General features: G+C 69.9%; 44 protein-coding genes and 2 riboswitches (1 of these 46 cut by a window edge). Of the genes, 23 read left to right on the forward strand and 21 right to left on the reverse strand.

The features are described 5' to 3' along the window. The first annotated feature begins 220 nt into the window (after positions 1–220). The 7 genes from AC07O8_RS19620 to AC07O8_RS19650 all read left to right on the forward strand — a co-directional run bounded on the left by AC07O8_RS19620 (position 221) and on the right by AC07O8_RS19650 (position 12,042). Positions 221–1,363: a branched-chain amino acid ABC transporter substrate-binding protein gene (locus tag AC07O8_RS19620; protein ID WP_495049637.1), complete on the forward strand. Its 1,143-nt coding sequence runs from the start codon at positions 221–223 to the stop codon at positions 1,361–1,363. A 528-nt stretch (positions 1,364–1,891) separates the two neighbouring features. Beyond that, on the forward strand, positions 1,892–3,268 hold the full coding sequence (locus AC07O8_RS19625) for a TIGR03013 family XrtA/PEP-CTERM system glycosyltransferase (protein ID WP_495049638.1): 1,377 nt from the start codon (positions 1,892–1,894) through the stop codon (positions 3,266–3,268). An 83-nt stretch (positions 3,269–3,351) separates the two neighbouring features. Then, positions 3,352–5,490, forward strand: a complete 2,139-nt coding sequence (gene prsK / locus AC07O8_RS19630) for an XrtA/PEP-CTERM system histidine kinase PrsK (protein ID WP_495049639.1) — start codon at positions 3,352–3,354, stop codon at positions 5,488–5,490. Positions 5,491–5,563: 73 nt separating this feature from the next. Beyond that, the gene (gene prsR / locus AC07O8_RS19635) at positions 5,564–6,931 is read left to right on the forward strand and encodes a PEP-CTERM-box response regulator transcription factor (RefSeq protein ID WP_495049640.1); all 1,368 of its coding nucleotides are present in this window, start codon (positions 5,564–5,566) and stop codon (positions 6,929–6,931) included. Between the two features lie 24 nt (positions 6,932–6,955). Further along, the gene (prsT, locus tag AC07O8_RS19640; protein WP_495049641.1) at positions 6,956–9,859 is read left to right on the forward strand and encodes an XrtA/PEP-CTERM system TPR-repeat protein PrsT; all 2,904 of its coding nucleotides are present in this window, start codon (positions 6,956–6,958) and stop codon (positions 9,857–9,859) included. A 75-nt stretch (positions 9,860–9,934) separates the two neighbouring features. After that, a complete protein-coding gene (locus AC07O8_RS19645; protein ID WP_495049642.1) occupies positions 9,935–11,239 on the forward strand; it encodes a PilZ domain-containing protein in 1,305 nt (434 codons plus the stop codon). Next, on the forward strand, positions 11,236–12,042 hold the full coding sequence (locus AC07O8_RS19650; protein WP_495049643.1) for a S1 family peptidase: 807 nt from the start codon (positions 11,236–11,238) through the stop codon (positions 12,040–12,042). Before AC07O8_RS19645 ends, AC07O8_RS19650 begins: the two co-directional genes overlap by 4 nt. Positions 12,043–12,118: 76 nt before the next feature. On the opposite strand, the gene AC07O8_RS19655 is transcribed toward AC07O8_RS19650, so the two are convergent. Beyond that, positions 12,119–13,564 carry an MFS transporter gene (locus tag AC07O8_RS19655; protein WP_495049644.1) on the reverse strand — a complete coding sequence of 482 codons (1,446 nt, stop codon included), beginning with the start codon at positions 13,562–13,564 and terminating at the stop codon, positions 12,119–12,121. 284 nt (positions 13,565–13,848) lie between these two features. On the opposite strand from AC07O8_RS19655, the gene AC07O8_RS19660 reads away from it, so the two are divergent. After that, a complete protein-coding gene (locus AC07O8_RS19660; RefSeq protein ID WP_495049645.1) occupies positions 13,849–14,418 on the forward strand; it encodes a Csu type fimbrial protein in 570 nt (189 codons plus the stop codon). Positions 14,419–14,571: 153 nt separating this feature from the next. Here AC07O8_RS19660 and AC07O8_RS19665 read toward each other — a convergent pair whose 3' ends face one another. The 4 genes from AC07O8_RS19665 to gcvT all read right to left on the reverse strand — a co-directional run bounded on the left by AC07O8_RS19665 (position 14,572) and on the right by gcvT (position 20,574). Then, positions 14,572–15,963: an L-serine ammonia-lyase gene (locus AC07O8_RS19665; protein WP_495049646.1), complete on the reverse strand. Its 1,392-nt coding sequence runs from the start codon at positions 15,961–15,963 to the stop codon at positions 14,572–14,574. 20 nt (positions 15,964–15,983) lie between these two features. Then, on the reverse strand, positions 15,984–18,875 hold the full coding sequence (gene gcvP, locus AC07O8_RS19670) for an aminomethyl-transferring glycine dehydrogenase (protein WP_495049647.1): 2,892 nt from the start codon (positions 18,873–18,875) through the stop codon (positions 15,984–15,986). 71 nt (positions 18,876–18,946) lie between these two features. Next, positions 18,947–19,318, reverse strand: coding sequence for a glycine cleavage system protein GcvH (gene gcvH, locus AC07O8_RS19675; protein WP_067273892.1), 372 nt, complete (start codon positions 19,316–19,318; stop codon positions 18,947–18,949). Between the two features lie 107 nt (positions 19,319–19,425). Beyond that, complete coding sequence (gene gcvT, locus AC07O8_RS19680) at positions 19,426–20,574, reverse strand: glycine cleavage system aminomethyltransferase GcvT (protein ID WP_495049648.1); 1,149 nt, start codon at positions 20,572–20,574, stop codon at positions 19,426–19,428. A gap of 64 nt (positions 20,575–20,638) precedes the next feature. Further along, positions 20,639–20,758: riboswitch (glycine riboswitch) on the reverse strand. A gap of 10 nt (positions 20,759–20,768) precedes the next feature. Then, a riboswitch (glycine riboswitch) is annotated at positions 20,769–20,872 on the reverse strand. A 92-nt stretch (positions 20,873–20,964) separates the two neighbouring features. Between gcvT and AC07O8_RS19685 the strand changes: the two genes are divergently transcribed. The 6 genes from AC07O8_RS19685 to AC07O8_RS19710 all read left to right on the forward strand — a co-directional run bounded on the left by AC07O8_RS19685 (position 20,965) and on the right by AC07O8_RS19710 (position 29,259). Then, a complete protein-coding gene (locus AC07O8_RS19685) occupies positions 20,965–21,807 on the forward strand; it encodes a hypothetical protein (RefSeq protein ID WP_495049649.1) in 843 nt (280 codons plus the stop codon). 53 nt (positions 21,808–21,860) lie between these two features. After that, the gene (locus AC07O8_RS19690; protein ID WP_297524135.1) at positions 21,861–22,520 is read left to right on the forward strand and encodes a response regulator; all 660 of its coding nucleotides are present in this window, start codon (positions 21,861–21,863) and stop codon (positions 22,518–22,520) included. Continuing rightward, the gene (locus AC07O8_RS19695) at positions 22,517–24,070 is read left to right on the forward strand and encodes an ATP-binding protein (RefSeq protein ID WP_495049650.1); all 1,554 of its coding nucleotides are present in this window, start codon (positions 22,517–22,519) and stop codon (positions 24,068–24,070) included. The genes AC07O8_RS19690 and AC07O8_RS19695 overlap by 4 nt, the downstream gene beginning before the upstream one ends. A gap of 277 nt (positions 24,071–24,347) precedes the next feature. After that, positions 24,348–25,946, forward strand: coding sequence for a DegQ family serine endoprotease (locus tag AC07O8_RS19700; RefSeq protein WP_495049651.1), 1,599 nt, complete (start codon positions 24,348–24,350; stop codon positions 25,944–25,946). 158 nt (positions 25,947–26,104) lie between these two features. Further along, positions 26,105–27,055, forward strand: coding sequence for a site-specific tyrosine recombinase XerD (xerD, locus tag AC07O8_RS19705; protein ID WP_495049652.1), 951 nt, complete (start codon positions 26,105–26,107; stop codon positions 27,053–27,055). 92 nt (positions 27,056–27,147) lie between these two features. Further along, positions 27,148–29,259 carry a hypothetical protein gene (locus tag AC07O8_RS19710; protein WP_495049653.1) on the forward strand — a complete coding sequence of 704 codons (2,112 nt, stop codon included), beginning with the start codon at positions 27,148–27,150 and terminating at the stop codon, positions 29,257–29,259. On the opposite strand, the gene AC07O8_RS19715 is transcribed toward AC07O8_RS19710, so the two are convergent. Further along, the gene (locus tag AC07O8_RS19715) at positions 29,256–29,768 is read right to left on the reverse strand and encodes an Lrp/AsnC family transcriptional regulator (RefSeq protein ID WP_495049853.1); all 513 of its coding nucleotides are present in this window, start codon (positions 29,766–29,768) and stop codon (positions 29,256–29,258) included. The genes AC07O8_RS19710 and AC07O8_RS19715 overlap by 4 nt on opposite strands. 126 nt (positions 29,769–29,894) lie before the next feature. Here AC07O8_RS19715 and AC07O8_RS19720 point away from each other — a divergent pair, with 126 nt between their 5' ends. Further along, the gene (locus AC07O8_RS19720; RefSeq protein WP_297524131.1) at positions 29,895–30,497 is read left to right on the forward strand and encodes a MarC family protein; all 603 of its coding nucleotides are present in this window, start codon (positions 29,895–29,897) and stop codon (positions 30,495–30,497) included. A gap of 7 nt (positions 30,498–30,504) precedes the next feature. Here AC07O8_RS19720 and AC07O8_RS19725 read toward each other — a convergent pair whose 3' ends face one another. Beyond that, complete coding sequence (locus tag AC07O8_RS19725) at positions 30,505–31,083, reverse strand: GNAT family N-acetyltransferase (RefSeq protein WP_495049654.1); 579 nt, start codon at positions 31,081–31,083, stop codon at positions 30,505–30,507. Between the two features lie 33 nt (positions 31,084–31,116). Beyond that, positions 31,117–33,243: a CHASE domain-containing protein gene (locus AC07O8_RS19730; protein ID WP_495049655.1), complete on the reverse strand. Its 2,127-nt coding sequence runs from the start codon at positions 33,241–33,243 to the stop codon at positions 31,117–31,119. A gap of 395 nt (positions 33,244–33,638) precedes the next feature. Between AC07O8_RS19730 and AC07O8_RS19735 the strand changes: the two genes are divergently transcribed. Next, entirely contained in the window at positions 33,639–34,142 is a 504-nt protein-coding gene (locus AC07O8_RS19735) for a GGDEF domain-containing protein (RefSeq protein WP_495049656.1), read from the forward strand. Here the strand turns inward: AC07O8_RS19735 and AC07O8_RS19740 are convergent. The 9 genes from AC07O8_RS19740 to AC07O8_RS19780 form a co-directional block, all read right to left on the reverse strand. After that, positions 34,118–35,368: a lipocalin-like domain-containing protein gene (locus tag AC07O8_RS19740; protein WP_495049657.1), complete on the reverse strand. Its 1,251-nt coding sequence runs from the start codon at positions 35,366–35,368 to the stop codon at positions 34,118–34,120. The two genes, AC07O8_RS19735 and AC07O8_RS19740, sit on opposite strands and share 25 nt — an antisense overlap. After that, positions 35,368–37,950: an ABC transporter permease gene (locus AC07O8_RS19745; protein WP_495049658.1), complete on the reverse strand. Its 2,583-nt coding sequence runs from the start codon at positions 37,948–37,950 to the stop codon at positions 35,368–35,370. The genes AC07O8_RS19740 and AC07O8_RS19745 overlap by 1 nt, the downstream gene beginning before the upstream one ends. Before the next feature lie 7 nt (positions 37,951–37,957). Then, on the reverse strand, positions 37,958–38,617 hold the full coding sequence (locus tag AC07O8_RS19750) for an ABC transporter ATP-binding protein (protein ID WP_495049659.1): 660 nt from the start codon (positions 38,615–38,617) through the stop codon (positions 37,958–37,960). A gap of 94 nt (positions 38,618–38,711) precedes the next feature. Beyond that, positions 38,712–39,653 (reverse strand): tRNA (adenosine(37)-N6)-dimethylallyltransferase MiaA, encoded by a 942-nt coding sequence (gene miaA / locus AC07O8_RS19755; RefSeq protein ID WP_495049660.1) that lies wholly within the window; start codon positions 39,651–39,653, stop codon positions 38,712–38,714. Further along, the gene (locus AC07O8_RS19760) at positions 39,650–40,906 is read right to left on the reverse strand and encodes a multidrug effflux MFS transporter (protein WP_495049661.1); all 1,257 of its coding nucleotides are present in this window, start codon (positions 40,904–40,906) and stop codon (positions 39,650–39,652) included. The genes miaA and AC07O8_RS19760 overlap by 4 nt, the downstream gene beginning before the upstream one ends. Then, positions 40,903–42,708, reverse strand: a complete 1,806-nt coding sequence (locus tag AC07O8_RS19765; RefSeq protein ID WP_495049662.1) for a pseudouridine synthase — start codon at positions 42,706–42,708, stop codon at positions 40,903–40,905. The genes AC07O8_RS19760 and AC07O8_RS19765 overlap by 4 nt, the downstream gene beginning before the upstream one ends. A 141-nt stretch (positions 42,709–42,849) precedes the next feature. Next, on the reverse strand, positions 42,850–44,913 hold the full coding sequence (gene mutL, locus AC07O8_RS19770; protein ID WP_495049663.1) for a DNA mismatch repair endonuclease MutL: 2,064 nt from the start codon (positions 44,911–44,913) through the stop codon (positions 42,850–42,852). 66 nt (positions 44,914–44,979) lie between these two features. After that, positions 44,980–45,822 carry a CPBP family intramembrane glutamic endopeptidase gene (locus AC07O8_RS19775; protein ID WP_495049664.1) on the reverse strand — a complete coding sequence of 281 codons (843 nt, stop codon included), beginning with the start codon at positions 45,820–45,822 and terminating at the stop codon, positions 44,980–44,982. Positions 45,823–45,872: 50 nt separating this feature from the next. After that, on the reverse strand, positions 45,873–46,136 hold the full coding sequence (locus AC07O8_RS19780; RefSeq protein ID WP_495049665.1) for a hypothetical protein: 264 nt from the start codon (positions 46,134–46,136) through the stop codon (positions 45,873–45,875). A 210-nt stretch (positions 46,137–46,346) separates the two neighbouring features. Here AC07O8_RS19780 and AC07O8_RS19785 point away from each other — a divergent pair, with 210 nt between their 5' ends. The 4 genes from AC07O8_RS19785 (at position 46,347) to AC07O8_RS19800 (ending at position 51,570) form a co-directional block, all read left to right on the forward strand. Further along, the gene (locus AC07O8_RS19785; protein WP_495049666.1) at positions 46,347–46,994 is read left to right on the forward strand and encodes a DedA family protein; all 648 of its coding nucleotides are present in this window, start codon (positions 46,347–46,349) and stop codon (positions 46,992–46,994) included. A gap of 108 nt (positions 46,995–47,102) precedes the next feature. Then, complete coding sequence (locus AC07O8_RS19790; RefSeq protein WP_495049667.1) at positions 47,103–50,567, forward strand: S41 family peptidase; 3,465 nt, start codon at positions 47,103–47,105, stop codon at positions 50,565–50,567. A 186-nt stretch (positions 50,568–50,753) separates the two neighbouring features. Continuing rightward, positions 50,754–51,167 (forward strand): type II toxin-antitoxin system RelE/ParE family toxin, encoded by a 414-nt coding sequence (locus AC07O8_RS19795; protein ID WP_495049668.1) that lies wholly within the window; start codon positions 50,754–50,756, stop codon positions 51,165–51,167. Positions 51,168–51,171: 4 nt separating this feature from the next. Further along, positions 51,172–51,570, forward strand: coding sequence for a helix-turn-helix domain-containing protein (locus AC07O8_RS19800; RefSeq protein WP_495049669.1), 399 nt, complete (start codon positions 51,172–51,174; stop codon positions 51,568–51,570). A gap of 41 nt (positions 51,571–51,611) precedes the next feature. Here AC07O8_RS19800 and AC07O8_RS19805 read toward each other — a convergent pair whose 3' ends face one another. Next, the gene (locus tag AC07O8_RS19805) at positions 51,612–52,385 is read right to left on the reverse strand and encodes a patatin-like phospholipase family protein (RefSeq protein ID WP_495049866.1); all 774 of its coding nucleotides are present in this window, start codon (positions 52,383–52,385) and stop codon (positions 51,612–51,614) included. On the opposite strand from AC07O8_RS19805, the gene AC07O8_RS19810 reads away from it, so the two are divergent. Then, positions 52,332–52,880, forward strand: coding sequence for a lipase family protein (locus tag AC07O8_RS19810; protein ID WP_495049854.1), 549 nt, complete (start codon positions 52,332–52,334; stop codon positions 52,878–52,880). The two genes, AC07O8_RS19805 and AC07O8_RS19810, sit on opposite strands and share 54 nt — an antisense overlap. A gap of 15 nt (positions 52,881–52,895) precedes the next feature. Here AC07O8_RS19810 and AC07O8_RS19815 read toward each other — a convergent pair whose 3' ends face one another. Next, entirely contained in the window at positions 52,896–54,356 is a 1,461-nt protein-coding gene (locus AC07O8_RS19815; protein WP_495049855.1) for an N-acetylmuramoyl-L-alanine amidase, read from the reverse strand. Between the two features lie 73 nt (positions 54,357–54,429). Then, on the reverse strand, positions 54,430–54,936 hold the full coding sequence (gene tsaE / locus AC07O8_RS19820; protein ID WP_495049670.1) for a tRNA (adenosine(37)-N6)-threonylcarbamoyltransferase complex ATPase subunit type 1 TsaE: 507 nt from the start codon (positions 54,934–54,936) through the stop codon (positions 54,430–54,432). Positions 54,937–55,028: 92 nt separating this feature from the next. Between tsaE and queG the strand changes: the two genes are divergently transcribed. Further along, positions 55,029–56,183, forward strand: coding sequence for a tRNA epoxyqueuosine(34) reductase QueG (gene queG / locus AC07O8_RS19825; RefSeq protein WP_495049856.1), 1,155 nt, complete (start codon positions 55,029–55,031; stop codon positions 56,181–56,183). On the opposite strand, the gene AC07O8_RS19830 is transcribed toward queG, so the two are convergent. Then, entirely contained in the window at positions 56,161–57,042 is an 882-nt protein-coding gene (locus AC07O8_RS19830) for a LysR family transcriptional regulator (RefSeq protein WP_495049671.1), read from the reverse strand. The two genes, queG and AC07O8_RS19830, sit on opposite strands and share 23 nt — an antisense overlap. A gap of 126 nt (positions 57,043–57,168) precedes the next feature. Here AC07O8_RS19830 and AC07O8_RS19835 point away from each other — a divergent pair, with 126 nt between their 5' ends. Continuing rightward, positions 57,169–57,671, forward strand: partial view of an amino acid ABC transporter substrate-binding protein gene (locus tag AC07O8_RS19835; protein ID WP_495049672.1) — the 5' portion only. 418 nt of this gene lie beyond the right edge of the window; the window shows 503 of its 921 coding nt (coding positions 1–503); its start codon is at positions 57,169–57,171; its stop codon lies beyond the right edge, outside the window.

The following is a 57,671-nucleotide window of genomic DNA, read 5'->3' on the forward strand; positions in this document are numbered from 1 at the left end:
GGTGGGCGGAAATCCGCACTCCGCGTGCGGCCTGTGTGCACGCTGTCGCACTCCTGCGAAAACCATCCGGGTTTGCCCCGGTGACAGGGGCGCGACAACGCTTGTGCCGTGACCGCGTTCACAGCATTTTCACTATGGAAACGCTTCCGTCTTTCGGGGTATGGTCGCTCGCGTTGAGAACTCAACGTCATTCCACATATCCCGAGTCGGAGGTTCCTAGATGCAATCCAAGCTGAATGTGATCGTGGGCGCAATCGCCATTGCCGCAAGCGGCGCCGCCCTGGCGCAGGATGCGGTGGTCAAGATCGGCCACGTGGGTCCCACCAGCGGCGCCATCGCGCACCTGGGCAAGGACAATGAACTGGGCGCCAAGATGGCCATCGACGAGCTGAACGCCAAGGGCGTGACGATCGGCGGCAAGAAGGTCAAGTTCGAACTGCTGGCCGAAGACGACGCCGGCGATCCGAAGCAGGGCACCGCGGCCGCCCAGAAGCTGGTCGACTCCAAGGTCAACGGCGTGATCGGCCACCTGAACTCGGGCACGACCATCCCCGCGTCCAAGATCTACAGCGACGCCGGCATCCCGCAGATCTCGCCGTCGGCGACCAACCCCAAGTACACCCGCAACGGCTACAAGACGGCGTTCCGCGTCGTGGCTGACGACGTGCACCTGGGCGGCACGCTGGGCAAGTACGCGGTGACCTCGCTGAAGGGCAAGTCCATCGCCGTGATCGACGACCGCACCGCCTATGGCCAGGGCGTCGCCGACGAGTTCGAGAAGGGCGTCAAGGCCGCGGGCGGCAAGGTCGTGGGTCGTGAATTCACCAACGACAAGGCCACGGACTTCACCGCCATCCTGACCTCCTTGAAGGGCAAGAAGCCCGACGTCGTCTTCTTCGGCGGCATGGACGCCGTCGCCGGCCCGATGCTGCGCCAGATGAAGCAACTCGGCATCGAAGCCAAGTTCATGGGCGGCGACGGCATCTGCACGGCCGAACTGCCCAAGCTGTCCGCCGGCACCCTCGCCGACAGCCAGGTCGTCTGCGCGGAAGCGGGCGGCGTGGAAGGCGAGTCGAAGAAGTCGCTGGACGCCTTCAAGGCCAAGTTCAAGGACAAGTACAAGGTCGAGGTCCAGATCTACGCCCCGTACGTCTATGACGCGGTCAACGTGATGGTCGACGCCATGGTCAAGGCCAAGTCCGCCGATCCGAAGGTCTACCTGCCGGTGCTGGCCAAGACGGCCGACTACAAGGGCGTGACCGGCACGATCGCGTTCGACGCCAAGGGCGACATCAAGAACGGCGCGCTGACCCTGTACACCTACAAGGGCGGCAACCGCGAGCAGCTCGCCGTCGTGCGCTGATCCACCGACCCGACGGACCTTTCCCCGGAAGGGTTCCGGAAGTCGCCAAGGTCACGCGGACCACAGAACGCCCACTCCGGTGGGCGTTTTTTTTCGTCCGTCGCACGGTCGTCCGCCCTTCACGCGTCCTCTCTGACAGGACGACGTCGGGACGACACCGGCCTGTCCCCTGATCGAGGGGTGCCCCCCTCACTCACGTGCATTCCCGCACGAGAGCCCCTCAAAGCATTCAGTCAGGGGGTTTGCACCTAACTGGGCCTACAGACAATGGCCCCCGTCAACGTGCCGCCGGGTCGATTCGGGGATCCAGCGGCGGTCGGCGAGACGGGTTCAACCGAGCGGGATTGCAAGGCGGACGCCCCTGCAAACAGGGGGCTTTCAAGCCTGGGGGTGGGAGGCATGATGCCCCCCGCAGCGAATGGGGCTTCCTCGGGCGGAAGCGGTGTTCGCGAAGAGCAGTCCTGAGAGGTTCACCCGGGTCGGCGACAGCATCCCAAGAGGATGCCGTGACCAGCTTTGGGGACGGGCATGATTCGAATTTTCAACCATTACCTTCATCGTCGTACCCTGGTTCAGGTGCTGTTCGACCTGGGCCTGATCGTGGCGGCGGTGTTCGCGGTCGCGTTGAGCCAGGGCAGCAACGAGCACATGGTGAGCTTCGCCGCGTCCTACGGCCTCTCCCTCGCCGGCGGCATGTTCGTCATCAACTCCGCGTCCGGCCTCTACTCCCAATCCCACAAGCGCTCGCTGACGCAGTCCTGCGCCCGCGCGCTCTTCGCGCTGCTGATTGGCCTGCCGCTGGCCTACGGCCTCTTCAGCCTGATCCCCGCCACCGTCTCCCACCGCGACCTGCTGACCACGACCGCCATGCTGGCCGTCGCGCTGGTCATGGTGCACCGCGTGTACGCCGCGCACTCGGGCGCCCAGGGCGCCGGCCGGACCAAGATCCTGATCTTCGGCAGCGGCCACGCCGCGCTGGCCGTCAGCGAGAGCCTGCGCGCCGCCGATCCGCACGCGCAGATCGTCGGTTTCCTGCCCGGCCCGAACGAGGTCGACCCGCAGGTGCCCGCGCACGAACTGCTGGCCGCCGAAAGCCTCACCGATGCCGCGATGCGCCTGGGCGTGGACGAGATCGTCGTCGCCTTGTCCGAGCGCCGCGGCGGCAGCATGCCGCTGCGCCAGCTGCTGGACTGCAAGCTCTACGGCATCCGCGTCGTGGACCTGGCCACCTACTTCGAGAAGACGCTGGCGCAGATCAAGATCAGCCACGTCCACGCCGGCTGGCTGATCTTCGGCGACGGCTTCAACCAGGGCGTGCTGCGCAGCGCCGTCAAGCGCGCCTTCGACCTGCTGTCCTCGCTGGTGCTACTGGTCGCGACCGCGCCGATCATGGCCGTCACCGCGCTGCTCATCAAGCTGGAGTCGCCCGGCGGGATCTTCTACACGCAGGAACGCGTCGGCCTGAACGGCGCGACCTTCAAGGTGATCAAGTTCCGCAGCATGCGCAACGACGCCGAGAAGGACGGCCGTCCCCAGTGGGCGACCAAGAACGACGCCCGCGTGACGCGCGTCGGCAACTTCATCCGCAAGGTCCGCATCGACGAGCTGCCGCAGCTCATCAACGTGCTGCGCGGCGAGATGAGCATGGTCGGCCCGCGTCCCGAGCGTCCGTTCTTCGTCGACGAACTGGTCGCGCAGATCCCGTATTACGCGGTGCGCCACAGCGTGAAGCCAGGCGTGACCGGCTGGGCGCAGGTCCGCTACGAATACGGATCGACGATCGAAGATTCGCTGGAGAAGCTCCAGTACGACCTGTACTACGTCAAGAACCACACGCTGTTCCTCGACCTGTTGATCATGCTCGAGACGGTGGCGGTGGTCCTGACGGGCCGGGGGGCGCGCTGAGCGCGACGGCGGAGCGTCCCGCTCCGGGCGTCGCGTTCCTGCGCCCGTGCCTGATCGCGGCGCACGCGCCGGGACCTTGATCCATGTGGGCCAACACCCTGAGCCTCGGCGCCGCGTCGGGGATCGTCGCGGTATTCGCGCATCTGGCCCTGGCGGTCGTGGTGCTGCCGCAGTTCGGCCAGCACCGGCGCCGGGCGCTGCGACTGCAGGCGGCGCTGCTGCTCACGGCCCTCTGGGCCGGCCTTGACGCCGCGTCGGAGCAGGGCTGGCTGGCCGGCCACCAGTGGCCCACGTTGGTACTGCTCCCCATCTGCGACGCGCTGCGCTACGGCGCCTGGTTCTCCTTCATCCTGGCGCTGATCGAATCGCGCGACGACGACGGCCGTGCGCGCAGCGCCGGCGTCGCGCGCCCGCTGCAGTGGCTGGCGTGGGCCGGCGTGGCCGCCGCGATCGCGTTGCCGTTGTGGCGCTACTGGGGCGACGCGCCGCTGGCCGCGATGCAGCGTCCGATGACGATGGCCTGGCTGGGCCTGGGCGTCTTCGGGCTGGTGCTGATCGAGCAGATGCTGCGCAACATCGACAGCGACGCGCGCTGGAACGCCAAGCCGGTCAGCCTCGGCCTGGGCGCGGTCTTCGCATTCGACGTGTTCGTGTTCTCGCAGGCCTCGCTGTTCGCGCAGTTCGACGGCGACGCCCTGAGCGTGCGCGCCGCCGTGCACACCCTGGCCGTGCCGCTGCTGTGGCTGGCCAGCCGCCGGCACAAGAAGTGGCTGGACAAGCTCCATGTCTCGCGCACCGCGGCCTTCCACTCCGCGACGCTGCTGATCGTCGGCGTGTATCTGCTCGGCGTGTCCGGCATCGGCTACTACGTGCGCTACACCGGCGGCGAATGGGGCCGCGCGCTGCAGCAGGTGCTGCTCGCGGTGGGCGTGCTGGCGCTCTTGACGATGGGGCTGTCGGGCTCGCTGCGCGCGAAGCTGCGCGTCTACATCAGCAAGCATTTCTTCAGCTACCGCTACGACTACCGGCAGGAATGGCTGCGCTTCACCGCGATGCTGTCGGCCAGCGCGTCGCCGACGGAGCTGGGCGAATCGGTGATCCGCGGACTGGCGCATCTGGTGGAGAGCCCCGCGGGCGCGCTCTGGCTGCGCCGCGCCCCGACGACCGTCGCCGGCGCGGAGTACCAGCAGGCCGCGCGCTGGAACCTCAATGACGACCGCCAGCCGCTGACCGCCGACGAGCCCTTGCTGCGCCTGCTGCAGGAACGCGCGTGGATCGTCGACCTCGACGAATGGCGCCGCGATCCGGCGGCCTATGAGCATGCGCCGCTGCCCGAGGCGATCGCCGGCGATGCGCGCCATTGGCTGCTGATCCCGCTGCTCAACGCCGGCACGCTGACGGGCTGGGTGATCCTGGGCCAGCCGCGCACGCGGCTGGAGCTGAACTGGGAAGTGCGCGACCTGCTGCGCACCGCGGCCCAGCAGGCGGCCAGCTACCTCGCGCAGATGCAGGCCGCGGAGGCGCTGCTGGAGGCGCGCAAGTTCGAGGCCTTCAACCGCATGTCGGCCTTCGTCGTGCACGACCTCAAGAACATCGTCACGCAGCTGTCGCTGATGATGAAGAACGCCAGGCGCCTGCGGGACAACCCCGAGTTCCAGCAGGACATGCTGGACACGGTGGACAACTCGCTGGAGAAGATGCGCCAGCTGATGCTGCAATTGCGCGAGGGCGACAAGCCGCACCACGGCAGCGCCGGCGGCGTCGCGCTGACGGCGATCGCGCGGCGGCTCGCCGCGGCGGCCGTGAGCAAGGGCCGCGCGCTGGAGCTGGAACTGCGCGACGAGGTCAGCGCGCGCGGTCATGAGGAGCGCATCGAGCGCGTGCTCGGCCACGTGGTGCAGAACGCGCTGGACGCGACGCCGATCGACGGCCGCGTGACGTTGCGATTGCAGCGCGTGGGCAGCCATGCGCAGGTGGAAGTGGAAGATACTGGCTGCGGCATGTCGCAGGAGTTCATCGATCAACGGCTGTTCAAGCCGTTCCAGACGACGAAGGCGGCGGGCATGGGCATCGGCGCCTACGAGAGCTACCAGTACCTGCAGGAACTCGGAGGAAAGATCAACGTGGAAAGCGCGCCTGGAAGAGGCACCAAGGTCACCATCCTGCTGCCATTGTTCTTTGCCCAGTCGGGCAGCGACGCCGGCCTGGTGGAGGCGCGATGAGTGCCGACGCACGGCCGCCCGAAGGCGGCACGCCCACCCTCCCGGAGGGTCCCGCGCAGCGGGGGGAGCTCCCATGAGTGCTCAGCCTCCCTCATTGCTGATCGTCGAGGACGACCTCGCGCTGCAGAAGCAGCTCAAGTGGTCCATGGACCGCTTCGAGTCCGTCACCGCCGACGACGTCGCCAGCGCCGTGCTGCAGTTCCGCCGGCACAAGCCGCCGGTCGTCACGATGGACCTCGGGCTGCCGCCCGATCAGGACTCGACGTCGGAAGGCTTCAGGCTGCTCGAGAAGCTGATCGAGCTCGAGCCCGGCACCAAGGTCATCGTGCTGACGGGACAGAACGACCAGGGCAACGCGCTGCGCGCGATCCGCATGGGCGCCTACGACTTCCTGGCCAAGCCGGTCGATCCGGACGTGCTGGTGCTGACCGTCGAGCGCGCGATGCGCCTGCACGAGCTGCAGCAGGAGAACCAGCGCCTGCTCACCCAGCAGGACGGCGAGCCCACCGGCAAGCTGATCACGCGCGACGCGCAGATGCAGCGCATCTGCCGCACCGTCGAGCGCGTCTCCGGCAGCGACGCCACCGTGCTGCTGCTTGGCGAAAGCGGCACCGGCAAGGAAGTGCTGGCGCAGTCGCTGCATGACGCGTCCAAGCGCAAGGGCCGCTTCGTCGCGATCAACTGCGCGGCGATCCCCGAGGCGCTGCTCGAGAGCGAGCTGTTCGGCTATGAGCGTGGCGCCTTCACCGGCGCGACCAAGACGACGGTCGGCAAGATCGAGACCGCGCATGGCGGCACCTTGATGCTGGACGAGATCGGCGACCTGCCGATGCCGCTGCAGGCCAAGCTGCTGCGCTTCCTGCAGGAACGCAGCATCGAACGTCTGGGCGGTCGCCAGGAGATCCCGGTCGACGTGCGCATCGTCGGCGCGACGCACCAGGACCTGAAGGCGAAGATCGCGCAGAACCTGTTCCGCGAAGACCTTTTCTATCGCCTGGCGGAGATCGTGGTCGACATCCCGCCGTTGCGCGACCGTGCCGGCGACGCGGTGCTGCTGAGCCACGCGTTCCTGCGTCGTTTCTCGTCGGAGCAGCGCCGCCCGATCCTGCGCCTGGCCGACGACGCGATCCGCGCCGTCGAGGCCCATCGCTGGCCCGGCAACGTGCGCGAACTGCAGAACGTCATGAAGCGCGCATCGATCATGGCCGACGGCGACCGCATCACGGCCGACGACCTCAACCTGCCGGTGCCGGCCGGCGGCGACACGCCGGTGGACGCCGCCGACCTCGACCTGCGCACGGTGCGCGAGCGCGCCGAGCGCCAGGCCGTCGTGGCCGCGCTGTCGCGCACCGACGGCAACATCGCCAAGGCCGCCGACCTGCTGGGGGTCAGCCGGCCGACTCTGTACGATCTGATGGCCCGCCTCGGCGTCAAGGCCTGAGCATTCTTTGGAAAGAGACGACGCATGTCCCGCAAGCCTGAGAACACCAAGATGACCGGATCCCTGCCTGCCGGCCTCGGCGTGGAGGACGCCGGCCACGCCCGTGGCGGCATGCCGCGCGACGGCCGTCGCACGCTGCGGCGCGGCGCCACCGCGCTGGCCGTGGGCTCGGCGCTGCTCCTGGCGGGCTGCTTCGGCGAGTCCGCGCAGGACCTCGTGAAGTCCGCCAAGGGCCATCTGGAGAAGCGGGACAACAAGGCGGCGATCATCCAGCTCAAGAACGCGCTGCAGAAGGACGAGACCCTGGCCGAGGCGCGTTTCCTGCTCGCCAAGGCGCTGCTGGACAGCGGCGACGTCGCCGGCGCGGCGATCGAGGCCGACAAGGCCAAGACGCAGGGCTTCGGCGGCGACGCGCTGGTCGCGCTGCAGGTGCGCCTGCTGCTGATGCAGGGCAAGGTCGACGAGCTGCTGGGTCGCTACGGCACCGCCCATCTGCAGAACGCCGCCGACGAGGCCGACCTGCAGACGACGCTGGTCGGCGCCTATGTCGCGAAGCAGAAGATGGCCGAGGCCCGCAGGGCCGCCGATGCGGCGCTGCGTGCGGCGCCCGAGAGCACGGCGGTGCGTCTGGTCAACGTCCGGCTCCTGACCAGCGAGGGCAAGTTGCCCGAGGCGCGGGCCGAGGTCGATCGCATCCTCGCCAAATCGCCGCAGTCTGCCGAGGCCTGGCAGCTCAAGGGCGAGCTGCAGGTGCTGGCGGAGGCCCCGTCGGCCGAATCGGTCGCGAGCTTCCGCAAGGCGCTGGAGATCGACAAGAAGCTAGTCGGCGCGCATGCCGGCCTGATCAACCAGCTCATGCGCAGCGGCGACAAGGCCGGCGCCAAGGAAGCCATCGCCGCGATGAAGGCGGCGGCGCCGCAGCATCCGCAGACCTATTACTACGGCGCGGTCTTCGCGATGGACTCCGGCCAGGTCAAGGAGGCGAACGACCTCACGCAGGCCTTGCTGAAGGCGGCACCGACCAACGAGCGCGCGCTCTTCCTCGCCGGTCGCGTGGCGCAGGCCAACGGCGACTTCCGCCAGGCCGAGGCGCAGTACGGCAAGATCATCCAGGCTTCCCCGGAGACGCAGCCCGCGCGCGTGGCCCTGGCCCAGCTGCAGCTGCGCGGCGGCGACGCCGAGCAGGCGATGACGACGCTGCAACCCGCGCTCGACGCGAAGGCGACCTCGTCCGAGGCGCTCGCGCTGGCGGCGGAGATCCGCCTCAAGCAAGGGCAGGGCGCCGACGCGGAACGCTTCCTGGCGCGCGCCGCCGAGGCCAATCCCAACGACGTGCGCAGCCGTGTCGGGCTGGCGCTCAACCAGATCCAGAAGGGCCAGGAAGCGGCCGGGCTGGCCGCGCTGCGCAAGCTGGCGGCCGAAGACAAGGGCACGACGGCCGACATCGCGTTGATCAGCGTCCTGGCGCGCAAGAAGGACAGCGAGGGCGCCGCGGAGGCGATCGCGGCGCTGGAGAAGAAGGATCCCAAGTCCGCGACGCCGTCCGAGCTGCGCGGCCGCCTGGCGCTGCTGCGCGGCGACCGCGCGGGTGCGCGGGCCGGCTTCGAGGAAGCGGTGAAGCGCGACCCGGGTTCGATGACCGCCGCCAACAGTCTCGCGGCGCTGGACCTTCAGGATCGCAAGGCCGATCAGGCCGTCAAGCGCTACGAGGTGGTGCTGAAGGCCGATCCGAAGAACCTGCGCGCCGAGATGGCCATCCTGGGCCTGAAACTGACCCATCAACTGATCGACAAGGAAGGCGCGGTCAAGCGCCTGGTCGAGCTGGCCAAGCAACATCCGGACGAGGCGGCGCCGCGTCAGGCGGCCGTCGGCCTGCTGATGGAGAAGAAGGACTTCAAGACCGCGCTGTCGCTGGCCCAGGACGGCGTGACGGCGAGCCCGGACAACCCGTCGCTCGTCGACCTGCTGGGGCAGGTGCAGGCCGCCAGCGGGGACCGGCAGCAGGCGATCAGCAGCTTCAACAAGGTCGCGACGTTGCAGCCGCGTTCGCCGCTGGGCCCGCTGCGGCTGGCGGATCTGCATGCCCAGGCGGGCGACAAGGCCGCGGCGACCGCGGCGCTCAAGCGCGCCCAAGCCATCGCGCCCGGCGACGGCGAACTGGCCCGCCAGGTGGTCGACAAGAGCCTGCAGCTGGGGCTGCTGGATCTGGCGCTGTCCACCGCCAAGGCCCTGCAGACGGCGCAGCCGAAATTCGGCCTGGGCTGGAAGCTCGAGGGCGACATCGCCCGCGTGCGCAAGGATCCGCCGGCCGCGGTCGCGGCCTATCGCAAGGCGGACCAACTGGCCGCGGAGGCCGGCGCGACGGTACCCAACACCGAACTCGCGATCGCGCTGCACAGCGCGCTGATCGAGGCCGGCAAGAAGGACGAGGCGGACCGCTGGGCCGCCGCCTACCTGGCGAAGTTCAAGTCCGACGAGCTGTTCATGTATCACCTCGGCGACGTGGCGTTGAATGCGGGCCGTTATCCTGAGGCCGAGCAGCGTTACCAGGCGGTGCTGACGGCCAATCCGGAGAACGCGGCGGCCGCCAACAACGTCGCCTGGCTGCGGTTGCGGGCCGGCAAGGCGGACGAGGGCTTGAAATTTGCCCAGCAAGCGAACAAGCTGCGTCCCAATGTGCCGCCGTACATGGACACGCTGGCCGAGGCGCTCGCCGCCAAGGGGCAGAACGCCAAGGCCATCGAGGTGCAGAAGGATGCCGTGAAGCAGGCGCCGACCATTCCCGCGTACCGCCTGCGCCTGGCGCAGCTGTACGTGGCCGGCGGCAACAAGGGCGAAGCCGAGGCGGAACTCAAGCGCCTGGCGGACCTGGGACCGAATTTCGAGCAACAAGCCGAGGTGCGCAAGCTGCAGGCCGCGATCCGTTGAGGCGCCCGACCCTGAGGTCGATCGCCGCGGGGACTGCGTGACGGCGGCACCACCGCGCCCGGGGAGGGGACGGTCATGAGCCAGATTCGAAGATCCAGCCTGCGCAAGCGGCTCCACCAGGGGCTGCGGCGCCTGTTCTCATCGCTGCCCAAGCCGATGCGCTTCGCGGTCTACCGCCGCATGGTGGACTGCGATCCCGCGCCCTCGGAGCGCCTGGAGCTGAAGGTCGCGGACACGCAGGAGGAACTCGACGCCTGCTTCCGCATCCTGCACGACGCCTACGTCGGCAGCGGCTTCATGAAACCCGACCCCAGCGGCCTGCGGGTGACGATCTATCACGCGCTGCCGACAACCACGACCTTGTGCGCCAAGTACGACGGCGTGGTGGTGGGCACGATCTCGATGGTGCGCGAGGGCGTCTTCGGCTTCCCGCTGCAGTCGGTCTTCGACCTCGAAGGCGTGCGCGCCAAGGGCGGTAAGGTCGCGGAGATCTCGGCGCTGGCGATCGCGCCGGCGTTCCGCAAGACCGGCGGCGCGATCCTGTTCCCGCTGATGAAGTTCATGCACCAGTACTGCACCGAGTACTTCGATACCCGGCACCTGGTGATCGCCGTGAACCCCGACAAGATCGAGCTGTACGAGGCGCTGCTGTCCTTCACGCGACTGCGCGAGCAGACGGTGGCCGAGTACGACTTCGCCAACGGCGCGCCCGCGGTCGGCGCGACGCTGGACCTGCACGAGGCCGACGCGCTGTTCGAACGCCGCTACCGCGGTCGCCGGCCGGAGAAGAACCTGCACCATTACTTCTTCCGCCACCGCCTGCCCAACATCCGGCTGCCGGAGCGCCGCTTCCACACGACCAACGACCCGGTCATGACGCCGGCGCTGCTGGACCACTTCTTCAACCGCGTCGTGCCGGTCTTCTCGACGATGGACGACCGCAAGAAGGCGCTGCTGTGGTCGGTGTACCGCGACGACGCCCAGTTCCGCGACGTGCTGCCGATGCTCAGCGGCGGCGGACAGGACCTGGGGCGGTCGTTGCGGCAATACCCGCGCTACTCGATCCGCTGCCCGGGCCACCTCGACATCCGCGCGGCCAACGACAGCCAGCTCGGTCACTTCGACCTGGACGTGATCGAGGTCTCGGCGCACGGCTTCCAGGCCGAGTGCGATCACGACCTGCCGTTGGACCAGGACGGCACGGTGGAGATCGAGCTCGGTCACAACGAGACCGCGCACGTGACCGCGCGCGCGGTGCGCCGCAAGGACACCGAGCAGGGGAGCTTCTACGGCTTCCGCATCGACGAACCCGACCGCCACTGGCGCAGCTTCGTCTCCACGCTGGAGATGGGCACCACGACGAAGGACCTGGCCGCATGAGTCAACGACGCGACTTGCTCCTGCTGGGCGGGGGCGCCGCGCTGGGCCTGGCCGGAACGCCGACGCCGGCGCGTGCGCAGGAGATGTCCAACACGCTGCCCGACCTGATCGATCGCAGCCGTCAAGCGGTCGTGGCGGTGGGGACCTTCGCGGCGACGGACAACCCGCGCTTCAGTTTCCGCGGCACCGGTTTCGCGGTGGGCGACGGCCGGCGCATCGTCACCTGTGCGCACGTGATCCCGAATCCGATCGAGAAGGACCTCATGATCACCGTGCCCGCGACGGGCAACGCGTCCGGGCAGCCGCAAATGCGGGCCGTGAAGCTGCTGCGCCGTGACACCGCCCGCGACCTGGCGATCCTGGAGCTGGCAGACGACAAGGGCGCATTGATCGAGGTGCTGCCGCTGGCCGAGGTCGACGGCGACCAGCCGGTCGTGCGCGAGGGCGCCGCGGTGGCGCTGATGGGTTATCCGATCGGCACGGCGCTGGGCGTGACGATGGCGACGCACCGCGGCACCGTGGCCGCGATCACGCGCGCGGCGCTGCCGGCGCCGACGTCGAACAGCCTCTCCGAACGCGCGGTGCGCCAGCTGCGCGAGGGCGCGATGGAATTCCTGCAGCTCGACGCGACCGCCTACCCGGGCAACAGCGGCGGACCGCTGCTGGACATCCGCACCGGCAAGGTGGTGGGCATCGTCAACATGGTGGTGCTCAAGGGCACCCGTGAGTCGGCGCTCAGCGCGCCGAGCGGCATCACCTACGCGGTGCCGGTGAAATACGTGTGGCCGCTGCTGGCGAAGTGATCGGGAACGGGGAGGCGGAAGGCATCGGGGAAGGCGCAAGGAGGGGCGCCAGGAGAGGCGCCGGCCCGGCGAGGCTTCATCCCGGATGCGCCACCGGCGCGGCCGCGCCGCCTTGCGGTGCCGGCTCGCGCAAGAGCAGCGCCAGCAAGCCGCCCGACGCCGCGAACGCCGCGCCGACCGCGAACGCCACGCGGTAGCCGCCCGCCAGCGCCGCCGGCATCGCCGCCCCCAGCGCGCCCAGTTCCGCGGTGCGCGCCGCCGCCAGGCTGGCCAGCACGGCCAGCCCCAGCGAGCCGCCCATCATGAAGGACGTGTTCACCACGCCCGAGGCCAGTCCGGACTCGCTGGGCGCGACCTCGCTCATCGCGGCCAGCAGCACCGGGTTGAACGCGACGCCCGCGCCCAGGCCCAGCAGCAGCATGCCCGGCAGCACGTCGATCCAGAAGCCGCCGTCCGCCGGGGCCCGCGCGAACAGCGCCAGGCCCAGCGCCGCTAGCAGCAACCCGCCGCACAAGGGCTTGCGCAGCCCCAGCTTCATCACCAGCTTCGCCGACAGGCCCACGGAGAACGCCGCCATGATCAGGTTGGCAGGCAGGAAGCCCAGGCCCACGTGCATCGCGTCGTAGCCCAGGACCAACTGCATGTAAAGCGCCGACAGGAAGAACCACGCGAACATCGCCGCCGCCCACAGCACGCCGATCACGTTGGACACCGCGACCGACCGCAGCCGGAACAGCGACAGCGGCATCAGCGGATGCGCGACCTTCGTCTCCAGCACGAGGAACGCGACCAGCAGCACGACCGCGATGCCGAGCAGCCCCAGCGTGCGCGCCGAGGTCCAGCCCGCCTCGTTGCCGTCCACCACCGCGTAGACCGCCAGCATCAGCGACAGCGTGACCGTCACGGCGCCGGCCCAGTCCAGCGTCTCGTCCGGCGCCGTCGGGCCGCCGCGTTCGATCAGCCACAGGCACAGGCCGATCACCAGCGCGCCGATCGGCAGGTTGACCAGGAAGATCCAGTGCCAGCTCAGCGCGCTGGTCAGCAGGCCGCCGAGCAGCACGCCGATGCTGCCGCCGCCCGCGCAGACGAAGCCGTAGACGCCCATGGCCTTGGCGCGTTCGCCGGGCTCGGTGAACATGGTCATGATCAGCGACAGCGAGATCGCCGACACCACCGCACCGCCCAGGCCCTGCACGGCGCGCGCCGCGATGAGCAGGGCCTGCGTGTGCGCCAGGCCGCAGGCCGCCGACGCGACCGTGAACAGTGCCAGCCCCGCCAGGAACATGCGCCGGTGGCCGTACAGGTCGCCCAGCCGGCCGCCCAGCAGCATGAAGCCGCCGAAGCTCAGCATGTAGGCGTTGACGACCCACACCAGCGAGGTCTCGGTGAAGTGCAGGTCGGCGCGGATCGACGGCAGCGCCACGTTCACGATGGTCGTGTCCAGCACGATCATCAGCACGCCCAGGCACAGCACGCCCAGCGCCAGCCAGCGGCGTCGTTTCGGATCAAGGTGGGATGTCATGGAATGAACCGGTTCGTGATCGATCGGAAGGTGTCTGTCTCCACGACGGGCGAGCCGCCGTGACATCGACACGGACGCGTTTGTAGCAGCGCGCGGGGGCGGGTCGCCAGTGCCATTGGCCTGACGCCGGCGTGTCCGGCCTCCCGTGCTGTCACCGGCTGTCAGCTGTCCGTCGATCGCCTACACGGCGAGCCGACATCGATGCACCGCGCGATGCGACATGCACGTCTGCCGCCGGAACGCACTGACGCGGAAGATTCGTTCCATCAACAGGGGGACACCACATGAGCACCACCAAGTACCTGAAAGCGATCCGCGCCGAGCGCAACAGCGGTTTCAAGTCCGCGCTGCTGCTGAGCAGCCTCGCCATCGGCGCCGGACTGATGTTCAGCGCGGTCCAGGAAGCACGCGGCGCCACGCCGGTGACCAACACCTTCCCGGTGACGGCCACGATCACGAGCTCCTGCACGGTGTCGGGTTCCAACCTGAACTTCGGTTCCGCGATCGACCCGCTGGTCGCCGGCACGCCGCTGGACGCCACGTCCACGCTGACCGTCACCTGCTCCAACACGACGCCGTACACGGTGGCGCTGAACGCCGGCGCGAACGCGGGCGGCGCGACCAACTTCACCAGCCGCACGATGAAGAGCGGCTCGGACACCCTGGGTTATCAGCTGTACCTGGACTCCGGCCGCAGCTCGGTCTGGGGCGACGGCACCGCCTCGTCCACCGCCAAGAACGGCACCGGCACGGGCTCCGCCCAGTCGCTGTCGGTCTACGGCCGGATCCCGTCGCTGGCCAGCGTCGTGCCGGGCAGCTACACCGACACCGTCACCGTGACGATCAGCTACTGAGGCTGATCCGACCCCGGTCCCGATCCTGCTTCATCGGACCGGCCGTTTGCTCGAGTGCTGACAGCTTTCGCCGCCTGACTCGCGATTGATTCCGGCCAGCAGTACCGCCGGGGCACGCGAATCGGCCTCCCCCTCTGACACGTCGGCGGCGTGTCAGCACTCGACAATGTTCACCGCGAGACCGCCCCGGGCGGTCTCCTTGTATTTGGTCATCATGTCGGCGCCGGTCTCGCGCATGGTCTTGATGACCTTGTCCAGGCTGACGTGGTGGGTGCCGTCGCCGCGCAGCGCCATCCGCGCCGCGTTGATGGCCTTCACCGACGCGATCGCGTTGCGCTCGATGCAGGGGATCTGCACCAGGCCGCCGACCGGATCGCAGGTCAGCCCCAGGTGATGCTCCATGCCGATCTCGGCCGCGTTCTCGGTCTGCGCGGGCGTCCCGCCCATCACCGCGCACAATGCGGCCGCGGCCATCGAGCAGGCCACGCCCACCTCGCCCTGGCAGCCGACTTCGGCGCCCGAGATCGACGCGTTCTCCTTGTAGAGGATGCCGATCGCCGCGGCCGTCAGCAGGAAGTCGACGATGCCGTCCTCGTTCGCGGAATGGACGAAGCGCGCGTAGTAGTGCAGCACCGCCGGCACGATGCCGGCCGCGCCGTTGGTCGGCGCCGTCACGACGCGGCCGCCGGCGGCGTTCTCCTCGTTGACCGCCAGCGCGTAGAGGTTGACCCAGTCCATCACCTGCAGCGGATCGCGCAGCGCGGCCTCGGGGTGGGCGATCAGGTCGCGGTGCAGGGCGGCCGCGCGGCGCTTCACCTTGAAGCCGCCCGGCAGGATGCCCTCGGTGCGGCAGCCGCGATGGACGCATTCCTGCATCACCTGCCAGATCTTCAGCAGGCCCGCGCGGGTCTCCTCGTCGGTGCGCCAGTGGCGCTCGTTGCGACGCATGATCTCGGCGATCGAGCAGCCTTCCTTCTCCGTCAGCTCGAGCAGTTCCGCGCCCGACTTGAAGGGGTAGGGCAGCACGGTGGTGTCCGGGGCGATCTGCTTCTGCTTGCTGCCGTCGGCCAGCACCTCCTCGCTGACGACGAAGCCGCCGCCCACCGAGTAGTACACGCGGTTCTGGATCTCGTTGCCGTCGGCGTCGTAGGCGATCAGCCGCATCCCGTTGGCGTGCAGCGGCAGGCTCTGACGGCGGTACATCACGAGGTCGCGGGCCTCGTCGAAGGCCACCACGTGGTCGCCGCCCAGGGCGATGCGCCTGTCGTTGCGGATGCCGTCGAGGAGGCCGGGAATCGACTCGATGTCGACGGTGTCGGGCTCGTGCCCGGCCAGGCCGAGCAGCACCGCCTTGTCGGAGCCGTGGCCCTTGCCGGTCGCGCCCAGCGAGCCGTAGAGCCCGGTGGCGACGCGCACGGTGCGCTCGAGCACGCCCTCATGCCGCAGGCGCTGCACGAACATGCGCGCGGCGCGCATCGGACCCACGGTATGCGAGCTCGACGGCCCGATGCCGATCTTGAAGAGGTCGAAGACGGAGACAGCCATGGCGGACCTCGTGGGAGGAGTTACTCCTCGGCGTAGGCCGACAGAGGCGGGCAGGAGCAGACCAGGTTGCGGTCGCCGTAGACGTTGTCCACGCGGCCGACCGGGGACCAGTACTTCACATGGCGCAGCGCCGGCACCGGATAGGCGGCGTCGTCGCGGCTGTAGCCGTGCGACCACTCGGTCCTGAGCAGGCTTTCCGCCGTGTGCGGCGCGTTGACCAGCGGGTTGTCCGTCTTCGACCAGGCGCCCGATTCGACCTTCGCGATCTCCTCGCGGATCTGGATCATCGCGGCGATGAAGCGGTCCAGCTCGAACTTCGATTCGCTTTCGGTCGGTTCGACCATCAGCGTGCCAGCGACCGGGAACGACAGCGTCGGCGCGTGGAAGCCGTAGTCGATCAGGCGCTTGGCGACGTCCTCGGCCGAGACGCCGCTGCTGTCCTTGAGCGGACGCAGGTCCAGGATGCACTCGTGGGCCACGCCGCCGCCCTTGACGCCGTCGATGTTGCCGCTGAAGTGGATGTCGAAGTGGCCCGACAGGCGCGCGGCCACGTAGTTGGCCGACAGGATCGCGGTTTCGGTCGCGGCCTTGAGGCCGACCTCGCCCATCATGCGGATGTACATCCACGAGATCGGCAGCACCGCCGCGTTGCCCAGCGGCGCGGCGGACACGGCGCCGATGGCGGTCTTCTCGCCCAGGCCGGCCGAGCGGTGCGCCGGCAGGAAGGGCACGAGGTCCTCGACCACGCAGACCGGGCCGACGCCCGGGCCGCCGCCGCCGTGCGGGATGCAGAAGGTCTTGTGCAGGTTCAGGTGGGACACGTCGCCGCCGAACTGACCGGGCGCGGCGATGCCGACCAAGGCGTTCATGTTGGCGCCGTCGACGTAGACGCGACCGCCGTGTTCATGCACCAGGGCGCAGATCTCCTTGACGTGCGTGTCGAACACGCCGTACGTCGAGGGGTAGGTGATCATGATCGCGGCCAGGTTGGCGCTGTGCTGCTCGCACTTGGCCTTCAGGTCGGCCAGGTCGATGTTGCCTTCCTTGTCGCACTTGGTCACGACGACCTGCATGCCCACCATCTGCGCCGAGGCCGGGTTGGTGCCGTGCGCCGATTCCGGGATCAGGCAGATCTTGCGGTGCGCGTCGCCCCGCGACTCGTGCCAGGCCTTGATGATCAGCAGGCCGGCGTATTCGCCCTGCGAGCCGGCGTTGGGCTGCAGCGAGACGCCCGCATAGCCGGTCGCCTGGCAGAGCCAGGCCGTCAGCTGCTGGTCGAGCTGCGCGTAGCCCTGCAGCTGGCTCTGCGGCGCGAACGGATGCACCTGCGCGAACTCGGGCCAGGTGATGGGGATCATCTCGCTGGTCGCGTTCAGCTTCATCGTGCACGAGCCCAGCGGGATCATGCTGCGGTCCAGCGCCAGGTCCTTGTCGGAGAGCAGGCGGATGTAGCGCAGCATCTCCGTCTCGGAGTGGTGGATGTTGAAGATCGGGTGCGTCAGGTAGGCGCTGGTGCGCGACAGCGCGGCCGGGATCAGCGTGGAGGCCGACGCGCCGACGAAGGCATCCGACACCGGCTTGCCTTCGGCGAAGACCGTCAGCAGCGCCTGCAGGTCGGCGCGCGTCGTCGTCTCGTCGAGGGTCAGGCTGATGCTGTCCTCGCTCGCGCGACGCAGGTTCATGCCGGCGGCGACCGCGGCGGCGAGCACCGGGCCGGTGTGCGCGCCGGTCTGCACGTGCAGCGTGTCGAACGCGGTCTCGTGGACCAGCGTCAGTCCCAGCGCCTTCAGGCCTTGCGCCAGCACGGCGGTGTAGGCGGCGACGCGCTGCGCGATGCGCTTCAGGCCTTGCGGGCCGTGATAGACGACGTACATGCTGGCCACGACGGCCGGCAGCACCTGCGCGGTACAGATGTTGGAGGTCGCCTTCTCGCGACGGATGTGCTGCTCGCGGGTCTGCAGCGACAGGCGGTAGGCGGGCTTGCCGTGCGCGTCGACGGACACGCCGACCAGGCGACCCGGCAGCGAGCGCTTGAATTCGTCGCGGCAGGCCATGTAGGCGGCGTGGGGGCCGCCGGCGCCCATCGGCATGCCGAAGCGCTGCGTGGTGCCCACGGCGATGTCGGCGCCTTGCTCGCCCGGCGACGCGATCAGCGTCAGCGCCAGCAGGTCGGCGGCGGCGACCAGCAGGCCGCCTTGCGCGTGCACCGCGTCGGCGATCGCCTGCAGCGGGCGCACCACGCCGGTCACGCCCGGGTACTGCACCAGCGCGCCGAAGCACTCGGTCTTGCCGGCGTCCTCGGCCTTGCCGACCTGGACGGTGATGCCCAGCGGCTCGGCGCGCGTGCGCACGACTTCCAGCGTCTGCGGCAGCACGTCGTCAGCGACGAAGAACACCTGGCTCTTGCTCTTGCCCATGCGCGCGGCCAGCGTCATGCCTTCGGCGGCGGCGGTGGCCTCGTCCAGCATCGACGCGTTGGCGATGGCCATGCCGGTCAGGTCGCAGACCATGGTCTGGAAGTTGACCAGCGCCTCCATGCGGCCTTGCGAGATCTCGGCCTGGTAGGGCGTGTAGGCGGTGTACCAGGCGGGGTTCTCGAGGATGTTGCGCAGGATCACGCCCGGCGTGATGGTGCCGTGGTAGCCCTGGCCGATGAAGCTCTTCAGGATCTGGTTCTTCGCCGCGATGCCTTTGAGCTCGGCCAGCGCCTGCGCTTCGGTCACTGCGTCCGGCAGGTCCATCTTCGCGGCGCGCTTGATGGCGGCCGGGACGATCGCGTCGATCAGCGCGGCGCGCGATGCGGCGCCGATGGCCGACAGCATCAGCGTCTCGTCGTGGGCGTCGGGACCGATGTGACGGGCGTGGAACTCGGAGGCGTTCTCAAGTTCGGCGAACGAGGGCAGGGCGGACATGGCGGGGCGATCCTGGAGAGAAGAATTCATTGCCGCAGGGCCCGCAGGCCCTGCGTGCATCGCTCAGGCGATTAGCTGTTCTTGACGAGCTCGTCGTAAGCCGTCGTGTCCATCAGCGCGTCGAGTTCCGACGGGTTGGACAGCTTGACCTTGAAGAACCAGCCGGTCTTGAGCGGGTCGGTGTTGGCCAGCGACGGGTCGGCACGCAGCGCCTCGTTGACCTCGACGATCTCGCCGGAGACCGGCGCGTAGACGTCGGCGGCGGCCTTGACCGACTCCACCACGCCGGCCACTTCCTTGGCGGCGAAGGACTTGCCGACGTCCGGCAGGTCCACGAACACGACGTCGCCCAGCGCGTCCTGCGCGTGGACCGTGATGCCCACGGTGGCGATGCCGTCGGTGGTGTCGACCCACTCGTGGTCGGACGTGTACTTGATGCTCATGGAGAGGCTCCGTGCTACCTGATGGTTGCTGAAGGTTGAAAGGGGGAACGTGAATCAGCGTGATTCAGCGCAATCCAGCGAGATCCGGTGCGAGCCGGAATCGCGGATCAGCCGCGGAAGTATCCGTTGGGTGTGAACGGCGTGGAAGAGACCGTCATCGGGGTGCGCTTGCCGCGCACTTCGGCGAAGAGTTCGGTGCCCAGCGCCGCGTACGGCGTCTGCACGTAGGCCAGCGCGACCGGCTTGCCGACCGTGGGGCCCAGCGTGCCGCTGGTGACGACGCCGATCTCCGCGCCGTCGGCGTTGACGAGCTTCGCGCCTTCGCGCACCGGCATGCGTTCCGGGCTCACCAGGCCCACGCGCTTGCGCGCCGCGCCTTCGGCGAACTGCCGGTCGATGACGGCAGCGCCCGGATAACCGCCCGCGCGGGCGCCGCCGGCGCGACGCACCTTCTGGATCGCCCAGGTCAGCGAGGCTTCGACCGGGGTGGTGGTGGTGTCGATGTCATGGCCGTACAGGCACAGGCCGGCTTCCAGGCGCAGCGAGTCGCGCGCGCCCAGGCCGATCGGCATCACTTCCGGCTGGGCCAGCAGCTTGCGGGCCAGGTCGACGGCGCGGTCGGCGGGGACCGAGATCTCGTAGCCGTCCTCGCCGGTGTAGCCCGAACGGGTCACGAAGGTCGGGATGCCGTCCAGGTCGAAGAAGCCGCCGGTCATGAAGACCAGCCTGGCGACGTCGGGGTTCAGGCGCGACAGCGCCGTCACCGCCTGCGGGCCCTGCAGCGCCAGCAGCGCCTGGTCCGGCAGCGGACGCACCTCGCAGCGGCCCGACAGATGCTTCTGCATGTGGGCGATGTCCTGGTCGCGGCAGCCGGCGTTGACCACGACGAACAGCCCGTCGGTGCGGCGCGCGACCATCAGGTCGTCGAGGATGCCGCCGTCGTCGGCGGTGAACAGCGCATAGCGCTGCTTGAACATCCCGAGATCGACGATGTCGACGGGGACCAGCGTCTCCAGCGCGGCGGCGGCGTCGTCGCCGACCAGCAGCACCTGGCCCATGTGGGACACGTCGAACAGGCCGGCCTGGGCGCGCGCATGCTTGTGCTCGGCCATCACGCCGGCGGGGTACTGGACCGGCATGTCGTAGCCGGCGAAGGGCACCATCTTGGCGCCGAGTTCGACATGCAGCGCGTGCAGCGGGGTCTTGTGCAGAGGGGCCGGGGTATTCAGGGACTGCGGGGACTGATCAGCGGACATGTCTCGCTCCGAGGGCATTCGTCATGACCACCCCGACCGTGAACCGGTCACGTCAAGGTGGGGAGATGCCCTCGCTGTCCGCTTTACCTGAGAGATTGGCCGTCGGCGGTTGACCGGCGGCTTGCCCCTTCGGTGGACGGGCTCGACCGGCAGGTCCGCCCCGTCTCTCTCCAGTGAGGACGCCCGAAGTCTCGAGCGTTTCGTCAGTCCTTTTGCCTGAGCGTTCGCAGCGTGGGAAAAGCCATGCCACTGCGCCTTCGGCGGCCCCCGCGAGGGGGCTCTCTCCTGACAGGGATGCATTGTAGTCACGGAATCGGGAACCTCCGATGTCAGGCATGCACCCATGAACCCTTGGCCCGCTCGACGGGCCGTTCATGAAAGGAACCCGCCGTGCTGCCATCGATCCGACCTTTCGCCGGTCCCGTGCCGGCGACCAACGACCACGATGCGATCCGGGCCCAGGTCGCGGCGTGGGACAGGCGCGACCTGGCGGCGGAGGCCCAACGTCGTCGGCCGCCGGGACCGCCGGCCGCGACCCTGGTTCAGCCGCGGGGCAAGGTCTTCCATCGCGCGGCGTCGAACACCGCGCCGTGGCGGCCGGGATTTCCTTCCCGGGCCCCCCTGGCGACACCCGAAGACGTGACGTTGCCGATCGCCGCTGAGGTTCATCGTCCTCCCAGCCCGGGGCAGAACCTGCCGACCGAGCCGCCGCTGAAGCCGCCGCTGAAGCCGCTGCGTGCAGGCGCCGGTCCGCTGGGGGCGCGCGACAAGGAGCGCCTCCTCCTTCCCCATCTGGAGACCTTGGGCGAGTTGACGGGCCGCATGACCCGGCACACCGGACTTCGCGGATGGTGGCGCAAGCGCTTCGGCCCCAAGCCCACGGTGCCGGGGAACGAGGTGCTGGCCATGGCGGAACGGATAGGCGTCCCGCTGATGCAGGCGTTGCAGCAGCGCCAGGATTGCGGCGCGGACATCGCCGAGCGGCAGATGGGCGTGTTGCTGGGGGAATGGTTCGGCCAGACCTTCAAGGCGTGTCGACCCGCCAGCGGCAAGCATTGGCGACAGCGCGTGAGCCATCGCGGGAACGGTGTCTTCGCGGAGGCCTGGCGGCTGGCCCGATCCGGCTGCGAACGCAACGGGCAAGCGCCGGACGGGGAGGCGGATCGTCGCATGAAGGCCGTGGCCACGATGTGCGTCCTGAACGCACTGCATTCCGCGCCGCTGCGATCCTGATCGAGGCCGCCCGGCTCCCGCGCGAACGCCTTGCCGCGTGCACAATTGCGGCCATGCGACTCCTGCTGGTGGAAGACGACCTCATGATCGGCGAGCAGCTGCTCGAGCTGCTCCGCGCCGAGGGTTATGCCGTGGACTGGGTGCGCGACGGCGAGATCGCCGACACCGCGCTGCAATCCCAGACCTACGACCTGGTGATCCTGGACCTGGGCCTGCCCCGGCGCGACGGCATGAGCGTGCTGCAGGCGCTGCGCGGCCGCAAGCAGGCGGTGCCGGTGCTGATCGCCACCGCGCGCGACGCGACCGCCCAGCGCGTGGCCGGCCTGGACGCCGGCGCGGACGACTACGTGCTCAAGCCCTTCGAGCTCGACGAACTGCTGGCCCGCATCCGCGCGCTGCTGCGCCGTGCCGCCGGCCGCGCCGAGCCGGTCTACGAGCACATGGGCGTCAGCATCAATCCCGCCACGCGGGAGGTCACCGCCAACGGCCATCCGGTCACCCTGTCCCAGCGCGAGTGGGCGGTGCTGGAGCCCCTGCTGGCGCGTCCGGGCATGGTGCTCTCGCGCCAGCAGCTGGAGGAGAAGCTCTACGGCTGGAAGGACGAGATCAGCAGCAACGCCGTCGAGGTCTACATCCACGGCCTGCGCAAGAAGCTCGGCGCGGAGCTGATCCAGAACGTGCGCGGCGTCGGTTACCGCGTGCCCAAGGAATGACGGCGCAAAGGAAGGCCGACCCCGGATCCGGCGCCGACGCCCCCGGGCGCCTCGGCGGGCGTCCGGGCCGGCGTTTCGGCCGCATGCAGTGGCTGCCGAGCTCGCTGCGCTACCGCCTGCTGCTGTTCCTGCTGGGCGCGGTGCTCACCGGCGCGCTGGCGCAGGGCATGAGCGCCTACCGCAACGCGCTGATGGAGACCGACGAGATCTTCGACTACCAGATGCAGCAGGTCGCGCTCTCGCTGCGCGCGGGCATGGGCACGGGCCTGCCGCTGCCGCTCGGCGAAGAGCAGAGCATCGACCTGATCGTGCAGGTCTGGGGCCTGGACGGCACGCCGCTGTACCGCTCGGCCGGACCCGACTGGCTCCCGCAGCGCGCGGTGCTCGGCTTCTCCAACGTCGCCCTGCGCGGCAAACGCTACCGCGTCTTCGCGGTGCAGGGGCGCTTCCAGGTCGTTCAGGTGGCGCAGGACATCGCCGTGAGACAGCGCATGGCCGGACAGCTGGCCTGGCGCACCGTGCTCCCCACCGCGCTCATGCTGCCGATGCTGGCACTGGTCGTGTGGTGGGTGGTCTCGCACTCCCTGGCGCCGCTGGAGCGCGTGCGACAGCAGCTCTCGCGCCGCGCGGCGCAAGACCTGGCCCCCGTCGACGAGGAGGACGTCCCCGCCGAGGTGCAGCCGCTGGTCACCGAACTCAACGCCCTGCTGGACCGTGTGCGCCAGGCCTTCGAGCAGCAGCAGCACTTCGTCGCCGATGCCGCGCACGAACTGCGCTCGCCGCTGGCCGCCTTGAAGCTGCAGTTGCAGTCCCTGCGCCGCGCACCGGATGAGGGCGCGCGCCTGCAGGCGCTGGAGAAACTCGGTCTGGGCATCGATCGCGCGTCCCACCTGATCGAGCAATTGCTCGCGCTGGCGCGCCAGGACAGCGCCAAGGCACAGGCCCTCGCGCAGCCCATCGCGCTGGATGCGCTCTGCCGCGACGCCGTCATCGACGGCGCCACGCTGGCGCAGGCGCGCGGCATCGACCTCGGCATGGAGCGCTGCGACGCGGTGCTGGTCGACGGCCACCGCGAGGCGTTGACCATGCTGCTGCGCAACCTGCTCGACAACGGCATCAAGTACGGGCGCAGTCGCGTGGACCTGAGCCTGGAGCGCAGCGGCGGGCAAGCGCTGCTCGTGGTCGAGGACGACGGCCCGGGCATTCCCGACGCCGAGCGGGGACGCGTGTTCGATCGCTTCTACCGCTCCGAATCGCAGGCGCAGCAGGCGCCGGGCAGCGGTCTCGGCCTCGCGCTGGTGCGCAGCATCGCCGACGACCACGGCGCCACGCTGCGGCTGGGGCATAGCACCGCCTTGGGCGGCCTGCGCGTTGAATTGTCGATGCCGCTCTCCCGCACCCCGCCGCCCGCGCCGCCATCTGTGCCCCAACCGGTGCCCCAACCGGTGCCACAACCGGTGCCACAACCGATGCCACAACCGGCGCTGCCGTCGCAAGCACTCCCACCCGCCCTCCCTCCCGCACCGCCTCCTGCTCTCCCGCCTGCCTGAACCGGAAGTCAGCGAGATCCTGTGGGGCCGGAAGGGTGCTGGGGGTTCGCGGACGCGATGCCCCCTGCACCCTGGAGTGCCCGCGCCTGGCCGACCGGTGTCAAGCGGCGTCCCGCATCGCTCCACCTCCGCCCCACCTCCGCTTTACCGGCGCTTCACCGCGCCTCTCCCCGCATTAAGAGCGACCTAAGCGAAGCTGCTCAAACTTCGAGTCATCGAGTCGGTGCCGAGGTCTTCATGGCTGTGGCGGCGACTCTCAGCGAGCCTGGAGGTTCAGATGACTCAAGTGGAGAAGATGATTCCGGTGAAGAAACTCGTGTGGGCGCTGGCTGCGGCTGGTGTGTTGGGGGCTGCGGGCGGGGCGCTCGCGATGCGCAATGCGAAGCTGATGCCGGTCGCGCAGAGTTCGGCGTCGACCGACGGTGCGTCGACATCGGGTGGCGACACGCAGGTGGCTGCGGCCACGACGCCGCTGGCCAACGCTGCCGCGCCGGCCGCGAGCTTCACGCCGCCGCCCGCGGGCATGCCTGACTTCGCGCAGATCGCCGCGGCGCAAGGCCCCGCGGTGGTCAACATCAGCGTGTCGGGCACGGTGAAGTCGCGCGCCGCGCGTGCGCCGCAGATCGATCCCGATGATCCGTTCTATGAATTCTTCCGCCGCTTCGGCGTGCCCGGCATGCCTGGCGGCCCGAATGGCGGTCCGAATGGCGGCGGCGAGGGCGGCAGCCGCGAGGTCCGCGGCCAGGGCTCCGGCTTCATTGTCAGCGCCGACGGCGTGATCCTCACCAACGCCCACGTCGTGCAGGATGCCCAGGAAGTGGTCGTCAAGCTCACCGACCGCCGCGAGTACCGCGCCAAGGTCCTGGGCAGCGACAAGTCGACCGACGTCGCGGTGCTGAAGATCGAAGCCAAGAACCTGCCCACCGTCCGCCTGGGCGCGACCAAGGACCTGCGCGTCGGCGAATGGGTGCTTGCGATCGGCTCGCCGTTCGGTTTCGAGAACAGCGTCAGCGCCGGCGTGATCAGCGCCAAGGGCCGCTCGCTGGGCCCGGACGAGAGCCGCGTGCCCTTCCTGCAGACGGACGTCGCGATCAACCCCGGCAACTCCGGCGGCCCGCTGTTCAACGCGCGCGGCGAGGTGGTCGGCATCAATTCGCAGATCTACAGCGCCTCCGGCGGTTACCAGGGCCTGTCCTTCGCCATTCCCGTCGAGGTCGCCAACAAGGTCCGCCAGCAGATCGAGAAGGGCGGCAAGGTGCAGCACGCCAAGCTCGGCGTGATGGTGCAGGAGGTCAACCAGGGCTTCGCTGACTCCTTCAAACTGGATCGTCCCGAGGGCGCGCTGGTGGCCAACGTCGAGGACGACGGACCGGCCGCCAGGGCGGGCCTGCGCTCGGGCGACGTGATCCTCGGCTACAAGGGTCAGCGCATCGTGTCCAGCGGCGACCTGCCAGCGCTGGTGGATCAATCGCTGCCCGGCGACAAGGTCGACATCGACGTCTGGCGCAACGGCAAGCGCGAGACGATCACCGCCACCCTCGGCGACGCGAACGAGAAGGGCGCCAAGCTCGCCAAGGGCGGCGGCAGCGACATGGACGCGGACCACGCCAAGCTTGGCCTGGCCCTGCGGCCGCTGCAGCCCGAGGAGCGCCGCCAGCTCGGTACCCGCGACGGGCTGCTGATCCAGGAAGTCGGCGAGGGCAGCGCCGCGGCGCGCGCCGGCGTGCGTCCCGGCGACGTGCTGCTGGCCGTCAACGGCACGCCGGTGCAGTCGCTCGACCAGGTGCGCAGCGCGGTCAAGGGCGCGGAGAAGTCGGTCGCGCTGCTCGTGCAGCGGGGCGGCGACAAGATCTTCGTGCCGGTGCGCATCGGCTGAGGTTCGCGCCGAGTTCTTTCGTCCCGGTCCCAACCAACCGCTGCCTGTGGCGGTTGCTCCGTAGGGCCCGCGCGTGGTGGCGCGGGCCCTTTTTTTCGCCGTGACTTGGCCTGACTTCCCCGTGACCCGGGTCCGGCGGCGCTGGCATCATGCGCGGCATGTCATCGCCTTCCGACGTCCTTCCCGCTGACGAACCGCCCGTGAGCGCCGACGCGCGCGAGCGCAGCCAGCGCGCCATCGACGCTTTCATCGAATCGCTCTGGATCGAGGAAGGCCTGTCGCGCAACACGCAGCTGGCGTATCGGCGCGATCTGCAGCTGCTGGCCGACTGGGCGGCCGCGGAGCGCCAGCGCACGCTGGACCGGATCGAGGAACTGGACCTGATGGCCTATGCGAAATCCCGCCATGACGGCGGCAAGGCGAGTTCGGCGAACCGGCGGCTCTCGGTCTTCAAGCGCTACTTCCGCTGGGCGCTGCGCGAGCGCCGCATCGAGCGCGATCCCACGCTCAAGCTGATCACGGCCAAGCAGCCGATGCGCGTGCCCAAGACCCTGTCGCAGCAGCAGGTCGAGGCGCTGCTCGACGCGCCCGACGTGGGCACCGCCCAGGGACTGCGCGACCGCGCCATGCTGGAGCTGATGTACGCGAGCGGCTTGCGCGTGACCGAGCTGGTGACGCTCAAGAGCGTGCACGTGGGCCTGCGCGAAGCCGTGCTGCGCGTGACCGGCAAGGGCGACAAGGAGCGGATGGTGCCGTTCGGCGAGGAGGCGCATGTCTGGCTGATGCGCTACCTGAAGGAGGCGCGCACGCAACTGCTCGGCGTGCGCGGCACCGACGACCTGTTCCTCAGCCGGTTCGGGCAGGCGATGACGCGGGAGAGCTTCTGGCGGATCGTCAAGAAGTACGCCCTCATCGCGGGCATCACGAGTCCGATCTCCCCGCACACGCTGCGGCATGCCTTCGCCACCCACCTGCTCAACCATGGCGCGGATCTGCGCGCGGTCCAGCTGCTGCTGGGCCATGCGGACCTGTCGACCACGCAGATCTACACGCATGTGGCGCGGGAGCGCCTCAAGCAGCTGCACGCGGCGCATCACCCGCGCGGGTGAGGGGCGAATGCCGAACCGGTGTCGCGTGATCGAGCACCAATCACGCATTCCAGCGCCTCGCGGCTGCCCCGGATCGGGCGGCCGACACCAGCATGTATCCCTACGCCAATCCGTTGCCGTTCGACATCCTGTCGACCTCCTACCCAGGAGGTCTGGCGAACGACGGCTTCAACGCCTTCCTTCAGCAACCCTGGCCAGTCCTGACCCCGGGTGTCCTGGAAGCCAGCCTCCTGACTGTGGCCGCGGCGGCGGCCGGCGGATGGCTGGCGGGCATCGTCCCGCCGAGGCTCAACGCCGCGATGACACCGACGTTCGGCGGCTTCCCGCCCATGATGCAGGCCGCGCTGCCGTTGTCGCAGCCGGACATGGATCCGCGCGGCGCGATCGCCTTCGCCACGTCCCTGAGCGAGCGTAGCATCACCGACCTGATCCTGTCCGAGGGGCGGGTGCCGGGACCGCTGCTGGCCCGGCTCCGCATGCCCGGCCAGTCGCAGAGCTGGCAGACGCGAGGACCTGACGGTCAACCCGTGACGGCCACTTTCCATCGTGTTGACGTGCCGACCGACGACGGCAGCTGGTTGCTGCAGGCCGACGTGTGGCATGGGGGCCGGATGATGTCCTCGCAACTGGTGCGCGTGCACGAGGCCATCACGGATCCGTATCACCCGCAGGCATTCCGGGACAGCGTGGCGCGGGGACACGAAGCATGGAGTCGCCGGGCCGGCGAGGGCCAGGATGCCCGCATGGCGGTCGTGTGCGAGGACGGTGCCCGCAGTTCCGGCGCGGCGGCGGTGCTGCTGCGGCGCGCGAGCCACGAGCAGTCCCTCGAGGCAGGGCGGTCTTCCGCCTCCACTGCCATCGCCGATGAGCTTGCGCGTGACGACAAGGCTTACATCGGCGAGTGTGCGCGAACGCGTGGACATGCCTTCTGCGAGGGCCGTGCCGCGTACCTGAACCTGGCTGCGAAACGAACGGCGCGGGACTTCCGCGATGTCCCGGATGAGCGACCGGGCGCGGGGTCGCCGCCGGAAGCCCTGTGGCGGCCGCCGTTCATGTCGATGCAGCACCGAATGCAACGTGTCGACGACAGCGACGGACGCAGCAGCGTCGGGACGAGCACGAGGGGCAGCTACAGCATTGACGACCTGTCGTCGCAGGACAGTGACGATGGGTTCGATCACCACCGGTTCGAAACGGACAGCATGGACGGGTGGTCGGTCGTCTCCGCCGAGGACGCGTCGATGGTGCCTTGGCGCTCGGCCAGCGTCCGTACGCTGTCGGACGTCGAGGTGCAGACCGAGACCTCCGAGCCGGTCGTCGTGCAGGAGCACCCGGCGCCGGCAGGATCCCGGAGGCCGGAGTCCGCGCTGCTGGACGAGCCGGTCCCTGCCGGCCTCGCATCCCGGCAGATCTTGACGCCGACACTGGCGACAAGCCTTGCCGAAGTGGAATGGCTGATGGCGCAGGCGCCCAGGGTGCCGACCCACGATCCCGCAGCCGCGGACCGTGCGAGGGACCAGCGCAACGATGAGCGGATCATCGCGGCCATGGCCCGTCTACCGAAGGCGCCCGCCACGCTGCCTCGGTCCCGTTCGGCGCCCGATTTCCAGCGGCCGACCCGGGAAGCCGAAGCGGCGACGACGCGCGCCTTGGCCCAGGCGCGCTCGGCCAGTGAGAGCCATCTCACGGAAGATGCCCGGGCGCGTCCGCTGGCCGCCGCGATGGGGGACTTGTTCCAGGAGATCGACCACTCGCTGGGGCAGGCGCAGGCCTTGAAGCGACGCCTCGGGCTCGGGGACGGAACGGATCGCGCGCAGTCGCAGACGACCGATCAGATGATGCTCCTCGTCGACCGCCTGCGCCGGGCCCATCAGAAGCGGCGACCGGTCGAACAGAAGGCAGTCGATGACGGCGGGGCGACGTTCATCGTCGACAACATGGCCAAGGCAGCCGCGAAAGCGTTCAAGGATCTGCCGGCGGCGTCCCGGCTCCGACTGGTCGATGCGTTCCACCGCAACGACGGTGCGCTGGCCGGGATGCGCCGGGCGCGCGACGAACAGTTGAAGGCCATGAACCAATTGTCCGACGTCACCAAGGGCGGGTCGGGCAGTCTCGGTGCCGAATTCCGGATGGCTCAACGCAAGCACGAGGCCTTGAGCTACACGATCGCGGCAATGGAATTCGCCGTCCCTGCGAAGGCCTAAGCCACCGGCAGCCCCGCCGGAGGCTTGATCTCCTCCAGGCAGATCATCGAGCGCACGTCGGCGACGCCGTCCAGCTGCATCAGCTTGTCGGTGAGGAACTTGGACAGCGCCTGCAGGTCGCGCGCGACCACCTTGAGCAGGTAGTCCGAGTCTCCCGACACGGTGTGGCACTCGAGGATCTCGGGGAAGTCGCGGATCAGCGACTCGATCTCCCGCACGCGGACGAAGGCCGGCGCGGTGATGTTCAGGCTCACGTAGGCGGTGACGCTCAGCCCCAGCGCGAGCGGCGCGACGTCGGCGCGGTAGCCGCGCAGCACGCCGCGCTCCTCCAGCGCGCGCACGCGCCGGAAGCATTGCGGCGCCGACAGGTGCACCTGGGTCGCGAGGTCGACGTTGGACATCCGGCCGTCGCGCTGCAGCGCTTCCAGGATGCGCAGGTCGATCGCATCCAGCGCCACCGGGCCAGTCGGCCGGGCCGGAGCGCTCTTCTTGTCCGTCCTGTCGTTCATCTTGTTCGTCATCGGCATTCAAGCGAGGAATTGTTGCGATTCTACGGAGATCGATGAACGAAGCGTGCGTGGCGCCGCGCCAACGGCGGGGTGACCGGAGGCCGCCATCGGCGAGAATCCGGCCCCATGGATCACAGTTTCCTCTCCGCCCTCATCCTGCTGCTGCTGGTGCTCGACCCGCTGGGCAGCCTGCCGATCTTCATCCCGATCATGCGGGCCGTGCCGCGCGAGCGCCGGCTGAAGGTTGCCCTGCGCGAGGTCGGCATCGCCTTCGCCGTGCTGCTCGCGTTCATGTTCCTGGGCGAAGGCTTCCTGCGGCTGATGCACCTGTCCGAGCGTTCGCTCGAGGTCGCCGGCGGCGTGATCCTGATCATCATCGCGATCCGGATGATCTTCAGCCACGCGGGTGAGTCCGCCTACGGCGTGGAGACCGGCCGCGAGCCCTTCATCTTCCCGCTGGCCGTGCCGCTGCTGGCCGGGCCGTCCGCGATGGCGACGGTGCTGCTGCTGGCCTCGCGCCAGCCGGACCGCGTCGCCGAATGGATAGGCGCGCTGTTCACGGCGATGGTGATTTCGTTCCTCGCCCTGATCCTGGCGGACCGGATCCGCAAGCTGCTCGGCGATTCGGTCGTCTCCGCGATCGAGAAGCTGATGGGCCTGGTGCTGACCGCGATCGCGGTCGAGATGATCCTCTCGGGCCTGAAGCGCTACTTCGTCGGCGGGCTCTGATGCCGCGTCAGCCGCGGGAATCCGGCGGCGTGGCGGCCATCTCTTCCGCCGCCTTGGCAGCGGACGGCGAGCGTCGCCACTCGTCCGCCGTCATGCCGTAGACCGCGATGTCGGCGTCCTGCCAGCGCTGCAGCTCGCGGTAGCTCATGCCCAGCTTCTTCATGATGTGGGCCGAGCCGTCGTTGGCCGGGTCGCAGACCGCGACGATCTCCGGCGCCTTCAGCGTGTCGAACGCGAAGGCCGCCATCCGGCGCGCCGCCTCCGAGCCGTAACCCAGGCTCCAGCGGTCACGGCGCAGGCGCCAGCCGATCTCGTGCGGATTCGCGGTCTCGCCGCGCAGGTGCTGGATGCAGCCGGCACCGACGATCTCCCCGGTCTCGGTCTCGAAGAAGGTCCACCAGCTGAAGCCCCATTCGGCCCAGCGCCGCTTGACCCGGTCGATCATGGCCTGCGTGTCCGCGAGCGTGTCGGGCTTGCCGGTGATGTAGCGCATCACCTCGGGGTCGCGGTTCATCTCGAACAGGCCGTCCAGGTGGGCGTCGGCCATCGGCGCCAGGCGCAGGCGCGGGGTGGTCAGGATCGTCATCGCCCGACTGTAATCGCCCGACTGCACGCCGGCTCAGCGTGCGTGACTGTGGTCCCCTTCGTGCGGGGGCGGGTCCGCCGCGTCCGCGTCCATGTCCGCATTCATGTCCGTGTCGCTGTCCGTGTCCGTGCCGGTGACAGGGCCCGCTGGCGCGGCCGGCGGCTGACGCAGCGCCGACAGGTCGATCTCGTCCGGCGGCAGCGCGCCGTTGAGCCACCGGATCCGGCAGCGTCCCGCGCGCTTGCACTCGTACATCGTCTGGTCGGCGCGGCTCATCAGCACTTCGGCGTCGACGCCGTCGAGCGGATAGTGCGCGACGCCGATGCTGCTGCCGACCTGCACCGTCTCGCCCGAGTTCAGCCGCACCGGTTCCAGGATGGCGCGCAGCAGCCGCTCGCAGGTGGCGCGTCCGGCCTCGGGCGCGGGCAGCGGCGTGAGGAGCACGACGAACTCGTCGCCGCCGAGCCGGGCCGCGGTGTCGGTGGCGCGGATCGCCTCCGTCAGCCGCTGGGCCACGGCCTTCAACACCTCGTCGCCGGCGTCGTGGCCGTGCGCGTCGTTGACGGCCTTGAAACCGTCCAAATCCATGTAGGCCACGGCCACCGTCTGCTTCTGACGCTGCGCCGCCGCCATCGCCTGGCGCAGCCGGTCGGCCAGCAGCACCCGGTTGGGCAGGCCGGTGAGCGCGTCGTGGAAGGCGGCGCGTTCGACACGCGCCTCGTAGGCCTTGCTCTGCGTGATGTCGACCATCATCCAGAGCGTCGTTTCCTCATCGCGCTCGCCCGGCAGCGCGACGCCGTTCAGGTCCACCCAGACGAGGCTGCCGTCCTTGCGCCGCATCTGCTGCTGGCTGCGGTAGTGGCCGCCGCGCCGCAGCACCGGGTACGCGTTCCGGCCGAGCGCGACGAAGCTGTCCTCGTCGATGTAGAGCTCCCGCACCGGCAGGCCCAGCATGCTGTCCTTCCCGTAGCCGAACAGCCGCTCCAGGGCGCCGTTCTTCCACACGATGCGCCGGCCGCGCAGCTTGGCCATGGCGATGACCTCGGTGTCCAGCATCGCCTGCTGGTCCAGCGTCACGCGGCGCAGATCCTCGGTCATCGCGTCGGCCAGCGCCTGCGCGCGGGCGCGGCCCGCCGCCAGCAGGTAGGTCGTCGCCGCCAGCAGCGTCGTCAGCACGAGGCCGATCAGCCCCGGCCCCCAGCCCGCGGCGTCGATGACGGTGCGCTCGTAGGCGGTCGTCAGCGCGGCTTCCAGGCGGAAGGTGCGGCCGGCGATCTCCACGTCCTGTTCGCTCGCGACCATGCGGGTGTCGAAGCCGGCCCGCGCCGTCGGCGGCGTGTGCAAGGGCTGTATGCCGGCGACGGAGTCCAGCAGCAGGTCCTCGACCGCGGGGTGGTCCGCGTCGACCGTCGGGTCGTCGACCAGCAGCCGGAAGTCCATCGGCGCCGCCGCCAGGCCTTCCTTGAGCCCGTGCAGGATCTCCTGCGCCACCAGCGGCGCGTAGAGCACGCCCAGCAAGGCCTGGCGGCGCTGTTCGGGCGTGGTGGGATCGGCGCCGTCGCGGAAGACCGGCACCAGCAGCAGCAGGCCCGGCCCGTGCGCGCGGTCCTGCACCAGCGGCACCGGGGCAGACAGCGTCGCCTCGCCGGTGGCGATCGCCTGCTCGATGGCGCGGCGCCGGGTCGTTTCCGAGCCCAGGTCGAAACCCCAGGCCGGGTAGTTCTGCGACAGCGGCTCGATGTGGGCGACGACGAAGAGGTCCGGCGCGGCGTCGCCGAAACTGTGCACCGAGAACTGCGGCGCGCCGTCGGCGCGTTCGGCGGCGATGAAGGCGGGAAGGTCCTCGCGCATCACCCGCGGCACGAAGCCGAAGCCGCGCACCCCCGGAAACTCGCGCGGCAGGTCGCGCGACTGGACGTAGGCGCGGAACGCATGGCGATCGACCCGGCCGTGCAGCGCGGCGATCGTGCCGCGCGCGCCCTTGAGGCCGTAGACCGGTTGCATGAAGCGCTGGACGATGTCGCGCTGCAGGCGTTCCACCTGGGCCTCGAGCACGCGGTGGCCTTCGGCCACGACGCGGTTGCGGTTCCACAGCATCGCGCTGAGCGTCAGCGCCAGGCCGGCCAGCAGGACCAGCAGCGCGCCCACGACAGCGGGCATCGGCAGGTCGCCGGCCGGCGGAGCCGGCGGCTCGGTGAACGTGGAATCTCGCTCCGGAGTGGCGTGCACGGGCAGGGCGGCAGGGCCGCGGGCGCTGGACACAGCCGTTGACTGTAGAGCAGACGCGGGCCGGCGGGATGCCTCCCTGCGGCGCGTCCGGATTCGTTACATCTGGCGCGACGCACCGTGGCGCAAGCGCCTATCCTCCCTCGCTCAAGGGGGCGGCGCGCGGCTTGCTCCTGTGCTGCAATCGATCCTCATCTCCGGCGAAGGTGGGCGGCATGGCTCAAGACTCGGACAGGGGCCCCGGGGCCTGGTGGACTTCCCTGCGACGGCGCTGGTTGGCGCGTCGCGAGCCTCCGGCGCGGATTGCCGCCGCCGACGAGGCGCAGTTGATGGACGACCTCAAACGCGAGGCCGCCCGCGCCCAGCGGCACCGCCACGACGGCGTGCTGATGCTGCTGGAACTCGATCCCTGGGCGCGCCTGCAGCAGCAGTACGGGGACGACTGCATCCTGGCGCTGGACGAACGGCTCGACCAGCTCGTGCGTCAGCAGCTGCGCGGCGGCGACTGGCTGCTGCCGCTGCCGCGCGGCGTGTGGGCCGCCTACCTGCCGTGCACCGATCCGCTGGGCGCGCTGGACGCCGCCGACCGGGTGCGCGCCCGCGTCGCGACGCTCGACTACCGCTGGTCGGGCCAGGCGCTGCCCTTGAGCGCGAGCCTGGGGCTGGCCCATTGGCAGGACTGGCGGCGCGAGCCGCAGCAGGGCGCGGACCAGTTGCTGCAGCAGGCCCGCCAGGCCTTGGCGATGGCGCGCGGCGCCGGCTGCAACTGCGTGCGCGCCTATGCGGCCATCCCGTCGGGACGCAACCGCTACAGCGGCACGCGACCTGCGTAGCCTGTCATCTCGAGGTAGCCCCAGCCCAGCGTGCGGCCGGCCTCGTCGGCCACGCGCGCGACGCCTTCCCAGTACGGGAAGCCGGTGCTGCGGCGCGCGTCGATCTCCTGGGCCGCGTACGCCGCCTCGACCATGAACACGCCGCGCGGCGTGCGGATCCGCCAGCGGACCGGGTAGGTCGCCAGGCTGACCGGGCTCTTCCAGAACGCCAGGGGTTCGAACTGGAGCTGCTGCTCGAAGTCGACCGGCGCGCCGCCCGTCGCCGCGCGCCAGCTGCCCCCGGTCCAGATCGCCGCACCGTCCTGTCCGCGCATCCGGAACAGCGTCAGCGACGCGCCGTCGTCGAGGTTCAGTCCGAGCCAGTCCCAGCCGACCGCGCGGTCCGGTGCCGCGTCGGCGCCGCGGCCGAGGTACTGGTTGCTCCATTCGTGATCGAGCCACGCGCGGGCGCGCAACTCGCGCGTGCCGCCTTCGCGCAACGCCAGCCGGCCCGTGCCCGCCAGTTGCGGCTCGCTGACGTAGCGGCTGGCCTGCTGCGCGCCCGGGCCCTTGCGCGACCAGCCGGCCCGCCCTTGCAGCAGCGGTGCCTGCGGCGCGTCCAGCGTCAGCTCGAGCGCGAAGCCGGCGGCCTCGCTCGCCATCAGGAGCGCGTAGCGGCTGCGGCCCCCGGGCCCGTCGACGCGGCGCAGCTGCCAGCCGGCCATGCGCACGCGGGTGTCGTCGAGCTCGGTCCGCGCGTTCGCGAAACCGTGGCGCAGCACCTGCTGGTCATGCAGCAGACGTTGCCGGCCGAGGTCCGAGATCGCCGCATGGCCCAGCATCAGCTGGTCGGGCGCGAAGGCCGACGACAACGGCCGCTTCAGGTCGTTGCGGACCCGGAAGAAGGTGAGCTGGAAGCCGAAGTCCGGGCGAGGGCTGCCGGCGCCGTCCGTGCCAACCGCCGCGGCCGCGCCCGAACCCAGCTGGAGCACCCCGGTCACGTACCACCATTCGACGCGCGTCCCGGGATGCGCGCCGTGGTCGCGCGGGAAGCGCAGCGGTGCGGTGGACAAGGTCTCCGAGGCCGGTGCGGCAGCAGGTGCGGCAGCAGGTGGGGCAGCGGGTCCCGCAGCCGATGCCGGCGCCTTCGCGGCACTGGCCTTCCGGCCTTGGGCGAAGGCGGCCCCGGGCGCGGCCGTGAGCGCCGCCAGTCCGAATCCACCCAGCAGCGGGCGTCGTCCGATCATCACCAGTCCTCCCGCACGGCGCGCAAGGCCTCGCCGCTGCCGGCGCGCAGCGCGCGGGCGCTGGCCCAGGCGGCGGTCGCGCCGGTGGCGAGCAGGCTGGCCGCCAGCAGCGCCGCGACGCGCCAGCCGGGGATGGACCAGTCCATGCTCCAGTGGAAACTCTGCGGATTGAGCCGGAACACCAGCACCGCGCTGATCGCCAAGCCCACCACCAGCCCCATGACCGCGCCGGCCAGGGCCTGCAGCAGCGTCTCGGCGAGCACCAGCCGGCGCAGCATGGCGCGCGTCAGCCCGAGGTGCAGCAGCAGGCCGAACTCGCGGCGCCGCGCCAGCAGTTGCGCCGACAGGCTCGCGGCCACGCCGAACAACCCCAGGCCCAGCCCCACCGCCTGCAGCCAGTAGGTGATCGCGAAGCTGCGGTCGAAGATCGCCAGCGAGAAGCGCCGCAGATCGCCGGCCGAGGCGATCTCCAGCGACTCCGGCGCGCCGGCGGCGGCCCGCATGGCCGCTTGCACGGCGATCGGATCGGCGCCGGGCTTCAGCCACAGCGCGAGCTCGGTGATCGCGGCGTCGCCGCTGAGGCGCTCCCAGTCGCGACGCTCCATCAGCACCGCGCCGCTCTGGCGGCTGTAGTCGCGCCAGATCGCCTTCACCGCGACCGGCAGCTGGCGCCCGTCGAGCCGGAGCATGAAGCGGTCGCCGGGCGCGAGCCGGAGTTCGTCCCGCATCGCCTCGTTGATGTAGACCGGCTGCAGGCCCTCCGGCAGCGCGACGGCGTCGCCCTGCAGCGGCAGCCGGTGATCGAGCGGCCGCGCCAGCAGCGTCGTGCCGCCGGTCATCCCGCGCACCCGGATCCCGATCGCGCGGGTGCGCTGCGCGGCCACGCGCTCGACGCCCGGCAGCGCCGCCGCCGACGCCGCCAACCCCGGCGGCATGGGCTGGCCCTGCTGGGCGCTGTCGCGGGCGGTCTGGCGCAGGTAGAGATCGGCGGGCAGCATGTCGCTCAGCCACTGGTCCAGCGAATTCCGGAAGCTCGCCACCATCACGAGCATCGCCACGGCGAGCGCCAGCGCCACCAGCACGCCGGCGATCAGCCGGCCCGCTTCGCCCGCCTGGTCGCGGGCCCGCTCGACAGCCAGCAGCGGCAGGGCGCGCCGCGCCGCCCAGCCGCGCAGCAGGCCGGTGATCGCGCGCAGCACGAAGGGCACCGTGCCCAGCGCGCCGAGCAGCAAGGCGACCATCGCGGCGTAGGTGCCGAGCGGCAGCCCGGAGACGGCAGGCATCCAGGTCAGCGGCCAGGCCGCGGCCAGCAGCACGGGTCCCGCCCACCACCAGCGGCCGGTGTCGCCGCCGCTGCCCAGGCCCTTGAGCACCTGCGCCACCGGCAGCCCGCGCAGCCGCGCCAGGGGCAGGGCCGCCGCGCCCAGGCTGACCAGCGGGCCAAGCGCGAGCAGCCCCGCGATCGACGCCGGCGAGAGCTGCAGTTGGGGGCGTCCGCCGCTGAGTCCGGTCAGGCCGCTGCCGAGATCGCCGCCCAGCGCATGCAGGCCGAGCTCCGCGAGCGCGACGGCCAGGCCCAGGCCGAGCACCGCGCCCGCGAGGCCCAGCGCCAGCGCTTCCGACACCAGCAGCGCCAGCCGCTGCCGCGCGCTCATGCCGAGCACGCCCAGCAGCGCGAGTTGCGGGAGCCGCTGCGCCACCGACAGGCTGTGCACCGCGAAGACCATGAAGGCGCCGACGAACAGCGCCATCAGCGACAGCACGCCGAGGTTGAGCCGGTAGGCGCGCGTGAGGCGGCGCGCCTCCTCGGCCTGCTGGCGGGCCTGGTCGGCGGGCGCCTGGGCCTGGACGCCGGCGGGCCAGTCGAGGGGCACCGCGCGACCCGGCGCCATGCGCAGCAGGATCGCGTCGAGCTGTCCGGGGCGATGCAGCAGCTGTTGCGCCCAGGCGATGTCGACGATCACCAGCGGCTGCTGGCGGTCCGGCACGCGGCCGGCGACGGGAAGCGGCGCGGGCTCGTCGGGCAGGTCCACGCGCAAGGAGGCGGGCGGGGTGGCGGACGGGTTGTCATAGCCCAGTCTCGTCCACGCGGCGTCGCTGACCAGCAGCGAGGGCTCGCGCAGCGCCCGGCCGAGGTCCGCGCCGTCCAGCCGGGGGAACCATTGCGGATGGAAGGCGCCGAGCTGCACCAGGTCCAGGCCGATCAGCCGCACGCGCTGCCAGGACCCGTCGCGACCCTGGAGACGGATGCTGGCGTCGAGCCGCGGCGCGAGCGCGGCGATGTCGTCGCGCGCCGCCAGTTCCCCGAAGAAACGGTCGGACAGCGGCGCGGCGCCGGGCGCCGGGCTGAGCTCGGTGTCGGCCTGTGCGCTGCTCTGGCGCGCGGCGGACTCGAACTGCGCCAGCGCCGAAGCGTTGATCCAGTGCACCGCGCCGGCCAAGGCCAGGCCCAGCGCGATGGTCAGCAGCGCGGCGAGCTGGCGGCCCCACTGCAGACGCAGCGCCGGCCAGGACAACTGCCACCACCAGCCCCAGGCGCGGCGCAGGCCGGCGAATGCGGAGGAGGGGGCGCCTGATGTCATCGCAACCTCAAGCCTCGACCAGGCGGCCGTGCTCGAGCCGCAGGCGGCGGTCCGCGTGTTCCGCCGCGTGCGCCGAGTGCGTCACCAGCAGGCAGGCCGCGTGCTGCTCCAGCAACTGCTGTCGCAGCAGCCGCATGACCTGGTCGGCATGCGACGGATCGAGGTTGCCGGTGGGCTCGTCGGCCAGCACCAGCACCGGCCGGTGCACCAGCGCGCGGGCGATCGCGACGCGCTGCAGCTGTCCGCCGGACAGTTGTCGCGGCAGGTGCCGCGCCTGCGCGGCCAGGCCCACCGCGTCGAGCATCTCGGCGACCCGTTTCGGGTCGGGCTTGCCCTGCAGCAGCAACGGCAGCGCGACGTTGTCGTGCACGTTCAGATGCGGCAGCACGTGGAAGGCCTGGAACACGAACCCCAGTTGCTCGCGGCGCAGTTGCGCCTGGCCGGATTCGTCCAGCGACAGGATGTCGCGGCCCAGCAGCACGACCTGACCCCGGTCCAGCGGCTCCAGCGCGGCCAGGCCGTTCAACAGCGTGGACTTGCCGCTGCCCGATTCGCCGAGCAGCGCGAGCATCTCGCCGCGATGCAGCGTGAGCGACAGGTGCTCGAAGAGCGTCTGCGCGCCGTAGCGCTTGGTCAGGCCGGTGGCCGTGAGGAGCGGGACATCCATCGTCGGAACCATCGTCGAAACCATCTTCCAAGTCGTCGTGGAGAAGCCGGAGGTCGATGGCGGGATTGTGGCGCCTGTCGCGCCGCGATCCCGGTCAATGGCCGTCGACGTGTGCGATCAGGCGGTCGAGCGCGTCCGGCGCCTCGGCGGGCACGATGCGGCGCGCGGGCATGCTGCGCAGCCAGGTGATCTGGCGTTTGGCCAGCTGGCGCGTCGCGGCGGTGCCGAGTTCCTGCAGCGCCGCGAGGTCGGGCGTCGACTCGTTCGCGTCCAGCAGTTCCCACGCCTGCCGGTAACCGACGCAGCGCATCGACGGCAGGCCCAGGTGCAGGTCGCCGCGTGCGCGCAGGCGGCGGACCTCGTCGATGAAGCCTTGCTCCAGCATCAGCGCGAAACGGTGCGCGAGCCGCGCATGCAGCCAGGCGCGCGCCGCGTCCGACGGCTCCAGCGAGAGCAGCGGCCAATCCACGCCCTGCGAGCGCTGGCGCCGGTAGAGCGCCGACATCGGCTCGCCGCTGAGCAGGCAGACCTCCAGCGCGCGCTGGATGCGTTGCGCGTCCAGCGGCGCCAGACGCGCGGCCGTCTCGGGGTCGAGTGCGGCCAGCCGCGCATGCATCGCGGGCCAGCCGTCGCGGGCCGCGTCGGCATCGAGCTGCGCGCGCAGCGCGGGATCGGCCTGCGGCAGGGCCGACAGGCCGTCGAAGAGCGCCTTGAAGTACAGCATCGTGCCGCCCACGAGCAGCGGGCGGGCGCCGCGGGCCTGGATCTCCGGCACGAGGCGCATCGCGTCGCGGACGAACTGCGCGGCGGAGTAGCTCTGCGTCGGCTCGAGGAGGTCGATCAGGTGGTGCGGCACCGCGGCGAGTTCGTCCGGCGTCGGCTTGGCGGTGCCGATGTCCATGCCGCGGTACACCAGCGCGGAATCGACGCTGATGATCTCCACCGGCTGGCGGCGCGCGATCGCGAGCGCCGCGGCGGTCTTGCCGCAGCCGGTCGGACCGGCGATGCAGAGCGGGGCCAGGTCGTGCCCGCTCATGACGAACGCGGTTGCGGTTGCGGTTGCGGATGCGGGTGGCCGTGCCGGCGCACCAGCGTCCAGGCGCAGGTCGCCGTGCACAGGCCCAGGACCATCATGGTGGCGGCGAGCGGCGTCACCGTGCCGTCGAGGCTGGCGCTGAGCCACGCGCCGACGGCGAACGCGACGAGCGCGATGGCGAAGCCCGACAGCGCCGCCGCCGCGCCGGCCTGCCGTGGGAACGGTCCGACGGCGCCGGCCTGGCCGCAGGGCTGGAGCACGCCGTGGCCGAGCATGATGCCCACGTGCGGGATCATCAGCGCCCAGGGCGAGGGCGGCAGCACGAAGGCGGCCAGGCCCATGCCCAACGCGCCCAGCGCGGTGAAGCACGCGCCGCGCGCGACGGTGTCGGCGATGCTGAGCGTGCGCAGCCAGCGCCGGCAGATCAGGGTGCCGGTGACGTAGAGCCCGGCGCCGCCGGCGACGAGCGCGCCGTAGCTGTGATGGCGCAAGCCCAGGACCTCGATGACCACGAAGCTCGATCCGGCGAGGAAGGCGTACAGCGTCGCATAGGCCAGCGCGGTGAGCAGTGCGTAGGCGCGGAAGGTCGGGTTCGAGAGCACGGTCTGCCAGTTGGCGACCAGGCCCGACGGCCGCAAGGCGGCGGGATCGGGACGCGCCAGGCTCTCGGGGACGCGCAGCGCGATCAGCGCCAGCGTTGCCGCGCCGAAGACGGCGGTCGCCAGGATCGCCCAGCGCCAGCCGACGCCCGCCGCGAGCACGCCGCCGATCAACGGCGACGCCAGCGCGATGAGGCCGAGTCCGGACAGCGCCTTGGCCATCATCCGCGCGCCTTCGTGCGGCTCGAACCAGTCGCGCAGCATCGCTCGCGCGACGACGACCGCCGCGGCCAGGCCCAGGCCCTGCAGCGCGCGGCAGGCGACCAGGCCCTCGATCGTCGCGGCCAGCGCCGCACCGATGGCGGCGGCGACGTACAGCGACAGTCCGCCCAGCAGCACCGGCCGGCGGCCGAAGCGGTCGCCCAGCGGGCCCAGCAGCAGTTGCGAGAGCCCGAACGCGAGCATCAGCGCGGACAGCGTCAGCTGCGTCGCGCCCATGCCGGCGTGCAGGTCGGCGCGCAGGCCAGGGAGGGCCGGCAGGTAGAGGTCGGTCGTGACCGGCTGCAGGCCGAGCAGCATCGCCAGCGCGACGACCTGCAGCGCGGGCGCGGGGCCTGCGTCGCGGTCAGCCGCCGCCGGCGACGGAACGCTCAAAAGCGCTCCCAGGGCGCGAGGTAGCGCCACTGTCCCGGCGGGAGCTGACCCAGCGGGATGCGGCCGATGCGCACGCGCTTCAGGCCCAGCACCTTCAGGCCGACCAGCTCGCACATCCGGCGGATCTGGCGCTTGCGGCCCTCGCGCAGGACGAAGCGCAACTGGTCCTCGTTGGCCCAGCTGACCTTGGCCGGCTTCAGTTGCACGCCGTCCAGCTCCAGGCCGTGCATCAGCATCGCGATCGCGCGCGGGTCGAGCGCCTGCTGCGGATGCAGCTCCGGATCGGCGTTCTCGACGGCGACGCGGACCAGGTATTCCTTCTCGACGTCGGAGTCCTCGCCGATCAGGTGGCGCGCGATGCGGCCGTCCTGCGTCAGCACCAGCAGTCCGGTGGAGTCGATGTCCAGGCGGCCGGCCGGCGCGAGCCCGCGGCCGTGGCCCGGCGCCCAATGGATCTTGGACGGGTCCTCGCCCCAATGGGTGTCGGCCTTGACCAGCACGGACGCGGGTTCGTAGCCGTCCTCGGCCTGGCCGGAGACGTAGCCGATCGGCTTGTGCAGCAGGATGGTCACCCGCTGGGCCTGCTGTTCGCGGGCGGCCGGATCGACCTCGATCTTCGCGTCCGGGCCGACGCGCTGGCCCAGCGTCGCGAGTTCGCCGTCGACGCTCACCCAGCCGGCCTCGATCCACTCGTCGGCTTCGCGGCGCGAGGCCAGGCCGAGCTCGCTCATGCGCTTGGACAGTCGTTCGCCGGCGTCCTGGTCGGCGAGTCGCATCGGCGCGGGCTGGCGTGGCGCGTCCGGCTGGCGCGGACGGTCGGTGCGCTCGGCGCGCTCCTCGCGTTCGGCGCGGGCATGGACGTCGGACGGGTGGCCCGCATCGCGGTCGCCGTACGGCGCGCGGCGGGGGCGGTCCTCGCCGTAGCGGGCACCCGGGCCATTGCCGGGACCGTGGCCGGGGCCGTTGCCGTAGCGCGCGCCTTCGTTGCCACGGGCGTAGCGGTCGCCGCCGCGATCATCGCGCGGGCGGTCGCCGTAGGGCCGGTCGCCTTGGGGCCGATCGCCATAGGGCCGATCACCTCGGGGACGGTCACCTTGAGGCCGGTCGCCATAGACGCGGTCGCGCTGCGGGCGGTCGCCGTAGGAGCGATCCCCCTGAGGACGGTTGCCGTAGGAGCGATCCCCTTGCGGACGATCACCATGAGGACGATCACCATGAGGACGGTCGCCTTGAGGCCGATTGCCTTGCGGACGATCCCCCTGTGGGCGGGCAGGACGGTCGCCGTACCTGTCATCCCGACGGGGGCGGTCGCCCTCGAAGCGGGGACGGTCCTCCGAGCGCGGACGGTCGCCGTACGGACGGCGGTCGCCGCCCTCGGGGCGACCGGAGAAGCCGGGGCGATCGCCGTGGCCTCGCGGGCCGCCCTGGCCGCCTCGATCGTCCTGACGCGGGCCGCGGTCTGGCCGGTCGCCGTAACGGCCTTCGCGCGGCTGCTGGCCCCCGGGACCGCCGCGGCGGTCGTCGCGACCTTGCGGGCCGCGGGCGTCCTGGCCGCGACCCTGGCCCCGATCATCGCGACGCGGGTCGCGTTGCGGTCCCCGACGCTGCTGGTTTTCCTCGGCCAGGCGCTGCTGGAACGCGGCTTCGCGTTCGGCGCGGTCGGCCTGGGCCTGCGCCAGCGTGGGACGGGGCTTGTTGACGCCCTTGCCGCGCAGGGGCGCGCGGCGCGCCCCCTTGTCGGTCTGGTTGTCCGCCGACGTGGCATCGGCCGGTTTGTTCTTGTTGAGTTTGAGCGTGGCCATGTCGGTACTGCTTCGGGTGGATTGCGAGGGTCGCGGGGCGGAAGGGGCAGGAAAGAGGGCGGAGCGTTGCGGGGACGGTGAGCCGGAGAACGGGCGGTCGTGCGGTCGGGCGGTCGGGCGCGCGCGGTAAGTCGCCGGAGCTCAGCGCCCGCGCAGGAACAGCGCGTCCAGGTCGCGCAGGGTCAGTTGGCGCCAGGTCGGGCGGCCGTGGTTGCACTGGTCGGCGCGCTCGGTCCGTTCCATGTCGCGCAGCAGGGCGTTCATCTCGTCGATCGTCAACTGGCGGTTGGCCCGCACCGCGCCATGGCAGGCCATCGTCGCGAGGATCTCATGCTGCGCGCGCTCGATCGCATGGCTGGCGTCGAACTGCGCCAGCTCGGCCAGCACGCCGCGCGCCAGTTCGACGACGTCGCCGCCGGCCAGCAGCGCCGGACGCTCGCGCACGGCCAGCACCTTCGCCGACAGCGGCGCGATGTCGAGGCCCAGGCGTTGCAGCGTGTCGGCATGCGCCTCCGCGGTCGCGATCTCGGCCGGTGTCGCGGCGAAGGTCACCGGGATCAGCAGCGGCTGCGAGTCGATGCGGGTCTCGCCGAGCGCGGTCTTCAGGCGCTCGTAGACGACGCGCTCGTGGGCCGCGTGCATGTCGATGATGATCAGGCCCTGCGCGTTCTCGGCCAGCACATACACGCCCTGGATCTGCGCGATCGCGCGGCCCAGCGGCCATTCGCCGGCCTGGCTGGACGGCAGCGGGGCGGCCGGTGCGTTGCCCAGCGCCGACAGCGCGGAAGGCGCCGCAGGGGAGGTCGGCAGGCCGCCTCTGGGCGCGGAGGCATACAGCGCTTCGGCCTGTTCCAGCGCGAGCGCCGTCTGCGCGCGGGTCGGGATCGGTGCGCGCCAGCCCTCGGGACCGGCAAAGCGGGCGGAAGGCGCCGTGTAGGCCGCCGGGGGCTCGTAGGCGGCCTGGCCGGGCGACAGGTTGCCGGCGGTCTGGCCGTCGGCGCTTGAAACACCTGACGCACCTGACGTGCCTGACGCACCTGAAGCGCCGCCCATGCCGCCCTGTTCCCACGCCGGCGTGCCGGTCCAGCGCTGACGGCCGGTCGGAGCGGCGGGGTCGGCCGGGGTCGATCCATCGGCGGCGTGCTGGCCGTCCTCGCTGCTGCGGGACAAGGCCAGCGCGGCCACCACGGCGCGGCGCACCTGCTGATGGATCTCACGGCCGTCGCGGAAGCGGACCTCGATCTTGGTCGGATGGACGTTGACGTCGACCAGCTCGGGCTGGACGTCGATGAACAGCACATAGCTCGGCTGGCGATGGCCGTGCAGGACATCGTCGAAGGCCGAGCGGATCGCGTGCGAGATCAGCTTGTCGCGCACATAACGGCCGTTGACGTAGACGTACTGCATGTCGGCGCGGGCGCGGGCGGCCTCGGGCAGGCCGACGCGGCCGTGGATGCGCATCGGGCCGACCTCGGCGAAGACCTCGCGGCTTTGCGCGATGAAGTCCTCGTTGAGGACTTCGGCGATCCGTTGCGGCAGCGGCGCGGCGCGCCACTGGTCGACCAGCTTGCCCTCGTGCCAGACGGCGAAGCCGACGTCGGGGCGGGCCAGCGCGTGGCGGCGCAGCGCTTCGAGGCAGTGGGCGAGTTCGGTGCTCTCGCTCTTGAGGAACTTGCGGCGGGCGGGCGTGTTGAAGAACAGCTCGCGGACCTCGACGGAGGTACCTCTGGCGCGGGCGGCGGGGCTGAGCTCGCCGGTGCGGGCTTCCAGGCGCCAGGCATGGGCGGCGCCGATGAAGCGGGAGACCAGGGCCAGTTCGGCGATCGACGACACGGCGGCGAGGGCCTCGCCGCGGAAGCCCATCGTGGCGACGGCCTCCAGGTCGTCCAGGGTGCCGATCTTGCTGGTGGCGTGCCGCTTGATGGCCAGGGGCAGTTCGCCGTCGGGGATGCCGTGGCCGTCGTCCTCGACGATGAGGCTGCGGATGCCGCCGGCGATCAGCTTGAGCTGGATCTGGCCGGCGCCGGCGTCCAGGGCGTTGTCGACCAGTTCGCGGACCACGGACGCCGGGCGTTCGACGACCTCGCCGGCGGCGATCTGGGAGATCAGTTCATCGGGGAGTTCGCGGATCGCGCGCCGGCCCGCGGGGGCGCCGGTGTCGAATGCGGCCGCGGCGTTCGCCGTCGGGGCGAGGGTGTCGTCCATGGGGTGATTGTAGAAGGTGAGCGCTCCCAGCCTCCTGTCTGCCTCGCTTCTTCGCGGTGACGTCGATCAGGGCGCCATGTGCAGGGCCGGCCAAGTCAGCAGGCGACGCGGAATGAGCACGCCGAGGTCATGGCGTATCCGCCAGGTCCAGTAAGCCGCAAGAAGGACGACCCAAAGCAATATCAACGGCCTCGTCCATTCCGGTGAGACTTCGTCGATCACGCGATGGGTGTACCAGTTCCATGTCGGACGGGCTTGCGCCAGGCAGACGTTCATCAGCACGTGGCACAGCACGGCGGGCCAGATCGACCGCGTCGCGACGTAGATCGTTCCGAGCAGGAGCCCGCCGACCAACAGCCACGTCAGCCGATCGACATCCGTCAGCGCTCCCCTGCCATGCATCGCAGCAAACAGGAAGGACTGGGTCGCCACGGCCAAGGCCAGAGGCATGCCGATCCGGGTGAAGCAGCCCAGTGCAACTTGGCGGTACACGAACTCCTCGAACAACGCGCCGCCGATGATGGGAAGTAGCGAGGCCGCCAGCGCCAGAGGTGTGACCAGTGACAAGGTGTCGAGCTCGGCGAAGCGGCTGGTGCCGACCAGCAGGGTGATAGGAATGGCGACGCAGCACAGTCCGGCGAACAGCCATCCCACGAGCGAGGCGCGCTGTTTTCCCGTTTCTCCGGGAGAGAAGAGACGGTATCGATGACGAGTGCCGAAAATGAGCAGGATCAGGAACGCACTCAATACGGCGAATGGCAGGGTCGATCCCGCTGTGGCGAAATCGACCCACTCGCGCCAAGGGCACGCAAACAGTCCCCAGACCGTGAGCAGGATGCCCACATAGACAGCCAGGGGCTCCAGCAGCGCGCCGATGGCGGAGGCGATGCGAAGGATGGTGGGATGCATGGCGGGCAAGGAAAAAAGGAGCCTGACGAGTCAGGCTCCTGGGTTGAGGGTTACCAGCAGGCAGCAAATGCTTGCAGCATCGTCTTGTAGCCGTTGCGTCCCGTCATCTCAGCCATCGAACACTGGAAGAAGGATTCGGGTCCCTTTGGTTCGAACTGCGGTTCGCCGGTGTAATTCCAGTTGTCGCCCATGCCCGTCGCGCCGACCTCGCCGCCGCCGGCCAGGGTGAGCAGGGGATGGTCGAGGCTCAGTTCCTCGAAGCTGTTGTCTTGGCTCATTTCAAAGTCCTTCTGGTCAATCAACAGGATGGGCATCCGTCGATGCCCGTTGAGAAACCCCCGGAGGCGGAGCTCATTCTTTGAACCCCGACCAGAGTCGTCGATAGGCATTTGTTCCATCGCATCGAAGGGTCAGGAAGGTGGGTACGACTGACTCTGTTCGGTGGGGCACTCAGCAAATCCAGGTCGGTCGATCTCGCGTTTCGTCACCGGTTGACATGGAACCGCCCGCCATAATCCGCGCCCATGGATCTGATGCACTTCCTTCTCGACTTCATCCTGCACGTCGACAAGCACCTCGCCGAGTTCGTGACCGCCTACGGCATGTGGGTGTACGCGCTGCTGTTCCTGATCGTGTTCGTCGAGACCGGCCTCGTGGTGATGCCTTTCCTGCCGGGCGACTCGCTGCTGTTCGTCGTCGGCGCGCTGTGCGGGACGGGGATGATGAGCCTGCCGCTGGCGATCGCCGTGCTGCTCGTCGCCGCGATCCTGGGCGACCAGTGCAACTACACGATCGGCCGCTACTTCGGGCCCAAGGTCTTCCAGTGGGAGCAGTCGCGCTTCTTCAACAAGCGCGCCTTCGACGCCGCGCACGAGTTCTACGAGAAGCACGGCGGCGTCACCATCATCCTGGCGCGCTTCATGCCCTTCATCCGCACCTTCGCGCCCTTCGTGGCCGGCGTCGCGGCGATGACCCGCAGCCGCTTCACGGCCTACAACGTCGCCGGCGGCGTGATCTGGGTCGTGGGCCTGACGATGGCGGGCTACCTCTTCGGCAACATCCCCTTCGTGCAGACCCATCTCAGCAAGATCATCTGGGCCATGATCCTCATCCCCGGCCTCATCGCGCTGTACGGCGGATGGCGCGCCTCACGCGCCAAGCCGGCGGTCTGAGCGCGGGAAAACACCGACGCGCCTAGCGCGCAAACACCGGGGGTGAGCTTCGTCATGGTGAGATCGCAGGGCTATCCTCGCCCGCTGTTTTCACCGCCGATCACGCTCATGCAACACAGCATCCTCAGCAAGGCCATCACCCTGGCCCTGAGTCTGACCGCCGCGATCGCGGCAGCGCCCACGCAGGCCCAACAGGCCGCGATCACGACCGCTTCCGCCACTTCCGCAGCCGCTCCGGCGCCTGCCGTGACCATGCTGCTGCGCGATCCCGCCGTGTCCGTGCGCCACCTGGCCTTCGTCTACGGCGGCGACCTGTGGATCGCCAACCGCGACGGCAGCCAGCCGCGCCGGCTCGCCGGTCACGCGGCCGGCGAGTTCGCGCCGCGCTTCTCGCCCGACGGCCAGTGGATCGCGTTCTCCGCGGGTTACGACGGCAACACTGATGTCTACGTGATCGCCGCCAGCGGCGGTCAACCGCGCCGCCTGACCTGGCACCCGGCCGCCGACCAGGTGACCGGCTGGAGCCCCGACGGCAAGCGCGTGCTGTTCGCGTCCAACCGCGAGGTGCTGAATACCCGCAGCAAGCAGCTGTTCGAGGTGGCCGTGGACGGCGGCTTCGAGCACAAGGTGATGGAGGCCGTCGCCTATGAGGGCGTGTGGTCGCCCGACGGCACGCGCCTGGCCTACCGCCCCAACGGCGCGGCCTACTCGGGCCCGAGCGGTTGGCGCCAGAGTCGCGGCGGCACGACGCCGCCGATCTGGATCCTCGATCCCAAGGGCAAGACCTGGGAGCAGATCCCGCACGTCAACGCCACCGACAGCAACCCGATCTGGATGGGCGACGAGGTCGTCTTCATCTCCGACCGCAACGACGGTGCGGCCAACCTCTTCGCGTTCCACACCAAGACCAAGGCGCTGCGCCAGCTGACCAGGGAGACCGTCTGGGACGTCCGCAGCGCCGACGGCCGTGACGGCCGCATCGTCTACGAGGCGGGCGGACAGCTGAAGGAAGTCGGCATCGAGGGCGGCACCTCCCGCATCCTCAGCGTCGGGCTCAACGAGCCGAGCAACGAGGCGCGCGTGCAATGGAAGGACGCCGCGAAGACCATCACCGGCGCGTCCCTGTCGGCCACCGGCAAGCGCGTCGTGATCAGCGCGCGCGGCGAGGTCTTCACCGTGCCGGTGAAGGACGGCGTCGTGCGCAACCTGACGCAGACCTCCGGCGTGCGCGAGAAGGACGCCCTGTGGAGCCCCGACGGCCAGCAGGTCGCCTATGTCTCCGACGAGCCCGGCATGCGCCACCAGGTCGTGATCCGCGACCAGCTCGGCGACCAGGCGGCCAACAAGCCCACGCGCAAGCTGCTGCTGCCCGAGACCGGCTACTACACGCTGCTCGCCTGGTCGCCCGATGGCGCGCGGCTGGTGCTGCAGGACAACCACCTGAACCTCTACCAGTTGCCGCTGGGCGGCGCGCAGTCCGGCAAGCTGGCGAAGATCGACAGCAGCGAGCGCCGCGCCGGCTTCGACGTCGGCTTCTCGCCGGACGGCCGCTACCTGGCCTACACGGTGGCAGGCAGGAACTTCTTCAGCCAGGTCCGCATCGCCGACTTCCAGACCGGCCAGCAGCACACCGTCACCGACGGCCTGAGCCACGCCGGCCTGCCGGCGTTCTCGACCAAGGGCGACGTGCTGTTCTTCGCCGCATCGATCAACTCCGGTCCGGCCCAGGTGGGCCTGGACATGTCCACGCAGGAGCGCCCGGTGCGCATGGGCCTGTACGCGGCGGTGCTGCGCGCGGACGGCAAGTCGCCGCTGGACCCCAAGGCCGGCGACGAGGAGTCCAAGGACAGGAAGGCGGACGAGGACAGGAAGGACGACAAGTCGGACAAGTCCGATAAGTCCGATAAGTCCGAGAAGGCCGACAAGGATGCCAAGGAGTCGAAGGACGCCAAGGACACGAAGGACGACAAGAAGGACGAGGGCAAGGACGTCAAGCCCAAGGTCAAGCCGGTGCGCATCGACTTCGCCAGCCTGAAGGATCGCATCGTGGGCCTGCCGGTGGCGACCGCGCGTTATGACGACCTCGCCGTGGCGGACGATGGCGCGCTGTTCTACATCGAGCGCAAGCAGCCCGGCGCGTCCATCGATGCCGAGGGCGGCAACGGCAGCAAGGGCGACCTGTACCGCTTCGACTTCGAGGAGAAGAAGGCGAAGCTGGTCAAGCCGCAGATCGAGGGCTACAGCCTGAGCCCGGACGGCAAGAAGATCCTGCTGAACCCGGGCGCCGGTCGCCTGGAGATCGCCGATGCCAAGGAGAAGATCGACACCAAGGGCATCGACCTGTCGGGCCTGAAGACCCGCGTGGATCCGCGCGCCGAGTGGCGTCAGATCTTCGACGAGACCTGGTGGATGGAGAAGGAGTTCTTCTACGACCCGAACCTGCACGGCCTGGACTGGAAGGGCATCTATCAGCGCTACTCGCCGCTGGTGGCCGGCGTGCAACGCCGCGAGGACCTGAACGACCTGCTGGTCGAGATGATCGGCGAGCTGCAGGTCGGTCACAACCGCGTGGGTGGCGGCGACGTGCACCAGGAGCCGCGCGTCGCGGTGGGCCTGCTGGGCTCGGACTTCAGCGTCGACAACGGCAAGTACCGCATCAAGACGATCTTCAAGGGCGACCGCTGGGATCCCTACCTGAAGGCGCCGCTGGCGGCGCCGGGCCTGGGCGTCAAGGAAGGCGACTACCTGCTGGCGGTCAACGGCCAGCCGGTGGACGGCACGCACAACCTGTACCAGCAGTTGGAGAACACGGTCGGCAAGCAGGTGCAGCTGACGGTCTCGGCGAATGCGAACGGGCAGGGCGCGCGACGCGTGACCGTCGAGCCGATCGCGACCGAGGGCCGGCTGCGCCAGTGGGCCTGGATCGACCACAACCGCGAGGAAGTGGATCGCCTGAGCGGCGGCAAGATCGCCTACGTCTACATGCCGGACACGGCGGGACCGGGCTTCCAGCACTTCAACCGCATGTTCTTCGCCCAGGTGGACAAGCCGGGGCTGATCGTCGACGACCGCCGCAACGGCGGCGGCCAGGCGGCGAACTACGTGACGGAGCTGCTGAACCGCGCCTACCTGGGCAGCTGGAAGGACCGTGACGGCCTGATCTACGACACGCCCGCCGGTGCCATTTACGGCCCGAAGGCGATGCTGATCGACCAGGACGCGGGATCGGGCGGGGACTTCATGCCCTACGCGTTCAAGCGCACGGGTCTGGGTCCGCTGATCGGCAAGCGGACCTGGGGCGGGCTGATCGGCATCGCCGCGAACCCGAGCCTGATCGACGGCGGTTTCCTCGTGGTGCCGTTCTTCCGCTTCTTCACGCCGGAAGGCGAGTGGCGCATCGAGAACGAAGGCGTCGCGCCGGACATCGATGTCGATCTGGATCCGGTGGCGGTCAACGCCGGCCGTGATGTGCAGCTCGAAGCCGGCGTCGCGAACGTGCTTGAGCGCCTCAAGACCTGGAAGCCGATCCAGCGCACGACGGCACCGGCGATGCCGACGCAGGTCGGCAAGTAAGGCTGTTCGCCGACGCTGATCAGAACGGGGCTTCGGCCCCGTTTTTCATTGGTGCTGAAGCTTGCTGAATCCTGACCGGTTTCCCACTGAAGAGGGTGTGGGATCTGCGTTGGGGGAGAGGGCCGCTCAAGCGCCATTCTCATGTCTACCATCACCTTGACGTGATATCACGCAAAGGTTATGGTCTTGACTTCCAACGAATGTTCTCCCGTCGCATGGGACGTCTTCTTTCATGATGAGTTTGTCGCCGAATTCGAAGCTTTGGAACTGGATGTCCAAGACGCTTTGGTGGGCGCTGCCGGCGCCATTGAATTGACGGGACCGATGACTGGCCGGCCGCACGTGGACACGCTTCACGGGTCGAAGTTTCCCAACATGAAGGAACTGCGATTCACAGCAAATGCCGGCAAAGAAGTGTGGCGCGCCGCGTTCGCTTTTGATCCCGACCGGCAGGCATGCGTGCTGGTTGCGGGCGCGAAACAGGGCAGGAGTCAGGCGATGTTCTACGAGCAATTGATTCGCATCGCCGATAGGCGATTTGCGGATCATCTTGTTCGCAAGGGCAATCAGGGCAATCAGGGCAAGACGTTTGCGAGGTAATGAAATGAGCCGATCACTCAAAAGCATCGTCGCGGAGCTTCCACCAGAGCGGCGCGCCAAGGTTGAGGCCAAGAGTCGTGAGATGGCCGACGACATGATCCGTTACGCGGAGACACTTGCACAGGCGCGTCGCGCTCTGGAAAAAACTCAGACCGAATTGGCCGACGTCCTGCAGATCAAGCAGAACGCGGTCGCTCAATTGGAGAAGCGCAGCGACATGCTGCTTTCGACACTGCGGAAATACGTGTCCGCGATGGGGGCAGAACTCCAGCTCAGCATTCGCACCGCCGCCGGGGTTGTGATCGTGCTGGATGGTTTCGGCACGCTTTCACGTGATGGCGCACCGTTGCTTGCGGTGCGGCAGGGCGTCGTCGCGGGAAAATCATTGAAGAGGAAGCGCTGAGCTGCGCCTCGCCTGACAGGCGGCACGGGCCTGCAGGTCGCCTACAAGCCGCTCTCGCGATGTGCTTCAGCCAGGCTTTGCCGGATCTTCTTGTACTGCTTCCAATCGAACTTGCAGAGGAAGCTGGCCGCGCACTCGGCGCCACGTCGGAACAGATCCACCTTGGCCGACTGGGATAGATCGAAATCCAGCCAATGGTGGTCGCCGGTGTCGATCTCGCTGACCAGGAAACGATAGTTCGGATTCCGCTTGATGAAGTCGAAATCCAGCGTGTGACGGGCTGAATCGAAGATGGCGCCAGCGAGCGCACCCGGTCCGGCGATGTCCCGAGGTTCCTTGCGGTTGGTCCCGATCTTGGCGCCGAAGGTCGGCGCCGCCGGCACGCTGTTCTTCTTGTGGAACAGGTCGATCGGGAAGTTAGACATGATGCCGCCGTCGACCAGGAGCGCCTCCTTCGGAAGGCGTCCTTCGGACTGCGCGAGTTCCCGCCACGCCGCGGCGCTGCCGGCAGGCACCTTCCGTCGCACCGGGTGGAAGAAGAAGGGGGCGAGGCCTCGCGGCTCGCGTACAACCGCTATGACCAGCGTCCTGCTGAAGTTGCCCGTCTGACGGCGGCGCTCGCGGCAGCGGGCTACGGCAATGTAGCCACTTTCCTCGACGTCGGCACTGACGGACAGGCCTTCGGATGCAGCGACGCGACGCACGCGTTGCTTGCCATCCGCGGCACGCAGCCCGATGCGGTCGGCGACCTGTTCAATGATGTGGATGCCCTGCTGACGCCGTGGATGGACGGGCCTCCCGGCGCCAAGGTCCATGCAGGCTTCAAGAGGTCGGCCGAAGGCCTGTGGGACGACGTCGGTCCCTGGGTCGCGGAGCAGAAGGGCAAACGGCTCACGTTGTGCGGACACAGCCTCGGTGCAGCCATCGCGACGCTGCTCTGCCGTCGCGCCAACGCCGACGCGCTGGTGACCATCGGCTCGCCGCGCGTCGGAAATGAGGTGTTCGCCAGCGACGTCACCACCTACCTGTCCGTCGTCGGCCGTGAGCACCACCGGATCGTCAACTGCTGCGACGTCGTGGCGCGCATTCCTCCAGAGTGGGCGGCGTACCATCATCTGGGCGGCGACTGGACCTACATCGATGGGAACGGAGCGATCCACGTCTCTCCGACGCCAACGTTCGTCGACGGCGACCGTCCGCGCGCGGCGCTGGAGTACCTGCGTCAGTACGCCTTCCAGCGCGGTGCCGTCCTCGTGCGCGATCTCGCGGACCACGCGCCCATCAACTGCCTGCGCGCGTTCTGGCCCTGATCGCGAGCGCCGTCTTCACAACGCCCGATGGCGGGCCGCCAGCGGCGGATTCTTCGCGAAGTAGCGCGCGATGCCGGTCGCCAGCGCCTTGACCAGGTCGTCCTGGTAGTCGGGATCGCGCAATCTGGCCTCTTCCTCAGGGTTGGAGATGAAGGCCGTCTCCACCAGGATCGACGGCACGTCCGGCGCCTTCAGCACCGCGAAGCCGGCCTGCTCGACGCTGCCCTTGTGCAGCTTGGCCAGCTTGCCGATCTGCCCCAGCACCTCGCCGCCCAGCTTCAGGCTGTCCTTGATCTGCGCCGAGGTGCTCATGTCCAGCATCGCGCGCAGCACGCCGGCATCCTTCACGACCTTGGTGTTGACGCCGCCGATCACGTCGGCCGCGTTCTCCTTGTCGGCCATCCAGCGCGCGTTCGTCGAACTCGCGCCGCTGGTCGACAGCGCGAAGACCGAGGCGCCGCGCGCCTTCGGCGTGATGAAGGCGTCCGCGTGGATCGATACGAACAGGTCGGCCTGCACCCGCCGCGCCTTGCGCACCCGCTCGTTCAGCGGGACGAAGAAGTCCGCGTCGCGCGTCATCATCACGCGGATGCGCGGGTTGGAATTCAGCCGGTCGCGCAGCTTCTTGCCGATCGCCAGCACCACGTCCTTCTCTCTCAAGCCCGTGGGACCGATGGCCCCCGGGTCCTCGCCGCCATGGCCGGGGTCGATCGCGATCACGATCAGCCGGTCCAGCTTGGTCTGGCTCATCTCCGGCGCGACCTCCTTGAGCGGCGGCGCGGGCGGCGGCGGGGTGTCGATCTTCGCGATCGCCGTCGCGCTGGCCGGGCGCTGCGATGGCGCGGCGGCGGCGCTCGCGGCCTGCTCGGCCGACGAGGCCGCCGACAGCGGCCGGTCGATGCGACCGATCAGTTCGCCCAGCGCGTCGTTCACCGATTGCGCCGCGGCGGTCTCGGCCGCCTCCTTCCCTCGCACCAGGTCCAGCAGCGGATCGCGCTCGCGCGTCGGATACAGGTCCAGCACCAGTCGGTTCTGGTAGGCGGCCACGGGCTCGATCGTGAACACCTGCGGCGCCACCGTCTGCTTCAGGTCCAGCACGATGCGCACCACGCGCGGCTGGTTCTGGCCCACGCGCACCCCGGCGATGAAGGGATCGTCCGGCTTGACCTTGCCCAGCAGCTCCTTCAGGCCGGCGTTGAGCTCCAGCCCGTCGATGTCGATCACGAGCCGGTCCGGATTCGCCGCCATGAAGCTCTTGGCCGCCAGTTGGCGGTCGGACTCGATCGTCACGCGGGTGTAGTCGCTCGCCGGCCAGACACGCACGGCCACGATGTTGGTCGCGCTCGCCGCCAGCGCCGGCACGGCGGGCAGCACGGAGAAACTCAGCACCGTCGCGCCCATGCGGCCCAGCGCCTTGCGGCGGCCGCGGGACGGCAGGTCGGCGCCAGCCGGCGTGGTGTCGGCGGTCGTGTCCATGGTGGAGGAGGGCAGGCCGGTCATGTCTCCGTTCATGTCTGCGTTCATGTGAGGCAGGGCGGTTGCCGTCGGATCAGTCGGAAGGTCCGGCGAGCTGCCGGTCCAGCTCAGCCAGCAAATCCTGACCCCGCGCCGTGCGCGCTTCGGCACGAACGTCGCGGCTGTCGTCCTCGTTGACCTGGAGCAGGAGGCGCAGATCCGGCGTCGGCAGCATGCCGGCCGCCTTCTCGGGCCATTCGCTGAGCTTGAGCCCTGGCGCGGCGAACAGGTCGCGGAAGCCCGCGTCCTCCCACTCGCGCGGATCGCTGAAGCGGTAGAAGTCGAAATGATGGGCCGGGAGACCGGACAGCCCCGGTGGGGCGTAGTCTTCGACCACGGCGTAACTGGGGCTCTTGATGCGGCCGGTGACGCCCAGCGCGCGCAGCAGATGGCGCACCAGGCTGGTCTTGCCGGCGCCCAGGCCGCCGTCGAGTTCGATGCTCAGGTCCGCGATCTGCGGACAGCGGGCCAACGCCTGTGCGAAACGTTCGCAGGCGGCCTCGTCGGGCCAACGGTACGGGCGGGTTTCTAGAATGCTCAACTGCGATGAATTCCCTGGTCAACACCCCAAGGCCCGATGCGTCTTCCGAAGACCCCTCGAGCCCCTCCCGAGACCCCGACGCGCTGCGGGCGCTGTTGGTCGAGGTCCGCGCCTGGGCGCTTGAGTTCGGATTCTCACAGATTGGGGTGGCCCACGTCGATCTGAGCGATGCGGAAGCCGGTTTGCAGGCTTGGCTGGACGCCGGTTTCCATGGCGAGATGCAGTACATGGCCGCCCACGGACTCAAGCGCGCCCGACCCGCCGAGCTGGTGCCCGGCACGATCAGCATCCTGACCGCCCGCATGGACTACCTGCCCGAGGCCGCCGGCGACGACTGGCAGGACCGCGAGTGGGCCGCGATGCGCGACCCGGCGCGCGCGCAGGTGTCGCTGTATGCGCGCGGTCGGGACTATCACAAGGTGCTGCGCAATCGGCTGCAGCAACTGGCCGATCGCATCCAGGAACGCGTCGGCCCTATGGGCCATCGCGTGTTCACCGACTCCGCGCCGGTGCTGGAGGTCGAGCTGGCGAGCCGGTCCGGCATCGGCTGGCGCGGCAAGCACACGCTGACGCTGCATCGCGACAGCGGCTCGATGTTCTTCCTCGGCGAGATCTACCTGGACCTCGCGCTGCCGCCCAGCGAGCCGGTGACCGCGCATTGCGGCCAGTGCCGCGCCTGCCTCGACGCCTGCCCGACCGGGGCGATCATCGCCCCGTACCGGCTCGACGCGCGGCGCTGCATCAGCTACCTGACGATCGAGCAGGACGGGCCGATCCCGATCGAGTTCCGCGCGGCGATCGGCAATCGCATCTACGGCTGCGACGATTGCCAGCTGGCCTGCCCGTGGAACAAGTTCGCGCGCAGGAATGCGCTGCCGGACTTCGACTGGCGCGAGCCGCTGGGGCACGCGTCGCTGCTGACGCTGTTCGCCTGGGACGAGGCGACCTTCCTCAAGCGCACGGAAGGCTCCGCGATCCGCCGCATCGGCCACGCACGCTGGCGGCGCAACATCGCCGTGGCGATGGGGAACGCGTTGAGGCAAGACCTGGCGCCCGAGCTGCGCGCCGACCTGCTGGCGGCGCTGGGCGCGGCGCTGCCGGATGCGACGCGCGTCGTGGCCGAGCACATCGCGTGGGCGCTCGCGCAGGACGCGTTGCCTCGCGACGTGCCCGCCGCCGTTTCTGCCAGCTTTCCTGCCGCCGTTCCTGCCGCCGTTCCTCCCGTCACTCCTCGATCGCCTCCCTGAACGCCGCGATGAAGTCCGACACCGGCTGCGGCGAGCGCAGCCCCTGCGGCTGAACCGCGCGGACCTCGACCGGGACCTCGGGCAGCAGCGTGCGGATGTGCAGGTCGCCGCCGCTGGCCTGCGCGGTGAAGGAGTCGATGATGGCCGGCCCGAAGCCCTGTTCGGCCATCACCATCGCGATGTGGTGCGTCTGCACGGTGATGCCGGCGCGCGGCGACAGCGACAGCCGCGCCCACTGGTCGGCCAGCACGGCGCCCAGCGGGTCGCGCTCGTCGATGCGGATGAAGGGCTCCCGCAGCAGGTCCTGCAGCGCGACCGTCGTGCGCCGGTCCGCGGCCGCCTTGCCTCGCGGCGACGCGCACACGAGCCGTCCGGTGGCGACGAGTTCATCGGACAGCGCGGCGTGGGACGGACGCCCGTACACGATGCCGACGTCGCCCTCCTGCAGCAGCATCGCCCGCGCGATGTCGTTCGAGTGCAGCGTGCGCACGCTGATCGGCAGGTCGCGATAACGGCGGCGGAACGCCTTCAGCGCCTGGGGGAGGGCCTTCACCGCCAGCGAGGGCACGATCAGGATGCGGAAGCCTTGTCCCTCGCCGGTGCCCAGCGCCGTGGCCATGCGTCGCACCGATTCGAGTTGCGACATCAGCGCCTGCACTTCGGGGTAGAGGGCCTGCGCCTCGCGTGTGGGCATCAGGCGTCGCCGTTGTCGCGTGAACAGCGCGTAGCCCAGCTGCAGCTCGGCCAGCTGCAGCGACTGGGTCACCGCCGGCTGCGTCACGTGCAGGAGCTTCGAGGCCGCGCTGACGGACCCCGTCAGCATGACCGCGTGGAAGACCTCGATGTGCTTCAGCCGCATGGATAGGGCTCGCCGACGAACATAAGCCCAGCTTATACGAAGCGGCGTGATCCCGATGCACGGGACAGGCGGTGGTCACTATCGTCCGGTCATTGCACACTCCCATCCACCGAGAAAGGAACTGCCATGAAGATCTCCGCTCCCCGCGCTGGTGTCCTGGCCATCGCGATCGCCGCCGTTGCCGCCGTCGCCGCCGTCGCCCCCGGACCAGCCGCGGCCCAACCGGCCGGCACCCTCGACAAGGTGAAGGCCTCCGGCGTCATCACCGTCGCGTACCGGGATTCCTCGATCCCGTTCTCCTACCTCGGCGGGGAAGGGCAGCCGACCGGCTTCGGCTGGGAGATCTGCGGCAAGGTCGTCGAGCAGGTGAAGAAGGCCACCGGCCGCGCCGACCTGAAGGTGGCCACGCAGTCCGTGACCTCGCAGAACCGCATCCCGCTGCTGGACAACGGCACGATCGACATCGAATGCGGCTCCACCACCAACAACAGCGACCGCGCCAAGCAGGTCGACTTCGCGATCAACTACTTCTACACCGGCACGCGGCTGCTGGTGAAGGCGAACTCGCCGATCAAAAGCTTCGCCGACCTGAAGGGGAAGAAGGTCGTGTCGACCACCGGCACGACCAA

Source organism: Roseateles sp. GW821-FHT09G09, assembly GCF_059415965.1.

Excerpts from the sequence above, each read along its gene's own strand:
- AC07O8_RS19620 (WP_495049637.1), top strand. The coding sequence starts at position 221 with ATGCAATCCAAGCTGAATGTGATCGTGGGCGCAATCGCCATTGCCGCA.
- AC07O8_RS19625 (WP_495049638.1), top strand. The coding sequence starts at position 1,892 with ATGATTCGAATTTTCAACCATTACCTTCATCGTCGTACCCTGGTTCAG.
- prsK (WP_495049639.1), top strand. The coding sequence starts at position 3,352 with ATGTGGGCCAACACCCTGAGCCTCGGCGCCGCGTCGGGGATCGTCGCG.
- prsR (WP_495049640.1), top strand. The coding sequence starts at position 5,564 with ATGAGTGCTCAGCCTCCCTCATTGCTGATCGTCGAGGACGACCTCGCG.
- prsT (WP_495049641.1), top strand. The coding sequence starts at position 6,956 with ATGTCCCGCAAGCCTGAGAACACCAAGATGACCGGATCCCTGCCTGCC.
- AC07O8_RS19645 (WP_495049642.1), top strand. The coding sequence starts at position 9,935 with ATGAGCCAGATTCGAAGATCCAGCCTGCGCAAGCGGCTCCACCAGGGG.
- AC07O8_RS19650 (WP_495049643.1), top strand. The coding sequence starts at position 11,236 with ATGAGTCAACGACGCGACTTGCTCCTGCTGGGCGGGGGCGCCGCGCTG.
- AC07O8_RS19655 (WP_495049644.1), bottom strand. The coding sequence starts at position 13,564 with ATGACATCCCACCTTGATCCGAAACGACGCCGCTGGCTGGCGCTGGGC.
- AC07O8_RS19660 (WP_495049645.1), top strand. The coding sequence starts at position 13,849 with ATGAGCACCACCAAGTACCTGAAAGCGATCCGCGCCGAGCGCAACAGC.
- AC07O8_RS19665 (WP_495049646.1), bottom strand. The coding sequence starts at position 15,963 with ATGGCTGTCTCCGTCTTCGACCTCTTCAAGATCGGCATCGGGCCGTCG.
- gcvP (WP_495049647.1), bottom strand. The coding sequence starts at position 18,875 with ATGTCCGCCCTGCCCTCGTTCGCCGAACTTGAGAACGCCTCCGAGTTC.
- gcvH (WP_067273892.1), bottom strand. The coding sequence starts at position 19,318 with ATGAGCATCAAGTACACGTCCGACCACGAGTGGGTCGACACCACCGAC.
- gcvT (WP_495049648.1), bottom strand. The coding sequence starts at position 20,574 with ATGTCCGCTGATCAGTCCCCGCAGTCCCTGAATACCCCGGCCCCTCTG.
- AC07O8_RS19690 (WP_297524135.1), top strand. The coding sequence starts at position 21,861 with ATGCGACTCCTGCTGGTGGAAGACGACCTCATGATCGGCGAGCAGCTG.
- AC07O8_RS19695 (WP_495049650.1), top strand. The coding sequence starts at position 22,517 with ATGACGGCGCAAAGGAAGGCCGACCCCGGATCCGGCGCCGACGCCCCC.
- AC07O8_RS19700 (WP_495049651.1), top strand. The coding sequence starts at position 24,348 with ATGACTCAAGTGGAGAAGATGATTCCGGTGAAGAAACTCGTGTGGGCG.
- xerD (WP_495049652.1), top strand. The coding sequence starts at position 26,105 with ATGTCATCGCCTTCCGACGTCCTTCCCGCTGACGAACCGCCCGTGAGC.
- AC07O8_RS19710 (WP_495049653.1), top strand. The coding sequence starts at position 27,148 with ATGTATCCCTACGCCAATCCGTTGCCGTTCGACATCCTGTCGACCTCC.
- AC07O8_RS19715 (WP_495049853.1), bottom strand. The coding sequence starts at position 29,768 with ATGAACGACAGGACGGACAAGAAGAGCGCTCCGGCCCGGCCGACTGGC.
- AC07O8_RS19720 (WP_297524131.1), top strand. The coding sequence starts at position 29,895 with ATGGATCACAGTTTCCTCTCCGCCCTCATCCTGCTGCTGCTGGTGCTC.
- AC07O8_RS19725 (WP_495049654.1), bottom strand. The coding sequence starts at position 31,083 with ATGACGATCCTGACCACCCCGCGCCTGCGCCTGGCGCCGATGGCCGAC.
- AC07O8_RS19730 (WP_495049655.1), bottom strand. The coding sequence starts at position 33,243 with ATGCCCGCTGTCGTGGGCGCGCTGCTGGTCCTGCTGGCCGGCCTGGCG.
- AC07O8_RS19735 (WP_495049656.1), top strand. The coding sequence starts at position 33,639 with ATGGACGACCTCAAACGCGAGGCCGCCCGCGCCCAGCGGCACCGCCAC.
- AC07O8_RS19740 (WP_495049657.1), bottom strand. The coding sequence starts at position 35,368 with ATGATCGGACGACGCCCGCTGCTGGGTGGATTCGGACTGGCGGCGCTC.
- AC07O8_RS19745 (WP_495049658.1), bottom strand. The coding sequence starts at position 37,950 with ATGACATCAGGCGCCCCCTCCTCCGCATTCGCCGGCCTGCGCCGCGCC.
- AC07O8_RS19750 (WP_495049659.1), bottom strand. The coding sequence starts at position 38,617 with ATGGATGTCCCGCTCCTCACGGCCACCGGCCTGACCAAGCGCTACGGC.
- miaA (WP_495049660.1), bottom strand. The coding sequence starts at position 39,653 with ATGAGCGGGCACGACCTGGCCCCGCTCTGCATCGCCGGTCCGACCGGC.
- AC07O8_RS19765 (WP_495049662.1), bottom strand. The coding sequence starts at position 42,708 with ATGGCCACGCTCAAACTCAACAAGAACAAACCGGCCGATGCCACGTCG.
- mutL (WP_495049663.1), bottom strand. The coding sequence starts at position 44,913 with ATGGACGACACCCTCGCCCCGACGGCGAACGCCGCGGCCGCATTCGAC.
- AC07O8_RS19775 (WP_495049664.1), bottom strand. The coding sequence starts at position 45,822 with ATGCATCCCACCATCCTTCGCATCGCCTCCGCCATCGGCGCGCTGCTG.
- AC07O8_RS19780 (WP_495049665.1), bottom strand. The coding sequence starts at position 46,136 with ATGCCCATCCTGTTGATTGACCAGAAGGACTTTGAAATGAGCCAAGAC.
- AC07O8_RS19785 (WP_495049666.1), top strand. The coding sequence starts at position 46,347 with ATGGATCTGATGCACTTCCTTCTCGACTTCATCCTGCACGTCGACAAG.
- AC07O8_RS19790 (WP_495049667.1), top strand. The coding sequence starts at position 47,103 with ATGCAACACAGCATCCTCAGCAAGGCCATCACCCTGGCCCTGAGTCTG.
- AC07O8_RS19800 (WP_495049669.1), top strand. The coding sequence starts at position 51,172 with ATGAGCCGATCACTCAAAAGCATCGTCGCGGAGCTTCCACCAGAGCGG.
- AC07O8_RS19805 (WP_495049866.1), bottom strand. The coding sequence starts at position 52,385 with ATGGACCTTGGCGCCGGGAGGCCCGTCCATCCACGGCGTCAGCAGGGC.
- AC07O8_RS19815 (WP_495049855.1), bottom strand. The coding sequence starts at position 54,356 with ATGGACACGACCGCCGACACCACGCCGGCTGGCGCCGACCTGCCGTCC.
- AC07O8_RS19830 (WP_495049671.1), bottom strand. The coding sequence starts at position 57,042 with ATGCGGCTGAAGCACATCGAGGTCTTCCACGCGGTCATGCTGACGGGG.